The organism is Ruminococcus sp. D54t1_190329_F1 (genome assembly GCF_015551645.1).
GTDB classification, from domain to species: Bacteria; Bacillota; Clostridia; order Lachnospirales; family Lachnospiraceae; genus Blautia_A; species Blautia_A faecis.
This window is the reverse complement of the sequence record NZ_JADNDC010000001.1, coordinates 57,672-115,342: the sequence shown is the minus strand read 5'-3', so window position 1 is coordinate 115,342 and position 57,671 is coordinate 57,672. Positions and strand designations below refer to the sequence as shown.

The 57,671-nt window shown below is 43.3% G+C and carries 54 protein-coding genes, 5 pseudogenes and 1 riboswitch (2 of these 60 cut by a window edge); of the genes and pseudogenes, 16 read left to right on the top strand and 43 right to left on the bottom strand.

All coding sequences use genetic code 11. The annotated features are described in order from the left end of the window. The 3 genes from I2D69_RS00525 to bsh form a co-directional block, all read right to left on the bottom strand. A protein-coding gene (locus I2D69_RS00525; protein WP_195379209.1) for a DUF1002 domain-containing protein crosses the window boundary here: on the bottom strand, window positions 1-1,201 show its 5' portion. The gene continues 428 nt to the left of window position 1, outside the view; 1,201 of the gene's 1,629 nt are visible here — the first part of the coding sequence; it begins with the start codon at window positions 1,199-1,201; its stop codon lies beyond the left edge, outside the window. Between the two features lie 231 nt (window positions 1,202-1,432). Continuing rightward, window positions 1,433-3,706: an endopeptidase La gene (lon, locus tag I2D69_RS00520; protein WP_195379208.1), complete on the bottom strand. Its 2,274-nt coding sequence runs from the start codon at window positions 3,704-3,706 to the stop codon at window positions 1,433-1,435. Window positions 3,707-3,905: 199 nt separating this feature from the next. Continuing rightward, the gene (gene bsh / locus I2D69_RS00515; protein ID WP_148461158.1) at window positions 3,906-4,880 is read right to left on the bottom strand and encodes a choloylglycine hydrolase; all 975 of its coding nucleotides are present in this window, start codon (window positions 4,878-4,880) and stop codon (window positions 3,906-3,908) included. A gap of 246 nt (window positions 4,881-5,126) precedes the next feature. Between bsh and I2D69_RS00510 the strand changes: the two genes are divergently transcribed. Beyond that, the gene (locus tag I2D69_RS00510) at window positions 5,127-6,362 is read left to right on the top strand and encodes a nucleotide sugar dehydrogenase (RefSeq protein WP_148461157.1); all 1,236 of its coding nucleotides are present in this window, start codon (window positions 5,127-5,129) and stop codon (window positions 6,360-6,362) included. An 11-nt stretch (window positions 6,363-6,373) separates the two neighbouring features. Beyond that, window positions 6,374-6,640: a DUF6783 domain-containing protein gene (locus I2D69_RS20585; protein ID WP_334284952.1), complete on the top strand. Its 267-nt coding sequence runs from the start codon at window positions 6,374-6,376 to the stop codon at window positions 6,638-6,640. Here I2D69_RS20585 and I2D69_RS00505 read toward each other — a convergent pair. From I2D69_RS00505 to I2D69_RS00490, 4 genes are all read right to left on the bottom strand, one after another. Further along, window positions 6,615-7,337 (bottom strand): LytTR family DNA-binding domain-containing protein, encoded by a 723-nt coding sequence (locus I2D69_RS00505; protein ID WP_226815623.1) that lies wholly within the window; start codon window positions 7,335-7,337, stop codon window positions 6,615-6,617. The genes I2D69_RS20585 and I2D69_RS00505 overlap by 26 nt on opposite strands. 134 nt (window positions 7,338-7,471) lie before the next feature. Then, window positions 7,472-8,227 (bottom strand): tRNA threonylcarbamoyladenosine dehydratase, encoded by a 756-nt coding sequence (locus tag I2D69_RS00500; RefSeq protein WP_148461155.1) that lies wholly within the window; start codon window positions 8,225-8,227, stop codon window positions 7,472-7,474. Between the two features lie 241 nt (window positions 8,228-8,468). Beyond that, window positions 8,469-11,687: a response regulator gene (locus I2D69_RS00495; RefSeq protein ID WP_173716617.1), complete on the bottom strand. Its 3,219-nt coding sequence runs from the start codon at window positions 11,685-11,687 to the stop codon at window positions 8,469-8,471. Between the two features lie 268 nt (window positions 11,688-11,955). Next, window positions 11,956-12,046, bottom strand: a riboswitch (cyclic di-GMP riboswitch). Window positions 12,047-12,120: 74 nt separating this feature from the next. Continuing rightward, window positions 12,121-12,321: a hypothetical protein gene (locus tag I2D69_RS00490; protein WP_226815622.1), complete on the bottom strand. Its 201-nt coding sequence runs from the start codon at window positions 12,319-12,321 to the stop codon at window positions 12,121-12,123. A gap of 107 nt (window positions 12,322-12,428) precedes the next feature. Between I2D69_RS00490 and I2D69_RS00485 the strand changes: the two genes are divergently transcribed. From I2D69_RS00485 to I2D69_RS00465, 5 genes and pseudogenes are all read left to right on the top strand, one after another. Continuing rightward, window positions 12,429-12,596, top strand: a complete 168-nt coding sequence (locus tag I2D69_RS00485) for a hypothetical protein (protein WP_173716616.1) — start codon at window positions 12,429-12,431, stop codon at window positions 12,594-12,596. 84 nt (window positions 12,597-12,680) lie between these two features. Beyond that, window positions 12,681-12,953 (top strand): type II toxin-antitoxin system RelB/DinJ family antitoxin, encoded by a 273-nt coding sequence (locus I2D69_RS00480; protein WP_118578232.1) that lies wholly within the window; start codon window positions 12,681-12,683, stop codon window positions 12,951-12,953. Then, complete coding sequence (locus tag I2D69_RS00475; protein WP_148461153.1) at window positions 12,950-13,231, top strand: type II toxin-antitoxin system YafQ family toxin; 282 nt, start codon at window positions 12,950-12,952, stop codon at window positions 13,229-13,231. Before I2D69_RS00480 ends, I2D69_RS00475 begins: the two co-directional genes overlap by 4 nt. Window positions 13,232-13,320: 89 nt before the next feature. Further along, window positions 13,321-14,013, top strand: a pseudogene (locus tag I2D69_RS00470) (phage tail tape measure protein); the annotation flags it as partial. Window positions 14,014-14,047: 34 nt separating this feature from the next. Continuing rightward, a pseudogene (locus I2D69_RS00465) lies at window positions 14,048-14,410 on the top strand (recombinase family protein); the annotation flags it as partial. Window positions 14,411-14,439: 29 nt separating this feature from the next. On the opposite strand, the gene pnuC reads toward I2D69_RS00465, so the two are convergent. The 8 genes from pnuC to pcrA form a co-directional block, all read right to left on the bottom strand. Beyond that, entirely contained in the window at window positions 14,440-15,120 is a 681-nt protein-coding gene (pnuC, locus tag I2D69_RS00460) for a nicotinamide riboside transporter PnuC (protein ID WP_148461152.1), read from the bottom strand. A gap of 587 nt (window positions 15,121-15,707) precedes the next feature. Beyond that, entirely contained in the window at window positions 15,708-16,148 is a 441-nt protein-coding gene (locus I2D69_RS00455; protein ID WP_148461151.1) for a GNAT family N-acetyltransferase, read from the bottom strand. Window positions 16,149-16,817: 669 nt separating this feature from the next. Beyond that, window positions 16,818-17,861 carry a virulence RhuM family protein gene (locus tag I2D69_RS00450; protein ID WP_148461150.1) on the bottom strand — a complete coding sequence of 348 codons (1,044 nt, stop codon included), beginning with the start codon at window positions 17,859-17,861 and terminating at the stop codon, window positions 16,818-16,820. 26 nt (window positions 17,862-17,887) lie between these two features. Further along, window positions 17,888-19,681 (bottom strand): DUF262 domain-containing protein, encoded by a 1,794-nt coding sequence (locus I2D69_RS00445; RefSeq protein WP_148461149.1) that lies wholly within the window; start codon window positions 19,679-19,681, stop codon window positions 17,888-17,890. A 14-nt stretch (window positions 19,682-19,695) separates the two neighbouring features. Next, window positions 19,696-20,466 carry a hypothetical protein gene (locus I2D69_RS00440; protein WP_148461148.1) on the bottom strand — a complete coding sequence of 257 codons (771 nt, stop codon included), beginning with the start codon at window positions 20,464-20,466 and terminating at the stop codon, window positions 19,696-19,698. Window positions 20,467-20,743: 277 nt separating this feature from the next. Further along, window positions 20,744-22,114, bottom strand: a complete 1,371-nt coding sequence (gene rlmD / locus I2D69_RS00435) for a 23S rRNA (uracil(1939)-C(5))-methyltransferase RlmD (protein WP_148461147.1) — start codon at window positions 22,112-22,114, stop codon at window positions 20,744-20,746. 389 nt (window positions 22,115-22,503) lie between these two features. Continuing rightward, window positions 22,504-22,734 carry a hypothetical protein gene (locus I2D69_RS00430; protein WP_173716615.1) on the bottom strand — a complete coding sequence of 77 codons (231 nt, stop codon included), beginning with the start codon at window positions 22,732-22,734 and terminating at the stop codon, window positions 22,504-22,506. A gap of 115 nt (window positions 22,735-22,849) precedes the next feature. After that, the gene (gene pcrA, locus I2D69_RS00425; RefSeq protein ID WP_118578217.1) at window positions 22,850-25,081 is read right to left on the bottom strand and encodes a DNA helicase PcrA; all 2,232 of its coding nucleotides are present in this window, start codon (window positions 25,079-25,081) and stop codon (window positions 22,850-22,852) included. Between the two features lie 30 nt (window positions 25,082-25,111). Here pcrA and I2D69_RS20580 point away from each other — a divergent pair. Both I2D69_RS20580 and I2D69_RS00420 read left to right on the top strand, forming a co-directional pair. Next, window positions 25,112-25,279 (top strand): annotated as a pseudogene (locus I2D69_RS20580) (DUF6783 domain-containing protein). Between the two features lie 195 nt (window positions 25,280-25,474). Beyond that, on the top strand, window positions 25,475-26,101 hold the full coding sequence (locus tag I2D69_RS00420; protein WP_118578215.1) for a DUF1836 domain-containing protein: 627 nt from the start codon (window positions 25,475-25,477) through the stop codon (window positions 26,099-26,101). Between the two features lie 92 nt (window positions 26,102-26,193). Here the strand turns inward: I2D69_RS00420 and I2D69_RS00415 are convergent, their stop codons facing one another. Beyond that, entirely contained in the window at window positions 26,194-26,520 is a 327-nt protein-coding gene (locus tag I2D69_RS00415) for a YerC/YecD family TrpR-related protein (RefSeq protein ID WP_118578214.1), read from the bottom strand. Between the two features lie 227 nt (window positions 26,521-26,747). Here I2D69_RS00415 and I2D69_RS00410 point away from each other — a divergent pair, with 227 nt between their 5' ends. Together I2D69_RS00410 and I2D69_RS00405 are read left to right on the top strand one after the other, a co-directional pair. Continuing rightward, entirely contained in the window at window positions 26,748-27,443 is a 696-nt protein-coding gene (locus tag I2D69_RS00410; RefSeq protein WP_118578213.1) for a YesL family protein, read from the top strand. After that, window positions 27,440-28,372 (top strand): TIGR01212 family radical SAM protein, encoded by a 933-nt coding sequence (locus tag I2D69_RS00405; RefSeq protein ID WP_202017125.1) that lies wholly within the window; start codon window positions 27,440-27,442, stop codon window positions 28,370-28,372. Before I2D69_RS00410 ends, I2D69_RS00405 begins: the two co-directional genes overlap by 4 nt. Here the strand turns inward: I2D69_RS00405 and I2D69_RS20575 are convergent. After that, window positions 28,345-28,452 (bottom strand): annotated as a pseudogene (locus I2D69_RS20575) (DUF6783 domain-containing protein); the annotation flags it as partial. The gene I2D69_RS00405 and the pseudogene I2D69_RS20575 sit on opposite strands and share 28 nt — an antisense overlap. Here I2D69_RS20575 and I2D69_RS20570 point away from each other — a divergent pair. Next, window positions 28,429-28,479 (top strand): annotated as a pseudogene (locus I2D69_RS20570) (hypothetical protein); the annotation flags it as partial. The pseudogenes I2D69_RS20575 and I2D69_RS20570 sit on opposite strands and share 24 nt — an antisense overlap. Before the next feature lie 168 nt (window positions 28,480-28,647). Next, window positions 28,648-29,160 (top strand): DUF4364 family protein, encoded by a 513-nt coding sequence (locus tag I2D69_RS00400; RefSeq protein WP_195379207.1) that lies wholly within the window; start codon window positions 28,648-28,650, stop codon window positions 29,158-29,160. A gap of 127 nt (window positions 29,161-29,287) precedes the next feature. Here the strand turns inward: I2D69_RS00400 and I2D69_RS00395 are convergent, their stop codons facing one another. The 11 genes from I2D69_RS00395 to infC form a co-directional block, all read right to left on the bottom strand. Next, a complete protein-coding gene (locus tag I2D69_RS00395) occupies window positions 29,288-30,610 on the bottom strand; it encodes a replication-associated recombination protein A (protein WP_148461143.1) in 1,323 nt (440 codons plus the stop codon). A gap of 279 nt (window positions 30,611-30,889) precedes the next feature. Beyond that, window positions 30,890-31,690 (bottom strand): polysaccharide deacetylase family protein, encoded by an 801-nt coding sequence (locus tag I2D69_RS00390; RefSeq protein ID WP_243243742.1) that lies wholly within the window; start codon window positions 31,688-31,690, stop codon window positions 30,890-30,892. Between the two features lie 276 nt (window positions 31,691-31,966). Further along, entirely contained in the window at window positions 31,967-32,584 is a 618-nt protein-coding gene (locus I2D69_RS00385; RefSeq protein ID WP_118578211.1) for a cytidylate kinase-like family protein, read from the bottom strand. Window positions 32,585-32,803: 219 nt separating this feature from the next. Beyond that, window positions 32,804-33,514, bottom strand: a complete 711-nt coding sequence (locus I2D69_RS00380; RefSeq protein WP_118578210.1) for an ABC transporter ATP-binding protein — start codon at window positions 33,512-33,514, stop codon at window positions 32,804-32,806. 13 nt (window positions 33,515-33,527) lie between these two features. Further along, on the bottom strand, window positions 33,528-34,286 hold the full coding sequence (locus I2D69_RS00375) for an ABC transporter ATP-binding protein (protein ID WP_118578209.1): 759 nt from the start codon (window positions 34,284-34,286) through the stop codon (window positions 33,528-33,530). A gap of 2 nt (window positions 34,287-34,288) precedes the next feature. Further along, on the bottom strand, window positions 34,289-35,362 hold the full coding sequence (locus I2D69_RS00370) for a branched-chain amino acid ABC transporter permease (RefSeq protein WP_195379206.1): 1,074 nt from the start codon (window positions 35,360-35,362) through the stop codon (window positions 34,289-34,291). 10 nt (window positions 35,363-35,372) lie between these two features. Beyond that, window positions 35,373-36,257 (bottom strand): branched-chain amino acid ABC transporter permease, encoded by an 885-nt coding sequence (locus I2D69_RS00365; RefSeq protein WP_118578208.1) that lies wholly within the window; start codon window positions 36,255-36,257, stop codon window positions 35,373-35,375. Window positions 36,258-36,648: 391 nt separating this feature from the next. Next, window positions 36,649-37,809 (bottom strand): ABC transporter substrate-binding protein, encoded by a 1,161-nt coding sequence (locus I2D69_RS00360; RefSeq protein ID WP_118578207.1) that lies wholly within the window; start codon window positions 37,807-37,809, stop codon window positions 36,649-36,651. A gap of 529 nt (window positions 37,810-38,338) precedes the next feature. Next, window positions 38,339-38,695 (bottom strand): 50S ribosomal protein L20, encoded by a 357-nt coding sequence (gene rplT, locus I2D69_RS00355; RefSeq protein ID WP_117850812.1) that lies wholly within the window; start codon window positions 38,693-38,695, stop codon window positions 38,339-38,341. 40 nt (window positions 38,696-38,735) lie between these two features. After that, entirely contained in the window at window positions 38,736-38,933 is a 198-nt protein-coding gene (gene rpmI / locus I2D69_RS00350; RefSeq protein WP_117850817.1) for a 50S ribosomal protein L35, read from the bottom strand. Window positions 38,934-39,021: 88 nt separating this feature from the next. Continuing rightward, the gene (gene infC / locus I2D69_RS00345; RefSeq protein ID WP_118578206.1) at window positions 39,022-39,516 is read right to left on the bottom strand and encodes a translation initiation factor IF-3; all 495 of its coding nucleotides are present in this window, start codon (window positions 39,514-39,516) and stop codon (window positions 39,022-39,024) included. Window positions 39,517-39,990: 474 nt separating this feature from the next. On the opposite strand from infC, the gene I2D69_RS00340 reads away from it, so the two are divergent. After that, a complete protein-coding gene (locus I2D69_RS00340; RefSeq protein WP_173718142.1) occupies window positions 39,991-40,311 on the top strand; it encodes a DUF1540 domain-containing protein in 321 nt (106 codons plus the stop codon). 114 nt (window positions 40,312-40,425) lie between these two features. On the opposite strand, the gene ftsZ is transcribed toward I2D69_RS00340, so the two are convergent. The 4 genes from ftsZ to I2D69_RS00320 form a co-directional block, all read right to left on the bottom strand. Next, window positions 40,426-41,589 carry a cell division protein FtsZ gene (gene ftsZ, locus I2D69_RS00335; protein ID WP_330382736.1) on the bottom strand — a complete coding sequence of 388 codons (1,164 nt, stop codon included), beginning with the start codon at window positions 41,587-41,589 and terminating at the stop codon, window positions 40,426-40,428. Between the two features lie 229 nt (window positions 41,590-41,818). After that, window positions 41,819-42,925, bottom strand: coding sequence for a cell division protein FtsQ/DivIB (locus I2D69_RS00330; RefSeq protein ID WP_227200699.1), 1,107 nt, complete (start codon window positions 42,923-42,925; stop codon window positions 41,819-41,821). Between the two features lie 6 nt (window positions 42,926-42,931). Further along, window positions 42,932-44,200 carry a UDP-N-acetylglucosamine 1-carboxyvinyltransferase gene (gene murA, locus I2D69_RS00325; protein ID WP_118578203.1) on the bottom strand — a complete coding sequence of 423 codons (1,269 nt, stop codon included), beginning with the start codon at window positions 44,198-44,200 and terminating at the stop codon, window positions 42,932-42,934. Between the two features lie 58 nt (window positions 44,201-44,258). Beyond that, window positions 44,259-45,341: a putative peptidoglycan glycosyltransferase FtsW gene (locus tag I2D69_RS00320; RefSeq protein ID WP_118578202.1), complete on the bottom strand. Its 1,083-nt coding sequence runs from the start codon at window positions 45,339-45,341 to the stop codon at window positions 44,259-44,261. A 38-nt stretch (window positions 45,342-45,379) separates the two neighbouring features. Here I2D69_RS00320 and I2D69_RS20565 point away from each other — a divergent pair, with 38 nt between their 5' ends. Beyond that, the gene (locus I2D69_RS20565; protein WP_308768462.1) at window positions 45,380-45,670 is read left to right on the top strand and encodes a DUF6783 domain-containing protein; all 291 of its coding nucleotides are present in this window, start codon (window positions 45,380-45,382) and stop codon (window positions 45,668-45,670) included. Here the strand turns inward: I2D69_RS20565 and murD are convergent. The 3 genes from murD to I2D69_RS20560 form a co-directional block, all read right to left on the bottom strand. Then, on the bottom strand, window positions 45,584-46,939 hold the full coding sequence (gene murD, locus I2D69_RS00315) for a UDP-N-acetylmuramoyl-L-alanine--D-glutamate ligase (RefSeq protein WP_148461138.1): 1,356 nt from the start codon (window positions 46,937-46,939) through the stop codon (window positions 45,584-45,586). The two genes, I2D69_RS20565 and murD, sit on opposite strands and share 87 nt — an antisense overlap. Before the next feature lie 74 nt (window positions 46,940-47,013). Next, entirely contained in the window at window positions 47,014-47,970 is a 957-nt protein-coding gene (gene mraY / locus I2D69_RS00310; protein WP_148461137.1) for a phospho-N-acetylmuramoyl-pentapeptide-transferase, read from the bottom strand. 203 nt (window positions 47,971-48,173) lie between these two features. Further along, window positions 48,174-48,353, bottom strand: a complete 180-nt coding sequence (locus I2D69_RS20560) for a DUF6783 domain-containing protein (RefSeq protein ID WP_334284946.1) — start codon at window positions 48,351-48,353, stop codon at window positions 48,174-48,176. On the opposite strand from I2D69_RS20560, the gene I2D69_RS20555 reads away from it, so the two are divergent. Beyond that, a complete protein-coding gene (locus tag I2D69_RS20555) occupies window positions 48,288-48,473 on the top strand; it encodes a DUF6783 domain-containing protein (protein WP_334284945.1) in 186 nt (61 codons plus the stop codon). The two genes, I2D69_RS20560 and I2D69_RS20555, sit on opposite strands and share 66 nt — an antisense overlap. On the opposite strand, the gene I2D69_RS00305 is transcribed toward I2D69_RS20555, so the two are convergent. The 8 genes from I2D69_RS00305 to I2D69_RS00270 form a co-directional block, all read right to left on the bottom strand. Then, window positions 48,407-50,119: a penicillin-binding transpeptidase domain-containing protein gene (locus I2D69_RS00305; RefSeq protein ID WP_173716061.1), complete on the bottom strand. Its 1,713-nt coding sequence runs from the start codon at window positions 50,117-50,119 to the stop codon at window positions 48,407-48,409. The two genes, I2D69_RS20555 and I2D69_RS00305, sit on opposite strands and share 67 nt — an antisense overlap. Before the next feature lie 128 nt (window positions 50,120-50,247). Beyond that, window positions 50,248-52,290, bottom strand: a complete 2,043-nt coding sequence (locus tag I2D69_RS00300; RefSeq protein ID WP_227198861.1) for a penicillin-binding transpeptidase domain-containing protein — start codon at window positions 52,288-52,290, stop codon at window positions 50,248-50,250. A 230-nt stretch (window positions 52,291-52,520) separates the two neighbouring features. After that, window positions 52,521-53,081 carry a septum formation initiator family protein gene (locus I2D69_RS00295; RefSeq protein WP_118578198.1) on the bottom strand — a complete coding sequence of 187 codons (561 nt, stop codon included), beginning with the start codon at window positions 53,079-53,081 and terminating at the stop codon, window positions 52,521-52,523. A 14-nt stretch (window positions 53,082-53,095) separates the two neighbouring features. Further along, complete coding sequence (gene rsmH, locus I2D69_RS00290; RefSeq protein ID WP_148461134.1) at window positions 53,096-54,031, bottom strand: 16S rRNA (cytosine(1402)-N(4))-methyltransferase RsmH; 936 nt, start codon at window positions 54,029-54,031, stop codon at window positions 53,096-53,098. A 36-nt stretch (window positions 54,032-54,067) separates the two neighbouring features. Further along, entirely contained in the window at window positions 54,068-54,499 is a 432-nt protein-coding gene (gene mraZ / locus I2D69_RS00285) for a division/cell wall cluster transcriptional repressor MraZ (RefSeq protein ID WP_118578197.1), read from the bottom strand. Window positions 54,500-54,891: 392 nt separating this feature from the next. Further along, window positions 54,892-56,250 (bottom strand): prolipoprotein diacylglyceryl transferase, encoded by a 1,359-nt coding sequence (gene lgt / locus I2D69_RS00280; RefSeq protein ID WP_173716059.1) that lies wholly within the window; start codon window positions 56,248-56,250, stop codon window positions 54,892-54,894. Between the two features lie 29 nt (window positions 56,251-56,279). After that, entirely contained in the window at window positions 56,280-57,377 is a 1,098-nt protein-coding gene (ychF, locus tag I2D69_RS00275; RefSeq protein WP_021926448.1) for a redox-regulated ATPase YchF, read from the bottom strand. Window positions 57,378-57,624: 247 nt separating this feature from the next. Next, window positions 57,625-57,671, bottom strand: partial view of a thiamine diphosphokinase gene (locus I2D69_RS00270; RefSeq protein WP_173716056.1) — the 3' portion only. 631 nt of this gene lie beyond the right edge of the window; the window shows 47 of its 678 coding nt (coding positions 632-678); its start codon lies off the right edge, out of view; it ends in the stop codon at window positions 57,625-57,627.

Below are 57,671 nucleotides of genomic sequence, written 5' to 3'. Positions count from 1 at the left end.
CATCTCCCATTACTTCGTAAAGAGCATCCTCATCACCGCTGTACTCTCCCTGACAGAAGGTCTTCGCTTTTTCAAATTTCGCTTTAGCATCATCGCCAAGGAAATCTGTATTCAGCTGTGATATATCTGTGATCTCTGCGGAAGAATCACTGCCATCACCATTATCTGTTCCGCCAACTTCACTGATGTCGCCGTCAGCTGACTCATCTGTACTTCCATCTGTGTTCTCGCTGGAATCATCAGAAGCCGGAAATTCTTCCCAGGATTCTTCACCGGATTCGTCTGCAGCTCCAGTCTCCTCAGCAAGTCCCGGATCCTCTGTAGAACTCTCGATAACATTGTCACCAAGAGCACTCTGGTCTACATTATCCACAATGCTGTCCTCATCATCTGAGGAATCACTGCTCTCCTCTGCCTGGCCTGTTACATTGTCATTTACACGTTCCAGAGTTTCCTGCATCTCAGAGTAATCATAGTCCTGCTGGGAAATCTGCTGAAGCAGGTTTACGATGGTATTAATCTCATCATCTGTAAGAGTTACATTGTTATTATTGGAGATATTTACAACAATATTGTAGATATCATCTGCATTCTGAACATTGTCTGCAATAACCTGCATTTTCGCCTGGTTAATAACAGTGGTAGCGTCATTCTGTCCTACAGAATCAGCAAGATTACCTGTAACTACCATCTCCTCAGTAGCAAGCTCCTTCTTGGTCTCGTCAAGTTTCTGTCCACTGGCAGTCTCATATGCCATCTGGATACCAGTCAGTGCTCCTGTACCTGATACCTCGAACGGGCATGCAGCAACAACCTCACAGTTGGTAACACCAGATGTGGAAAGGGAACTTGCGATCATATTGCAGGTAACCCAGTTCAAATTGGCGGTACGAACCTTGATGCCACCGGATGTGGTAGGCTTCACATAAGCACAGCTCACTGTTCTTGTACCAATCTGCTCCAGCGGAACATAGGAACTTAAGTGATCCCTCTCATCCTGATTGGTAACGTAAATAATCTGTGCCTGGCTGGAATCTACTTTAAAATATTTCAGCATGGTGTTCTTCTGCTCATCTGAAAGATCTGCGCCAAGTGTAACAACCTTCATAGCATCTGCCAGAGCCGGTACTGTGGGAACCATGCTTCCCATAACCATTGATGCGCTGCAGAGCAGCGTAGCTAATAATTTACCTTTCTTCATAACTTTTCCTCCAACTTTCTGTTTGGGTTATAATCTGATCTGTAATGAAAGCCTCATACTCTGTAACGGCTTCCACGCACTGCACCTCTGTCTTTGCAGTTGTTTTATTTAGTACACTTATTATAACATACTTCTTATAGTTTTTGTAATTTTAATTGTTAATTCTCTCTTTGAATCTGAATATATGTTTTGGTAAAAAAATTATTATATCAGCAGCTTTTCCAGAGCCTGTTATCTGGCGAGCTGTAAACAGTAATCCAGAACCTCCTGCACGGTCTTAACTGGTGTAATCTCAAGCTTCTCTTTTACCTCATCGGCCACATCATCAAGATCATCCATATTCTCATATGGAATAAACACATGCTTTACGCCAGCTCTCTGGGCAGCCATCAGCTTCTCCGGCAATCCGCCAATAGGCATAACACCGCCGCGAAGGGAAACTTCTCCTGTCATTGCTATTTCTGCTGGTGCAGGCTTTCCTGTCACCAGAGAGGATAATGCAGTTACCAGCGTAATGCCGGCTGATGGGCCATCCTTAGGAACTGCTCCTGCCGGCACATGGATGTGAAGATCATTTTCCTTGAATTTATCCGCGAATTCCGGATAGAGGGACTTCACAAGAGTAATGGCAATCTGGGCGGACTCTTTCATCACATCTCCAAGCTGTCCGGTAATGATCACCTTTCCATCGCCTTTTGTAAAAGAAGTTTCGATAAAAAGGATTTCTCCGCCGGCACTGGTCCAGGCAAGACCGGTTACAACTCCAGGCACTGGATTTTCCAGAATCTTCTCATGATGGATTCCATGTCCCAAAAATTCTGCTACACGCTTCTCGCTTACCGTAATACTCTTCTGCTCACCCTTTACCAGCTTCACAGCTGCATATCTGCATAGCACATCCATCTGCTTCTTCAGTCCACGGACACCAGCCTCCGCTGTATACTCTTCAATAATGCGGCGGATTGCCTCATCTGTCACCTTCAGATTCTGGGCTTTGATTCCCATGCTCTTCATTGCTTTCGGCAAAAGATGACGTCTGGCAATCTGGAACTTCTCCACTGCAGTATATCCTGGAAACTGGATCACTTCCATACGATTGAGCAATGGCTCAGGAATGGTATCGGTGGAATTGGCTGTACACACAAAAAGCACATTGGAAAGATCATAAGGAACATTCATATAATGATCTGTAAAGCTTCCGTTCTGCTCCGGATCCAGCACTTCCAAAAGAGCACTTGCCGGATCACCGCCGTAATCTTTGGCAAGCTTGTCCACCTCATCCAGTACCATAACCGGATTTGCGGCTCCGCTTCTCTTCATTCCTTCCATAATCCTGCCTGGCATAGCACCTATGTAGGTTCTTCTGTGTCCTCGAATTTCCGCTTCATCACGGATTCCACCAAGACTGATACGCACATATTTACGGTGAAGCGCACGGGCAATACTCTGTCCGATACTGGTTTTTCCAGTTCCAGGTGCACCTACAAACAATAAAATGGAACCAGACTGTTTCTTATTAAGAGCCATAACAGCAAGCTGCTGGATAATTCTCTCTTTTACTTTTTTCAACCCATAATGGTCTTCATCCAGGATTTGTTCTGCCTCATTCAAATCAATTTCAGCAGGTTCCTCTGGCTTCCAGGAAAGACTTGTGGCAAAGTCCAGATAATCGTACAGCATGCCATACTCATGGCTGTCTTTTCCTTCCTGCTTCATGCGGTTCAGCACCTTTTCAGCTTCTTTGCGTGCTTCCTCATTCATGCCGGATTCCTGGATTTTCTTCTGGAAACGGCGCACATCAGAAATATTCTCCGGATGCATTTCATCCAGCTGCTGCTGAAGAAATTCGATCTGCTTCCGGATAGCGGACTCCCGGTAAACTTTCTCATTGGAGTTCTTCTGCGCAGTCTCAGCCTCCTCACTGACACGGAAAATCTCCATCAGCTCATAGACAGCCTCTTCCATCAGATGCATACGTTCTTTCCTGGAATCCACCTCGATCATATGGTATTTTTCTTCCCAGGAAAGACTCATGTAACCAGCCAAGGCACTGACGGCTTCCGGATAGCTTTTCCAATGATAGATCATGCTGCGTACCCAGACGCCCCACTGAAAGCCTTTTGCAAAATCCATCAGTTCTTTCTTGATCTTATCAAATTTCTCCTTTTCTTCTTCCGGGGAGATATCCTGGATATCCGGAAGATCTACCGCTTCTGCCTGAACCATGCCGTCAGTATATTCTACACGAGTCACCTGCACTCTTTTTCTGGTAGTAATCTTGACGCTGCCTTCCTCGTCTATATTCTCAATGATTCCCATCACGCCCACTGGAAAAATATTTTCCATGGAAATTTCCTCTGGGGCTATTTCTTTCTTCTGTAAAACGAAGAGAATTTCTTCTCCGATATTCTGTTCTTTAATTCTGCCTTCCGGAAACATATCTTTTTTAAAGAAAAATGTAACTTCCGGTAAAAGAAGAAGTTCATAAACTGGTATTGTAATCATACATGTTTCCTCCTTGTATTGTTAGCACTCCTTTAATATGAGTGCCAGATTTATTCTATAGAAAATGGCGAACTCATATGAATTCGCCATCTGAATCTATGATAGTTCATTATAGCACTAAATTAAAATTTTGCAATAAGAATCGAACATTCTTTCTGGAACATGGTAGTTTTTTGAAACATTTATTTCGAAACGGGAGCTAATTTTGCATTCTGATCTGTTCCCCTTTTATGGGCGCATAGGTATAAAGCTTCTCACCTTCCAGGTCCGCCTTGTGCATATCCACAGCACTGATCTGGTGGTTGTCGTAAGTATTATAATAGTAAATTCCCTTATCCGTATTACAGCAGGAAGTATATAGCGTAATCTCATACTTGTCTTCTCCCAGCTTGCAGCAGCCCCTCTGCTGGTCTACGCTGCCAAGAATGTGGAAAAACTGGCTTACACTTTCTTCTTCTGAATCCCCGGACAGAGAATTCATTTTTACAAAGGCCACCCGCACAAATCTTGACTGGGAGGAGAGATCTCCCGGCAGTCCCATGCCACCCATTCCCCGGCTGTACTGATTCAGTTCCAGATTTTCTGAAAAAGTGTTACTGCGGTTTTCCACAGCCAGCTGCATATAATTGTTCAGATTAAACATCTGATAGTTAAAGGGCGGATTGTTTGTGAGGACACCTACTGGATTATCATATATTTTCATTCCCTCTTCCAACGACTCCAGGGTAATACATTCCTCTTTGTCCGCAATAATCCAGTGCAGCTGCGCAACTGGCAGATCAGGAAGAAATGGGGTGTCAATCAGGTTCATATTCTTAAGAAGCTGGCGTGCTTCTTTCACTGTAGCACATTTTCCCAGAATCCATGGGATCAGTTCGAACTGAGTGATATTGTCTTTCCCCTCTACAGGCTTCTTGTAGCTGGCATTTCCAACGAAATTAAGGCCGGCGATTCCAAGACCTTTCTCATTGACCGCATCATAATACAGAGGATAGTTCTCCATAACACATGCCATTCCGATCATGGCATAATGATTTTTCAGCTGACCGCCTTCTCTTAAGTCAAATACATAATTTCTAGGCGTGATCACTACCTGGTCTCCATAGGAAATCTCATAATCCAGAGTTCTTCCAAAATAGAAATCCTTTGTTTTATAGGTTGCTGCTGTACACATATTCTGTTCCTCCATTCATCAGAGACTGTTTAAAAGTCAGTTCTGTATTACTGTTCACTGGTAACGTTCTGTAATCTGCATATTCCAAAAAGTTCCCAAGGCGTTGTATTTTCCAGTCTGTCATGTTATTATTTATAAAAATTGTGCATGAACGGTTCATCATTAGTGTTATATATTGTAGCACAAACTGTGAAAATTTAAACTCTTTTTTCCCGATTTCACACTTTTTTAAGAAAGGAACTTACCATGAATAAATCTATTGCAGTCGCAGGTACCGGATATGTAGGGCTTTCTATTTCTGTACTGCTGGCTCAGCATAATCATGTTGTTGCAGTTGACATAATTCCGGAGAAGATTGCTTTGATAAACCAGAAGAAATCTCCAATCCAAGATGAATATATCGAAAAATACCTGTCGGAAAAGGAACTGGATCTTACGGCCACCTCAGACGGAGAATCCGCCTACGCAGAGGCTGATTTTGTGGTAGTGGCCACCCCCACCAACTATGACAGCAGGAAAAATCATTTCGACACTTCCGCTGTTGAAGCTGTACTAAGCCTGGTCACAAGGGTGAATCCTGCTGCCACAATTGTGATCAAATCTACGATTCCTGTAGGCTACACAGAATCTATCCGAAAGAAGCTTCACAATAACAATATTATTTTCAGCCCGGAATTTCTCCGAGAGTCCAAGGCCCTGTACGACAATCTTTACCCAAGCAGGATCATTGTCTCCTGTGATGAACACACCAGAGAAGCAGCTCATACTTTTGCAGCACTTCTTCAGGAGGGTGCTCTTAAAGAAAATATCGACACCTTGTTCATGGGATATACGGAAGCAGAAGCTGTAAAACTTTTTGCCAACACCTATCTGGCACTTCGTGTTTCCTATTTTAATGAGCTGGATACTTACGCGGAAATGAAGGGGCTGAACACCCGCGATATTATCAATGGAGTCTGTCTGGATCCCCGGATCGGAACTCATTACAATAATCCTTCCTTTGGCTACGGCGGCTACTGCCTGCCTAAGGACACCAAACAGCTTCTTGCCAATTACAACGACGTTCCTCAGAATATGATGTCCGCAATCGTGGAAAGCAACCGTACCCGAAAGGATTTTATTGCTGATCAGGTACTGCAAAAAGCCGGCTATTACAACTACAATGAGGACAACCTTTATCAGTCAAGCCTGGAAAAAGAAGTGGTTATCGGCGTCTACCGCCTCACTATGAAGAGTAATTCCGATAATTTCCGGCAAAGCAGCATTCAGGGTGTTATGAAACGGATCAAGGCAAAAGGCGCCACTGTCATCATCTATGAGCCCAATTTGGAAAACGGTTCCACATTTTTTGGCAGCAAGGTTGTAAATAATCTGGAAGAGTTTAAAGAAAAAAGCCTGTGTATTCTGGCGAACCGTTATGACAAGGTCCTGGACGATGTGAAGAAAAAGGTTTATACAAGGGATCTGTTTTCCAGGGATTAAGAAACGAAAGCGTGTCTAAAAAAGGCTTCCGCAAGATGTACATCACAATTTGTGGGAGATTTTGCCCGGATGAGGGTGCCGCAGCGGGCTGCGTAGGTCGAATTCGAGCAAAATATACCGCAATCTGCACCATACAAAAACAGGCAGGAAACATAGCGATCAAGAGAGCAATAGCTCCGTTTAATCACTGTGTTTCCTGCCTGTTGTCTATGAAATCCGTTTTTTATTCACCATACTGGCAATTGCTCTCTTTCAATTGCCGGATGACTTTATCCTGAAATAGTGATTATAAGCATCCAGCACATCCTTACGTCCTCTCACGCGAATGGGAACCCGTTCTCCATTTCGGAGTAAAAACTCCTCTTCTACATCTGTAATGTGATCCATATTTACCAGAAAGCTTTGGTGGCAACGCAAAAAACGGGGATCCTCTATCTTTTTCTCAAGATTCCCAAGTTTTTCCGCAGTTTCAAGCACCGAACCATCCAGCATATGTAAGGTTACTGTATGGCGGTCACTTTCCAGGTATAAAATTTCATCCACGAAAGGATAACGATACTGTCTTCTGCATTTCACTGAAATCCGCCTGCGAAGCTCAGACTTCAGCAGTCTGTTTAAAATTGCTGTGGTCTGCTTCTCTTCTGCAGGTTTCAGAAGATAGCCGGATGCTTCTACCTCATAACTTTCAAGCGCAAAATCAGGTGAAGCAGTCAGAAATACAATAGGCGCTTTTACTCCCAGGTCACGCAGCTTCCGTGCCGTGTCCATTCCATTCAGATCGCCCATATAAATATCAAGAAAAATCAGATCTGGCCATATATAGCCCTCTTCAATGTCTGCAAGGAGGCTCTCTCCAGATTCATATTCCTGGATCTGCGCCTCCCTGCCATTTGTCTGAAAGTACACCATCAACTGACGCTTCAGCACAAAACGCTCAACTTCCACGTCGTCACATATGGCAATTCTGTTTACCAAAGCTCTCCCAAAGCCTCCTTGTACTTGACTAGTTTATTATAACACAACGTTCCCTCTCGGGGAGAAATCTGCATAATCGTCACGTTTCAGAGCATAATCCTCAATTACCTGCACTCCCCACTTTGTGGGATCTTTCAAGGCTTGCAAAGATCCTTCACAACCTCTCCGGCAATGATCAGTCCTGCAACAGACGGCACAAATGCTACGCTTCCCGGAATATCACGACGCTCTGTACATTTGTGCTTGGCACCTGGCGGGCAGATACAGTGGGTTCTGCAGCTGATGGACATATCCTCTATCGGTCTTGTAGGGATTTCCTCGGAATAAACCACTTTCAGCTTACGGACGCCACGTTTCTTCAGTTCGCGGCGCATAACCTTGGCAAGAGGGCAGACCTTAGTCTTATAAATGTCCGCAACTTTAAACTGGCTTGCATCCAGTTTGTTTCCGGCACCCATAGAACTGATGATCGGAACCCCTTTCTCCTTCGCCTTCATGACAAGGGAGATTTTTGCAGTAACGGTATCTACTGCATCTACAATATAATCATATTCTTCAAATGGAAAATCGTCTGCATTCTCCGGCAGAAAAAAACACTTATGTGTCTCCACCTTCACGTCCGGATTGATTTCCAGCATACGCTCTTTCATAACATCCGTCTTGTATTTTCCCACTGTTTTTCGCGTTGCTATGATCTGGCGGTTCAGATTCGTAAGGCATACCTTGTCGTCATCGATCAGGTCAAAAGCACCTACCCCGCTTCTCACCAACGCCTCACACACATATCCGCCAACACCGCCGATTCCAAATACTGCCACTCTGGCACCGGCAAGCTTCTTCATCCCCTCTTCTCCAAGAAGAAGCTGGGTTCTTGAAAACTGATTTAACATAAATTTTTCTCTCCTCAATGAAAGACAGGCAACAGACTTTCAAACAGACATTTCTCTTTCAATAAGAAAACTGCGGTCTGTTCTATCTTCACATAAAAAGCCTGGGAAGCTTATCCACCCAGACTTTTGTCCACATTACCTTTCGGAAATATTTTATAATGACTGTGTTTTTCTGTCAATTATTTTTTCGCCTACACATAAATAAATTACAGCGTTCCTGTTCACTCCGTTCGCAGTATCATTACAGCCATTTTTTCAAAACATCACTCAGCTTATTCATATCCAGCGGCTTTGCGATATGTCCGTTCATACCTGTATTTTTTGCCAGCTGTACATCTTCTGCAAAAGCATTGGCAGTCATGGCAACAATTGGCAGTTCTCCTTTTTCACCGGGGAGGCTTCTAATTGCTGCGGTTGCCTGATAACCATTCAGAACAGGCATTTGGATATCCATAAAAATAAGGTCATACCGGTCTTTTGGAGAAACCTCCACTTTTTCAACTGCAATTTTTCCATTTTCGGCTGTCTCAACTTCTGCCCCTGTCATCTGCAGGATTTCCACTGCAATTTCTCTGTTTAACTCATTATCCTCGACCAGCAGAATCCTTTTTCCTGTGTAATCTGCTTCTGACAGATTCTCCAGATAATTCCTTGCTGTTTTTTCTTTTTTGTCAGAAACAAACTGCCGCAGTGTAGCGGTCAGCCTGGAACGGAATAACGGTTTTGCAATAAAAGCATCTACACCTGCTGCCTTTGCATCTTCTTCAATCTCGCTGAACTCATAAGATGTCAGTACAATGATGGTAATCTCCTTCCCTATCCGTTTCCGAATCTGTCTGGCAGTTTCTATGCCATCCATATCCGGCATCTTCCAGTCCAAAATAACAGCAAAGTAATCATTTTTTAACTCATGACGTGCATAGCAGCGCTCAACGGCTTCTCTGCCGGAGAGGACCCATTCGCCTGTAATTCCAATCTCCTTCAATGTCGCAACTGTACTTTCACAGCATGTCTTATCATCATCCACAACCAGAACCGGCAAATTCATCAGATTTTCATCCTTTTCTTTCTCTTTTTCCTGAAGTTCAAGATAAATTGTTACCGTAATTTTAGTTCCCTTGTGTAAGGTGCTGTCCACTTTAATATTACCATTCATCAGATTTACAATATTTCTGCTGATTGCCATTCCCAGACCAGTTCCCTGAACTCTGGTTGTCCGATGGTCATCTGCGCGGCTGAAGGGATCAAACATGATTTTCTGGAATTCCGGCGACATACCGATTCCATTATCCTCAATCGTGAATTCATAGCATCCAAGCTCCGAAAATCCATTTGGCTTTTCCTCTATGGAAAAAGTAATATTCCCGCCATCCGGTGTATACTTGATCGCATTACTCATCAGATTCACAAATACCTGCTGAATCCTCAGACTGTCACCGCAGACATCCTCATGTTCAATATGATTAATGTGTATATCAAAATTATGTTTATGTTCATCAAGCACCGGTCGCGTAAGTGTAATAAGATTATCCACCAACTCTGACAGATTGAAATCTTCCTGTGCCAGTGTCATTTTTCCACTTTCAATACGTGCCATATCCAGCACTTCATTGATCAACCCAAGCAGATGACGGCTTGATTCTGTAATCTTGCTGAGACATTCAATAACTCTGTCCTGACTCTCAATATTTGCTCCGGCGATTGCTGTCAGACCCACAATGGCATTCATCGGTGTTCGGATATCATGGGACATATTGGAAAGGAATTCTGTTTTTGCACGATTTGCATTTTCTGCGGACCGGTAAGCCTCTTTCAGTGCCTGACGGGATTCAATCTCTGCTTTCTTCTCCTGTGTCACATCCATGGATGCCAGCAATACCTTTTCCAGCTTTCCATTCTTCCATTCCAAGGGAATATAAGAAGCGATTTTATAAGTCTTTTCATCCAGGCTGCAATACTCAAACTTATAAATATCATTTTCGCTTTTCAGATTTTCCCGGATATTTTCCGGGGCTATCAGAATATCTATAGCTTCCAACGGTTCCAGTGTCTTATACTTTTCAAGAACCTGCATCTGAAAATCATGATAGAAGCCCAGAGGTTTATATATCATCTGTCCATTCAGATTGTAGAATTCATATCTGTCATTTTCCAGATCACAGACAACAAAACGGTCAACCAGACGCACTATGCTCTGAATCAGCTGCTCCATGGAAGCATTATCCGCTGCCATCTGCAGATGCCGTGCGCTCTCTACCTTTGCCTCCGTAATATCCCGCAGAAAAATCATGGCATATTCTGAATCCTCTATCTCGCCACGTATGATCACATTACGGACCCATCGTTCTTCTCCCTTCAGAGTGATTCGGCACTCCAAAGACAATTCGGTTTCCAGACCCTTCAGTTTTTCCGCAATATAGCCACGATCATAAAAAGCGGATACTGCCTTCTTATCTGTTTCCACAACATAGGAATCCACAAAATGCCGGATCAGTTCATCCCATGTATGACTCTGTTCAAAAACAGTCATCAGGGACGGTTCAACCTTAAAGGTATCAAATGTGTTTGCCTCCAGGTTAACATAATATTCGCACAGATCTGTTTTCGTAAAGGCACGGTGGAAAGCAGCTGACTTTTGTGCCTGCATAATTTCTTTTTTTTCCGCATCAATATTAATAAAAATCCCGGCAATCCTGCTGGCAGAACCATCCAGCCGGCGTATTACTTCTGCTGATGCCCGAAACCACTGGTACTGATGATCCTTCATTCTCATACGGTACTCTACCTGGTATTTTACCTGATTCGTCTTATCCGCAATTGCCGCCTGAAGCTGCATCATTACTCTTTCTTTATCCTGTGGATGCAGAAGATCTGACCAGGATTCCAGTTTATTCGGAAAATCCAGAGTATCATGATAGCCAAGCATTTTTCGGAACTCATGGCTCCAGTTTGCATTCACAATCTCACTGTTTTCGTCACAGTCAAAATACCAGAAGCCGGAACGGATAGCCTCATTGATCAGTGCCAGATTTACATGATCCCAGTTGACCTGTACGGACATAATCCAGATCTGTCTGCCTGCTTCATCTGTCGCATCCTCTTTATAAAGCCGTACATTATTCACTGTACCGTCCGCTGTAAGGATCTGCGCTTCCCCGGCTCCGTGGATCTGCAAAAAACGGTCTCGATCCAATATACTTATATCCTTGCCGTAAAAAAATTTCTTCAATGAGCCTTTTGTCTGCTTCATAAAAGAATCGAACGTATGTCCTATACTATGTAGCAGCAGATTACTCACAGACAGAATAGACAGATTTTGGTCATAATATCCGGTCAACATACCTACCCCGCCATTATTTTCCAGTGTTTTCTGTATTGCCTGTGATAAATCCTGTGTTTGTCCAGGTACCGTCTTGTTTAAAGAATATATTTTATCCTCATAATTTTCCTTATATAACATTTTATAAAAACCCTCACTCTGTTTGATGCGTGTTTGAAAAAGGCTTTCTGCAAAATGTGGCGCGCAGATTGTAGGAATGCTTTTTCAACCACGCTCCAGAACATGCTCCGGCAAGTTCTCGTACATATTTTGGCATATAAAAAGGACACCTGACAAACATCCTGCCAGTGTCCCTGCTACATCTTTTTAAACTCACACATCCATATACATATAGTATAAAAGGTATCGGAATCGCTTCCGTTCTCACGTCTTTTCTATATATGGAAACAGCAGCAACCGGCTGACATGGTCAGACTTTCTGACTTTAGCCCCTTCTGGCTTTGCGTCCCTGCCTTTCAGCAAGTTTGCCTTTAAATAATTCCCATTTTTCATCAAAAATAAAATACCATGAAGTTTCCGGTGCGTCAATAATATTTTGATAGAAAATCTGTGTTTATGAACCATTCGCAAAGTCGAAGATGTCTCGCACAATCGTTACTCTGTCTTTGTCATATTCCCCGAAGTTCTGAATCATGCAGCAGCCACCACCAACAACTACATATAAACGCATCAGCTCCGGATTGTATTCCCTTTCTCTCAGCTTATGAAAGATTTCTCTTGTGTAATCACTGGCAGCCTTACGGATTACAGCCAAATACTTTTCTCCGATGTCTGCTGTCCCGGCACGGATCACCTGTTCAATCTATAGAATATCCAGACGGATGTGGAGTCTAAAAAAAACTTCACGCAACTGACCGCCCGATGACCACACCCTTGTTTCTGCTTCGCTGCGTACAGCTCGGAATCTCCAGCCGGGATCTGGATCTTCTTACGATTGGGATGGTGAACGACATGTACGCAGAAAGCAGCAATGATGAGTACAAAGGCTATGCGCAGATCGCTACGCAGAGGGATTTTGATGCATTTTAGCAAATTTATGTGCCTTATATAATGACAGTGTGTTGACATTAGACACGCATTTGAGTATACTATACTTGAATGGAGGTGTTCTGTATGGCAACAACTAATTTAAATATTCGTACAGAGAAGGCAATCAAGGATCAGGCGGAGGAAATCTTCAATGAGCTTGGTCTGAATATGACAACTGCTGTAAATATGTTCCTGAGAACCGCTATCCGTGAGCATGGTATTCCTTTTGAATTAAAACTGGAAGTACCGAATGATACGACAGCCGCTGCCATTGAGGATGGCAGAAAAATGATGAAGGATCCTTCTGCTCCGCGTTATTCCAGTATGGATGCGCTTAAGGCAGCTCTCGACGTATGAAATACGACATTCAGTTTACCAATCAGTTTAAAAAGGATTTGAAGCTTGCCAAAAAGCAAAATAAAAATCTTGATAAGCTGTTTGAGGTAATCGATATTCTGGCGAATGGCGGTACGCTGGATGCAAAATACAGGGATCATGACCTTACAGGAAACTATAAAGGCACGCGTGAGTGTCACATCGAACCGGACTGGTTGCTCATTTATGAGATTCAGAACAACGTTTTAGTACTCATGCTTTATAGGCTTGGTACGCACTCAGAACTATTCAAAAAATAGATTTAAAAAACAGAATAGCAATTCAGAAAGCATCTATCAGAAATGGTAGGTGCTTTTCTTATGCCCAAATCCAGGAAAGGAGGTGCGCTATGGCGGGAAGTAGAATCAAGGGTATCACGGTCGAGATCGGTGGCGATACTACCAAGCTTCAGAGTGCCTTAAAGGGTGTCAATTCAGAAATCAAGAATACGCAGTCACAACTTAAGAATGTCGAAAAGCTCCTGAAATATGATGCTCTTCAGAGGGAGATCATCGAAACGGAAGAATATCTCAAAAAGCTGTAAGCGCAGGCCAATCAGTCTGCCACTGCTGTGCAGAAGATTGCTACTGCTGGTGAAAACCTGAAGTCTGCAGGCGATAAGGTTTCCTCCACCGGCGAAAAGCTCCTTCCTGCCTCTGCTGCAGTTACAGCTCTTGGCGTTGCTGCTGTAAAAACAGACTCCGATTTTGATTCTTCTATGAGCCAGGTAGCCGCCGTGTCTGGTGCAACCGGAGATGATTTCGATAAGCTCCGTGCAAAGGCTCATGAGATGGGTGCGAAAACCAAGTTCTCAGCATCCGAGGCTGCGGATGCTATGAACTACATGGCGATGGCTGGATGGAAAACCTCCGACATGCTGGATGGTATCGAAGGTATCATGAACCTTGCTGCGGCATCTGGTGAGGACCTCGCCACCACATCGGATATCGTAACCGATGCACTGACTGCATTTGGTCTGACAGCCAAAGATTCTGGGCATTTCGCAGATATCCTTGCAGCGGCAAGCTCTAACGCAAATACAAAGGCAATGGATGATTGGCGACTGCGAAGCCGAAAACATCGACATGATTATCACCAAGTCCATCAGCCGATTTGCCAGAAACACGCTGGACTGCCTGAAATACATCCGCCAGCTGAAGGATAAGAACATTCCCGTCTTCTTTGAAAAGGAAGCCATCAATACAATGGATGCCAAGGGTGAGGTTCTGATTACGATTATGGCTTCCCTTGCGCAGCAGGAATCATAATCCCTCAGTCAGAATGTGAAGCTGGGACTCCAGTTTCGCTACCAGAATGGCCAGGTACAGGTAAATCACAATCACTTCCTCGGCTACACCAAGGATGCAGATGAGAATCTCATCATCGATCCGGAACAGGCAGAGGTGGTAAAGCGCATCTACCGGGAATACCGGGAGGGTATTTTCTACATCCACAAACCAGAATTGTCTTAACACTGTGCTGTTTCTCTTTTCTTCCAACATATGAATCCATACATGTCATTAAGAAAAAATATCAAGAAATTTACAACCACTGGAATATACCCCGGGTCCTTAATTGATGCCAGTATCCATAAGATAATCAGCACGATGTCATTCGATGCATATCCCAAAGCATAATAGGAAGACCGTAACATAGTGAGTGATGCAGCAAAAAAACTTGTTACTACCGAAATGGTACTAAATATCAGATTCGGCGTGTTAAGTTTTTTTAGTAATATATAAAATGCAATTGTCACTGCCACATTGCAAAGAACAAGAACTCCTGCTCCTTTTCTTGTAATTTTTCGTATTTCTACTGTTCCATCACTACTGTTTCTCGCATTTTTCAGCCATGTCACAATCGACCAAACAGACATCGGAAGTGACATAAATAAGTAAGTAAACATCTCTCCCCAGTAGCGAAAACGGTATGATATTATCGCATACTGGATGCAGAAAATCGTCATCAATATCGGTGCCCATACATTTCCCTGTGCGGCAAATATCAGTGAAGTTACACCAATACAAGTTGCAGTAAGTGTCAAAGCATCTACTCTTCCTGCCATAATATTGGACATAACAACAATAGCAATAGACACGAACCAAAGTGCCCATTCTCTTTTGGTCATTCTTTTAAATGGATTATTCATTTTTCTAATTCCCTTCATACGTTGATTTGAGACAACAGGAAATTAGATATATTTTATACCTGTTGTCTCTTAAAATTGGATACCCTTTATATGCTTCTCTTGCGAAGCAATGGCACCCTTCTGCATATGAAGGATTGCATAATTACTTTCGTGAAATTGATAATATCCAAAAAACATAATTTTATCCTCTATAACGCTCTGACAAATCGCGATTCACCGAATTTTCCCTTGCCATCTAATCCACTGCCTCAAATCGTGACATCTAATCCGAGGTTACAACCTGACACACATTTTGCAGTAGATATGTTTCCATATAAAACAACCGAGCTTTTTCAGGAGTTAGGCTTCTATTCCCAACTTCCGAAAAAGCCCGGAAATACGCCGCTTTCTGGCACTTGATTTTATTTTCTTGACATCAAGACTACCGTCTCAACATGCGTTGAGACGTCTGAACTGCTCTCTTTTTTACTCGTTGGTTTGCGAAAATATGTCCAACGTCTCATCAGTTTGTGGAAACATATCAATGGATTACAGCTTCTCCATTGTATGTTTTTGGTACAGTTAACTTCTAGAATAACCTACTTACTTCAACGTATCATTTCAATGATAAATTGTTCTGTTCCCTCTTCCAATTGCCTTACTCCACTTGGAGTAAAACCGTGTCGCAAATAAAAGTGCTGCGCTTTTGTATTCTTCTCAAGAACCCATAGTGAATTACAATTCCTACTTACGGCAAAATCTAATAATTTACCTCCGATTCCCTGATCCACGAAAAACGTATCTACATACAATTCCAAGACTTGCGTTCCCTGAATATGAATGAACCCCTTAACAAAATCATCTTCATATACATAAAATTCCTTAAGTATCTCTGGGTGCTCGATGTATTCTTTTGCCAACGGATAAACTTGTATTTCACCAAATGAAACCATATCATCGTGAAAAATTTCTCTATAGTTCATCCGCTTGGAGAATACTGATATCTCAGCAATTCTCGATGCATCTCTATCTATTGCTCGTCTTATCATGACTAATTCTCCTTTTTGTAATAAACTGAAATTCATCAGCATCTCTGCCTTCCTCTTTTATTCCGCAGGGATTATTTCGCCTCGGTTAGATACGTCCCCCATCGCTGAAACCATCTCTACCAGGCCATTCCATCAACTTCCGATTTAAACAATTCTCCACATATCTAATCCACTGTCTCAAATCGTGACATCTAATCCGGGGTTACAACCTGACACACATTTTGCAGCGGATATGTTTCCATATAAGAAAACCGAGCTTTTTCAAAAGTCTGGCTTCAAATCCAAACCTCCGAAAAAGCTCGGAATCTATGTTTTTTAATTTGTCTACGCCACGCCGGATGCGCTACGGAAGCAAAGCTTCCTACGCTTATCCGCGGCATTCGCCGCATACAGCCCATCGCATAATGGTGCCTTTGTGAGCAAGCTCCCACAGCACCTTATGCTCGGTCTTAACCATTGAAGTCTATGGGAACAAGTCGGTATAAGGCCTTTTCTACCTATACAATGCAAGGCAAGTTTACACTGCTGCCACCTGCCACTGTCTCGACCGTTGAGACAGTGAAGGCCGCTTAACTTCTACACAATCCATCCGTTCAAACCACGGATTTGCCATACACTCGCAGGGAGTTGAGTTGCCTGATTTCACCGTCTCGACCTGATATCTGATCCTTATTTCTTTGCGCTTTCTTCCAACTCCAGCATATACCTATCAAAGTCGGACATGAATAAACTGTCCTGGATCACGCGATATTTTTCAAATTCTGTCTCAGCATGAAGCTTTGCAATTTCTGCGGACACCTTACCCGCATCCTGTAAAATGCCATAATCAAACATTTCAATGAAGCTGTTGAGCCTCTTTTCCCAGTCCTGCATCGTAAGCGGAATATGTCGTAAGGTCATGTTTTCCGCAAAATCCAGGTATGCCGTCACCATACGATTCAGCTGCTTCATTTCATCCTGACTCAGATAATTTTTAGCAACCGTGACATCGCTTTTCTTAATCTTTCCGTCAGGAGCATCTGCCCAGGTGGTTAATCCCATGTGCTCTTTTGTGTGATCCGCTCTTTCCACGATCATCTCCGCCGCCGTATGTCCATGAACGGCATAATGCATTTTATTCTGAACAGTCGCATAGAATCTTCTCGTTGTTGCAGCATTTTTATCATAGTCAATGGCTGTCGCATACAGGTCAGTGATCTTCTGATAGAATTTTCTTTCGCTGGCACGGATCTCTCGGATGCGCTCTAGCTGCTCATCGAAATACTTTTCTGTCAGATACGTTCCGCGCTTCAGCCGCTCATCATCCATGACCCAGCCTTTGATGGTGTAGTCCTTTGCGATCTGGTTTACCCATTTTCGGAACTGTACCGCACGCTCGGAATTGACCTTGAAGCCTACGGCAATGATCATTTGAAGGCTATAGTGCTTGGTATCGCGTGTGACCTGGCGAGAACCTTCGGTTTGAACTATTCGGAAATTCCGAATAGTTGCGGCCTCTTCCAATTCACTATCCGCATATATTTTTTTAATATGTTCATTTATCGTTGGTGAACCAACATCATACAATGTGGCCATCATCTTCTGTGTCAGCCATATATTCTCATCCTCATAGCGCATCTCTATGCTGTCCTGTTGATCACCTACAGAGGCAACATAGGTCAGGTACTCTGCTGCGCTGGAACGGATGGTTATTTCATCTTTTTTCTTTGCCAAATAGAATGCCTCCCTTCTACATATCACTAGATCCAGCCATTCTTTTTAAATTTCTCAATTTGAGCTAATTCTTCCTCAGATGGTTCGCCCGCCTTACCCTCGCTGACCGGAGTGTTTAAATATTCGTTATTCCATCTGTTCATGATTTTGACAACCTCATCAGATACACGAATATCACGTTTCGTGATGGATTCCAGGTTCCAATCCATTACATCAGAGGTTCCCATTGCCTTAGTAATTACAATTTTGGAAGCTATGTACTCTTTTTTCTTCTTGCCAAAATATCCATTACCAGCGACAATGTTCAGCTTCTTTTCGAATGGGAGCTTATTGCCTATATGCTCAATTTTCTCTTTGATGGTTGCGTCTGGCTCATCCGGAAAATAATTCGTCTGCCACTTCTGTGGAAAGATATGCTCTATCTCCCACTTAGCCGGAAGCAAATCATCCTGATGTTCATACGCAAGCGTCTTCAGAAGCATACGCACTACATTACGATTCGGATTCTGGATATATGGCTCCAGCTGTGTCATATCGACAGTCTTAAATTCAAACGTAGGTATATCCGATGCTACAATTGCAGAATTCAGCTTCAGAATATCCGGCTTTACAGCATTGATTGTCGGTATCATCAAGTATTTTGTCATCAGCTCCATGAGCAGCTTATTCAAGAACCGAGCAAATCGTGTTTCAAAATTTTCTTCATTCCTGTAGCAAACATAGTAAATAACAACCGGGTATTTCCAGTACTCGTTCGGATATGAAGTCAGAATATCCAGTGTCTGCCTAATTTTAATATTCTTGGACCAGGCTTCATCTTCAAGTTCCTCTCCTTTGTTTACAACCTTCCACAGATTCAGGATAACAAAAAGAGTATCCAACAATTCAGGCTTATACAAGCGTTCAAACTTATTAACCGCATAATACTTCCTGACACCAGGAGTAGTCGTCTTCGTATCCTTATCCAGTGCTCGATAATAAAACATATTGTAGTAGAACAGCTGCTGGATGCTTTCATTAGCATCTGTAGACTGCTCATCTAAATCTTTCCAGCGGTCAATAAATGCCTTCTTATCATCCGGCGCAAGCTGGTTGTAAATCTTTGCCTTAAAAATATCTGCGTCCGACAGAGGAAGACCTCTATCATTTAACGTTGAGAAAATAGTCAACGCAGTATCCTGGGTGTCTGCTGTGATAGGAAGCAGAATAGCCTGGTTCAAGAGCGCATAGATAAACTGATATACCATCAATGGATTCTCTGTGGAATGCTTATCAAACAACTCTTGAAAATGGCGATAATTCTTTGAATAGTTATCTTTCGCATCCTCATCCGCTTTTCCGGTTTCCAAGATTGATCGCAGAATTTCATTTCCTTCGTTATTCACAACACGTGAGGTCAAAAGGATATTTTTGAAATCCACCGTTCCAGTAAGTTTATTGGTTCTCCAGATAGTAGGCTCAATCTTTCCAATAAAGTTATTGGCCTCTGCCGTTCTCTCTGATGCAGGCGTAGCAACAAGCTTCGTATAAATTGCACGTAGCAGCAGAAACAAAGACGTAATACGCTGCTGTCCATCAATTATTTCCTGCTCACCATCTTCATTTTCGTAGGAAACCACACTTCCGAGGAAGTAGGAACTCTCTCTTTCTGTACCGCCACTTGTAGCAGTAAAATCCCATAAATCCTCAAAAAGTGTTTCTACCTGTTCATCCGTCCAAGCATATGGTCGCTGGTACTCAGGAATGACAAACGGTTTTGATTTTCCGCTACCCAGGAGCGCTTCCACGCTTTGTTTATTTACTTCTATCGTTGTTGGCATGTTTACGCCCTCCTCTAATTATCAAAGAAAGTATGTAAATCAATTATTTCGTAATCTTTTGAAAGCCGCACGGGATAACTCTTTCCAGCCTCTATAGTCTCATTTGGAAGAACTATTCTATACTCCTGTTCTTGCTCAAAAAATACATCTTTGCAGAATAAAACTCTAAATGCATAATCCGCATAAAAAGTATATCTTATTCCTCCGTCTACTTTTTCTGGAGATGCATCTTGCATCAAATATTTCATATACTCCATGTCCATAGCTATTTCACCATCGGTGGTTTCGTAACCTTTATCTATATGAAAATAATTGACTTTTTCAGCCTTAATCTCAGTACCGATACTTCTTTTAACATCTTCAATAAATTCCTCAGGATTCGGAATTACTGCAACAGCATCAGCATTAGGGAAGTGTTCCCTAATAGTCTGTTTTTTATCATCTGAAAGATTGATGATTGAAGCTCCAGTAATATCGACTTTGCAATCGTCTTCATAAACAGCAAACATACAAAAAACTGGCATTTTCTCTGCTGGTTCTATTCTCACCAAGCCATTTGCTTTTCCACATTTTGCAATTACCTCTTTGGTATCTGGATGCTGCATTATCATTTTTTGAGCAAACATTCTAGTACCAGCTTCAAGAATATCTCCTTGTCCTTTGATTTTCAGTTTATCTTCAATCCCCCAGAAAGTAATTGCATTTGAACAATATATATTTCCACTTACTAGACTTTCCAAATGTTCTCTCTTTCCAAATTTCAACAGGTATTTAATATCTGCCACTCATTCATTCCTCCTTGCCATCTAATCCACTGCCTACAAACACCCCAAATGGTCGAATTGCCGGATTGGTTGTCATCCGTTTTCATTTTCCCAAAATCATCCCCAAATGCCTGACATCTAATCCACTGTCTCAAATTGTGACATCTAATCCGATGTTACAACCTGACACAGATTTCGCGGTAGATATGTTTCCATATAAAACAACCGAGCTTTTTCAAGAGTTAGGCTTCTATTCCTAACTTCCGAAAAAGCCCGGAAATACGCCGCTTTCTGGCACTTATTTATCTTTCCTTGACATCAAGACTACCGTCTCGACATGCACCGTCTCGCAAAACTGATCCACGCTGCAGCTGCGCTGAACCTCATAACCAGCTGCCAGAAATGCTGGTAAATCTCTTGCAAGACTTGTTGGTTTGCAGGAGATATAGACGATGTTTTCTACTCCATATGCCAGGATCTTCGGCAGCGCTTTGGGGTGGATTCCATCGCGAGGGGGATCCAGAATGATCATATCTGGTTTTTCAGTAAGATTGTCTAGGACTTTCAGGACGTCACCTGCGATGAAACGGCAATTGGTGAGACCATTTAAGGCGGCATTTACTTTTGCAGCTTCCACAGCTTCCTCAACAATTTCCACGCCGATAACCTCTTTCGCAACAGAAGCAAGAAGCTGGGCAATAGTTCCAGTACCGCTGTAGAGGTCAAATACTTCTTTATCCTTGGTGTCACCAATGTAATCACGCACAATGGAGTACAATACTTCGGCTGCCAGTGAGTTTGGCTGGAAGAAGGAAAATGTACTAATCTTAAACCGCAGACCCAGCAACGTTTCATAGAAGTAATCCTGTCCATAAAGTAATCTGGTTTCATCGCTCTGCACCACATCAGACAGAGAATCATTGATAATGTGCATAATTCCCACGATTTTTCCCTCCAGCGGAAGAGCCAGAAGCCTTGATACCAGCGGCGCATAGTCGTACTCTGCCTGGTTTGTGGTGATCACATGTACCAGAATTTCACCAGAGGTCACACCACGGCGCAGAAGCAAGTGGCGCAGATAACCAGTATGCTGCATTTTCTTATAATGCACAGCCCCAAGCTCTGTAAAAAAGTCCAGCACACTGGAAAGGATCGCCGTCATATCCGGATGCACCAGCTTGCAGTCAGACGCTGTCAGTACGTCGTAAGTGCTGCCTTTCTTGTGCAAACCAAGAGAAAGAGGACCATCTTTATATTCATCTCCAAAGGAAAATTCCATCTTATTACGGTAACCAAATTCAATAGGACTTCCGTGGATTCCTTCCCAGTGAAGGTCTGTACCAATACCTACTGCCTCCTGGAGAAGTCCTTTCACCTGAGTTTCCTTCATTTTTAACTGTTCTTCGTAGGACATTGTCTGGTACATGCAGCCACCGCATGCTGGAAAAATCTTACATACAGGCTCTCTTACCTCAAGGGTAGAATTCTCCAGAATCTCCAAAAGCCTGCCTTCTGCCCTGCCCGAACGCTTCTTATTGATCATAAAGCGAACTTTCTGACCTGGAATTCCATTTTTTACAATTACTTTTTCTCCATCTATGTTCACATATCCCTTGTTAGGGAAATCAACTTTCTCGATAATTCCTTCGTAAATCTCTCCTTTTTTCATAAATCCTCCATAAAATAATTGTATATAGATCGTAACTATTCCGCAGCTGTCTTTTATATATAATACTGTCGCCAATAGATTACTGTTCACTGGTAACGTTCCGCGAGGTGTTTTTTGTGAACAAAGTTCACAGAAAACCCGAAAATTGCGGCGCGAAATCATGCGAATGCATGATTTCTGTGCAGCGCGAAGCGTATTACTATGAAGATACTGAACAGTTACCTTAAATCAAAAATAAGGTATACGGGGGAGCATAACTGCTATATGCCCGTATACCTTTTCATTTAATATGCACTCACTTATAAAAAATCCCCGAAATTATCCACATCCAAACCAGATTTGTATTCCAAAAATTGTGGACGACCGTGGATATCCGCTAAACGCCTTACTTATTTCTCCTCATCCTCGAAATAATCGTCATAATCATCATCAAAATCTTCCTCGAAGTCTTCAAGATAATCCGGTGCGAAGAAGCGATATACTGCAAATGCAATTCCTGCAACAGCAGCTACAGCGCCAATGATAGCCAGTACCCAGAGGACTGTATTCTTCTGCTTCTCATCTTCTTTTTTCTTAAGTAATGATAATAATTCCTCGAGCTTATCCATTTTAATGTTCATGTGATACCATCCTCTCTTTCAAAGTACTCATTAGGTTTATTTATTATACCACTTTTGCAATTATTTTACCATAGTTAATATATTAATTTTAAATTTTTCCAAACCCAATTTCCAATCAAATTTTCTTCAGCTTGGCAAAGCTTGCGAACATCTTCTTCACACCAACCTTATCAAACTCTACTGTAACCTCATAATCACGGCCGCCTTCCACGATTTCCTTCACAATTCCAACGCCAAATTTAATATGGCGTACCGTATCTCCCACCTCATAATCCAGCGAATTAGCTTTTGTTACTTTAAATTCTCTTGGCTTATAATTTCTGCCCTGGAGAATCTCTTTCATCTTGGAGTATTTCGCCGGTGTTGGGATTAGTTCCTCCACTTTCGGCTTCTTCTCCTGAATAGTGTGTCCCAGATCTACCAGTTCTCTTGGAATCTCTCTCACAAACCTGGAAACCCTGTTATACTGAGTCTCTCCACGGATCATCCTCTGCTGGGCGCAAGTCAAAGTAAGGTCTTTCATTGCACGGGTAATTCCCACGTAACAAAGTCTTCTCTCTTCTTCCATCTCCCCGTCATCGCCATAGCTGATGGTCATATGACTAGGGAAAATGCCGTCTTCCATTCCTACCATAAACACCTTCGGAAACTCCAGACCCTTGGCACTATGTAAAGTCATAAGGAGCACATAATCCTGATCCGGATCTACAGTATCAATATCTGCTACCAGAGCCACCTCTTCCAGAAAGCCTGAAAGCGTAGCCGACTGATTCTGCTCCTCCATAGCCTCCTGATAAGCTACAGTCTTGGAAATCAACTCATCAATATTCTCAATTCTTGCTCTCGATTCTTCTGTATCCTCAGCTTCCAGCTCTGCCACATAACCTGTGGAATCAATTACCTCCTGCAGGATTTCCTCCACAGTCATCACATCTGCCTTGCTTTTCAGCATCTGTATAAAAGTTACAAAGCCATCGATCTTTGACAAGCTTCTTCCAATAGAAGGAACCTCTTCAGCCACGCGCAATGCCTCATACAGACTGATTCCCATATTGTCCGCATAATCCTGAACACGTCCAAGTGTCGTTGCACCGATTCCACGCTTTGGCACATTTATGATTCTCTGCACAGCAAGATCATCTCTGGCATTATTAATCGTTTTCAGATAACAGAGAAGATCCTTGATTTCCTTACGTGCATAGAAATTAACGCCTCCTACCAGTTTATATGGAATATTGGCTGCAATAAATTTCTCCTCGAAAATACGGGACTGGGCATTGGTACGATAAAGAATAGCGCAATCACGGTAGTTCCCAAGACCGTTTCTTTTTAACTTGCCGATTTCCCCTGCCACATACTCTGCTTCCTCATAAGCATTCAAAAACTGGCGAAAATGCACCTTGCTGCCTTCTTCGTTCTCTGTCCACAGGGTTTTTGCCTTACGTTCTGTATTATTCGCGATCACCTGGTTCGCTGCATTCAGGATATTCCTTGTAGAGCGGTAGTTCTGCTCCAGACGGATTACCCTGGCATCTGGAAAAACATGCTCAAATCCAAGAATATTTCCAATATTAGCCCCACGGAATTTATAAATGGACTGGTCATCATCACCTACCACACAAAGATTCTGATACCGCTGGGCCAGAAGACTGATAAACTTAAACTGTGCAGTATTGGTATCCTGATACTCATCCACCATAATGTATTTAAACCGCTCCTGATAGTACTCTAGCACTGCACCGCATTTTTCAAAAAGCTCCACCGTCTTTACGATCAGATCATCAAAGTCCAGTGCATTATTCTTGCGAAGAGCAGCCTGGTATTCACGGTAAACAGAAGCCACTTTCTTCATATTGTAATCTCCGGCAGCTTTCATCTCCATATCATCTGGTGTAAGCAGCTCGTCCTTGGCATGGGAAATCTGGGCAAGAAGGGAACGCTCTTTATAAATCTTGGTGTCAATGTTCATCTTCCTGCACACATCTTTCATAAGAGACTTCTGGTCATCTGTATCATAGATTGTAAAATTCGTGTCATATCCCAGATTATCAATATGTCTCCGAAGGATTCTTACGCAGGCTGAGTGGAAAGTAGACACCCAGATACTCTCAGAACCAAAGCCCACCAGCTTATCCACACGCTCTCTCATCTCCTGAGCAGCCTTATTGGTAAAAGTAATAGCCAGAATATTCCACGGATTTACTCCCTTTTCATCCATCAGATAGGCAATCCTGTGTGTCAGCACTCTTGTCTTGCCGGAACCAGCTCCCGCCAGGATCAGGACTGGTCCCTCTGTCTGTGCTACCGCCTCGCGCTGAGGGGGATTTAATGTATCATATATGCTCATTTATGTTCTCCTTTTTTCGCTAACGCATGTTTGAAAAAAGCTTTCTGCAGGATGTGCGCCACAATTTGTAGGAGCTTCCGCCCTGATGAGGGCGTCACAGCGGACTGCGACAACTGAATTCGGACGAAATATACCGTCAAATGGGGCATGCAGATTGCGGGAATGATTTTTCAAATAGTTAAATCTCATTATACATGAAATCCTTATCTCCCACAACCCCGAACGTGCAGAAAATCCAAACATAGATTCGGGTTTTTACTGTTTACCAGTAACATTCCGTGAGGTGTTTTTTGTAAACAAAGTTCTGGTTTTTTTCTGTTTTTCACAAGATCTGAAAAAAACAGTTTACAAGTAGTTTTAAAAACTATATAATAAGGAGCAGAGGTGATAAAAATGACAGCTGATGATAAATCCATATTAAAGAGCATTCTGGAGCACATTTCCGGAATGGATTATATAAAACCAGAAGATCTTCCAAACATCGACCTGTACATGGATCAGGTCACCACGTTTATGGAGGATCAGCTTGCGTCCACAAAGCGTCACGATGATGACAAGATCCTGACAAAGACCATGATCAATAACTACGCCAAGAATAACCTGCTCCCTTCCCCTGAGAAGAAGCGCTATTCCAAAGATCATCTGCTCATGCTGATCTTCATTTATTATTTTAAGAATATTCTGTCCATCACAGACATCCAGAAGCTTCTCGGTCCCATCACAGCGAAATACTTTAAAGGTGAGCCAGGCAAGGACATGACCTATGTATATAATGAAGTTTTTGGAATGGAGAACCGCAAGATTGACCAGTTGATCAAGAATCTTCTGAAGGATTACCGTTTCTCCAGCGCCACTTTCCAGGATGCAGATGAGGAAGATCAGGAATTTCTGAAGCGATTCAGTTTTATCTGTCTCATGAGCTTTGATGTCTACATTAAGAAGATGATCATTGAGAAAATGATCGATGACATTTCCCCATCTGAGCCCAGGGACAAACATAAGAAGAATAAAGACAAATAACAGTACAAAACCCGCGAAATTATCTCATAGCACAATTTCGCGGGTTTTCTTTCGTATATTTTATTCTATTTCGGATTCAGATCCTCTGACGCTTATTCGTCCTTCTGATCCAGAGAACGGTTCTGCTCTTTTTTCTCTTCCATTCTCTTAAATACCATATCATAACCGTCATTGCCATAATTCAGAGAACGGTTTACACGGCTGATCGTGGCTGTGGAAGCACCGGTCTTCTCAGAAATGTCAAGGTAAGTTCTCTTATCCATCAACATCTTGGCCACTTCAAATCTCTGAGATAAAGAAAGAAGTTCGTTAATGGTACACACATCCTCAAAGAAAGTGTAGCACTCTTCCTTATCCTTCAGACAAAGTATGGCCTCAAAAAGATGGTCAACTGCCTCAGTTCTGATATTTTTACTCATTTCGCTACTCCTTTTTCTATATTTAATGTTTATTATTCTCTTTTCAATGATTACTATTTTAACACTCTGACGTGTGATAAGCAAGGACTTTCTATAAATATTTTTGTGAAGATTATATAGTTTTTATGTTCTTTTTTATTTTCAAATTGCTTTTTTTTCACAGATTCGTTATACTATGTGATAAGCTCATTAATGCTATATACAAAATAGAAAAGAGGAATTTTTGAATGGATCGTTTTTTCAACATGGATAACAAATTTTTCACCTTCATGAGCAGGGTGGCAGATCTTATCATTCTGAATCTGCTTTGCATTGTCTGCTGCATTCCGGTGGTGACCATTGGACCTTCCATTGCCGCCATGTTCTACGTCACTTTGAAAATGGTTCGTAATGAAGAGTCTTATATCGTCCGCGGATTTTTTAAATCCTTTAAACAGAATCTGAAACAGGGTATTGTGATCAATCTGATCATGCTTGCGGCTGCCCTTTTGCTGTACTTTGACATTAGCATCTGCCGCAGCACACCTGGCACCATCGGTAAGGTTCTTATGGTATTATTTATGATGATCCTGGTCGTTTACCTGATGATCTTCCTGTACATCTACCCGGTTCTTGCGAAATTTTACAATACCATCAAGAATACTTTTACCAACGCATTTTTGATGTCCATCCGCCATCTTCCATATACAGCACTTATGATCCTTGTCACTGCTGCCCCGGTTCTTGTATTTTTTATTCCAAGTGCCCAGGTACAGTCCATGGTCATCCTGCTGCTGGTGCTCATTGGATTTTCCGGAATTGCATACATCAATTCCCATTTCTTTGTGAAAATTTTTGACAAATATATTCCGGAAGAAACCTCTGAGCCGAATCCTGACAGTGTAGTAGACCACAGTCTTGATTCCGACAATAAGAATTTATGATCACCAGCTGGAATGGAAAGCCCTATCACTCCCTTGACTATATGCTAAAGGAGCGCTTCGGGGAAAAGGTTTATAAAGTCACCTTAAACGGCGGCATGAGCTGTCCCAACCGCGATGGTACAATAGGACACGGCGGCTGCATCTTCTGCAGCGAAGGTGGCAGCGGTGATTTTGCCGCCAGTGCAGCCCTCTCTATCCATGAACAGATAGACAGCCAAATTGCCATGCTTTCCGCCAAAAGACCTATTCACAAATACATCGCCTATTTTCAGGCTTACACCAATACTTATGCTCCTGTGCCTTATCTGGAAAAAATTTTTCAGGAAGCTATTTCCCATCCGGGGATTGTGGCACTTTCTATTGGTACAAGGCCGGATTGCCTGGAGGACGATGTAGTAGAACTTCTTTCCCGGCTAAACATGGTTAAACCAGTCTGGGTAGAACTGGGACTTCAAACCATTCATGAATCTACCGCAGCTTATATCAGGCGAGGTTACCCTCTATCCTGCTTTGAAGACTCCCTTAAGAGACTCCGCACAGCTGGTCTGGAAGTAGTAGTTCATACCATTCTCGGGCTTCCCGGCGAATCCAGGGAAGATATGCTGGCTACTATGGATTATTTAAATGCCCGGGATATTCAGGGAATCAAGCTTCAGCTGCTCCACGTTCTGAAAGGCACTGACCTTGCATATGATTATCTTGCCGGGAAATTTAAAGTGCTGGAACGCACCGAATATATTGACCTTGTAGCAGACTGCCTGGAACATCTGGATCCATCCATTGTGATCCACCGGGTTACCGGCGATGGGCCGAAAGATCTGCTGATCGCCCCTCTATGGGCCAGCAGAAAAAGAGAAGTGCTGAATCTGCTCCACCACCGTTTGAAAGAGCGTCAGAGTTTTCAGGGCAAAGCATTAGAGCGTGTTTGAAAAAGGCTTTCTGCAAGATGTGCGTCACAATTTGTGGGAGATTTTGTCCGATTGAGGGAGGCGTAGCGGGCTACGCCGACTGAAAGAGGGCAAAATCTCCCGCAAAGTGGGGCGTGCAGATTGCGGGAATGATTTTTCAAACACGCTCCAGAGTCTGTTTGAAATATTATTCCCGCAATCTCCCGCAAAGTGTAATACACATCTTGCAGAAAGCTTTTTCAAACACACTCGAATTTAGAACTTATGCAATATTTCACCAGAAGGGAGGCTGGAAAATGGCTACACCATTTACTGTTTACAAACTGATCATCCTATACATGCTTCGGAATTCTTCGTCCCCCATCACTAATTCAGAAATTTCAGAATTTATTCTGGACCGTGAGTACACGAATTATTTCCATTTGCAACAGGCCCTTTCCGAGCTTGAGGAAACAGAACTGATTGAGAAGCGTACCATTTCCAATACTTCCTACTATTATCTTACTGAAGATGGAAAAAACACGCTCACCTATTTCGAGAATGATATTTCCCAGGACATCCGTACTGAAGTGCTCCAGTACCTGGCAGCCAGAGGTGCCTCCACAAACAATCAAGTGAAAGCTCAAGCCGATTATTACATTAATAATCAGGGAGAATATGTGGTTCACCTTCAGCTTTTACAGAAGGGTGCTTCTGTGATCGATCTTTCTCTTGCAGCGCCATCTCTTTCCGCTGCCAAGGCCATGTGCAGGCAGTGGCCCAAGAAATATGAAGAAATTTATGCCAAAATAATGGAGGGGCTTTTATAAAGCTCCTCCACTTTTTATTTCAGATATTGTAATTGTTCAGTACCTTCACAGCTGCACGCTTCGCAAAATAGCACCTGCTGATAATTACTCAATATTTATTCCAAAGCGTGTTCGAAAAATCATTTCTTCAATCTGCATGCTCTTTTATAAATTTCATGTGTTCCTTCAATTTCTTCTCATATCCCATATCTGAAAGCTCATAGAATTTCTCTCCCTGGATCTCATCTGGCAGATACTGCTGCTTTACATAATGATTTGGATAATCGTGGGCATACTTGTAGCCGATTCCATGTCCCAGCTTCTCATGCCCTCCATAATGGGCATCCTGAAGATGAGCCGGAACAGTCGTCCTGGTACGCTTCACACTGTCCATTGCTGCAAAAATAGCATTCACCGCAGCATTGCTCTTAGGTGCACATGCCATATATGCGGCAGCCTGGGAAAGAATGATCTGGGATTCCGGCATTCCTACCCGCTCAACTGCCTGGGCTGCTGCTGTTGCCACTACCAGAGCCTGGGGATCTGCATTTCCAATATCTTCAGAAGCAAGGATCATCATACGTCTTGCAATAAATTTCACATCTTCACCTGCATACAGCATCTTCGCCAAGTAATAAACTGCAGCATCCGGATCGGAGCCGCGCATACTCTTGATAAAGGCAGAAATAATATCATAATGGTTATCTCCATCCTTATCATAGCGCACCACACGCTTCTGGATACACTCAGAAGCCACATCCAGAGTAATATGGATCTTGCCGTCTGAAGCTCTTGGCGTAGTAAGAATGCCAAGCTCTATGGCATTCAGAGCGCTTCTGGCATCTCCTCCTGCCATATCTGCCAGAAACTCCAGGGCATCTTCATCCAGAACCGCATTATAGCTTCCCATGCCCTTTTCCTTATCGTTCACTGCCCGCAGGAGCAGTTCTTTAATCTCCGGGATCTCCAGCGCCTTCAACTCAAATACAATAGAACGTGAAAGGAGAGCACCGTTTACCTCAAAATAGGGATTCTCTGTAGTGGCTCCAATAAGGATGATGGTTCCGTCCTCCACAAAAGGCAAAAGATAATCCTGCTGTCCTTTATTAAAGCGATGAATCTCGTCAATAAATAAAATTGTCTTTCGCCCATACATTCCAAGGGCATTCTGAGCCTGTTTTACCACTTCTTCCATATCTTTCTTGCCAGCTACGGTGGCATTGATCTGGGTAAAATCTGCGCTTGTAGTATTGGCAATGACCTTAGCCAGGGTGGTCTTTCCAGTTCCTGGAGGACCGTAAAAAATAACGGAAGTCAGCTTATCTGCCTTGATGGCTCTGTAAAGTAATTTATCTTTTCCCACAATGTGCTGCTGTCCCACTACTTCCTCCAGTTTCGTTGGGCGAAGACGGGAGGCAAGTGGGGATTCATTCTCCATTGTCCTGGATTTCGCATATTCAAATAAATCCATGTATTTCTCTCCAATTCAAAAGTAATTTTCCGTACATTTGTTCTAATTATAATCTATATTTCTCATTTAGGCAAGTTTATAAAGCTATTTTTTAACTGTTCGCGGAACGTTAGAGTTACTGTTCACTGGTAACGTTCCGCGAAGTGTTTTTTATGAACAAAGTTCACAGAAAGTCCGAGAATTGAGGCGCGAAATCATGCGAATGCATGATTTCTGTGCATCGCGGAGCGCGTTACTGGTCACGGAGTGAACCGTAACAACGTTACCAGTGGATATCTTTTACGGTAATATTAATTCCTCTACAGTCACAAATTCATATTCTTCTGCCATCAGAAGATCCACAATCTGAAGCGCTGCATCTACTGAACTTTGGTAAGCATCATGCATCAGGATCACTGCCCCGTCTGCCACTTCCGATTGCACAATTTTCATAATCGAATCCACATTTTTACTCTTCCAGTCCAAAGTATCCACATCCCAGAGTACAGGAAACATCTCCACATAAAAATCCAGATTTTTTCGCCACTCCCCATAGGGCGGTCTTAACCATGCCGGGTACACACCTGTGATTTCAAAGATTTTCTGGTTGGTTGTCTCAATTTCTTCTTTTGCTACCTCCTTTGAAATCTTATCCAGCTGTACATGATTGTATGTATGATTCCCGATCAGATGACCTTCCTCCTGTATTTGCTTCACCAAGGCCTCTTTTCCCTCAATATTCTTCCCCATGAGAAAAAAAGTAGCATGAACCCCTCTCTCCTTCAGCCCTTTCAGAAGCAACGGCGTATATTGGCTGTTGGGACCATCATCAAAAGTCAGAGCTACTTTTTTCTTTTCCGTCACATTCTCTTCCAGCTTCTTTTCCAACCTGCTATTTCCAGCCCCGATCACCTTGTCACTGACAGCTTTCTCCTCTCTTTTTCCGTAACCATTCTGTGCACCTTCCTGTTTCCTTCCGACACAGGTATATTCATGCACTGCTTTTGTATTCTCCCGGATCCTCACAATTTCCAGCCTTGCCAGCAGCACCGCCAACACGATAAATTCTACCCACATCACCAGATGTCTTTTTTCTTTCATATCCCGCCGCCTGACATCTGTCCTTCCTGATAATATATGTTTATGAAATGTAAAAAAGAATCCTGCTTGCAGGATTCTCCGCCTGCGGCGGGTCGCCTCGAGCGACAACTACCTTTCCGCCGCAGTGCGATCCTGCCCGGTAGGGCTTTTTATGTAACAGGAAATTCCAACGGAATTTCCTGTTACATAAAAAAACACTGGCAATCTCTTTCAAAATCACCAGTGCTCTTCCTTTTTGTTTTCACATCATATGCTTCTATGTGGCACAGCCTGTTATTATTTCAGCAGCTTCAGCTGATTTTCAATTTCTTCGATACATTTCTCATATCCAAGCTTGCTGCTATCCAGACACAGGTCATACTGAGTGGCATCCTTCCATTCCTCACCTGTAAATCTGCGGTAGTACTCATCCTTACGCTTGTCATCCTTCTGAAGAAATTTTTCGATCTCCTTCTGGCTCATACTCAGCTTCTCAGCAGCCTTTTCCATTCGGAAATCCCAATCAGCGTGGATAAATACACGAAGCACATTTGGATAATCCTTCAAAATATAGTTGGAGCATCTTCCGATGATCACGCAGGATTCCTTTCCAGCCAGTTCACGGATGATCTTTGCCTGATAATTAAACAGGTTCTCATCAGAGGTGAAGTCCTTACTCTGAGGCGAGATCAGCTCACCGCTGTAAATTCCATTCTTCCCGAAAAGCGGTTTTTTTGCGCTGGAATACTCATCTACTCTTCCAAAAAGAGTTTCATGAATTCCGCTGTCCTCAGATGCCATGCGGATAATATCCTTGTCGTAATATCCAATCCCTAATTTCTTCGCAAGCATTTCACCAACGGTACGTCCACCGCTTCCGTACTGTCTTGCAATTGTAATTACGAAATTGTCCATTTCTCTCCTCCTTATTACACTGGCCAGCTTCCTAAAGCGTTGTTTTTTTCCATTCTTTCCAACAACAAAAAAAATCACCTGACCAGATTATTTTCCCAAAGACCTTACTGTTCACGACCTGTCCAGTAACTGCTTCGTGATGCACCAGATTCCCGAAAGTTCTGTGAACTTTGCTCACAAAACGGACATGTCGCCTATCAGCTGTCAGATCTACAAATTTTATTCACCCAGATAAGCCTTCTGTACCGCTTCATCGTTCAGCAGGTCGCTTGCATTTCCACTCATTGTGATCTTACCAGTCTCAAGAACGTATGCACGATCTGCGATAGAGAGGGCTTTCTTCGCATTCTGCTCTACAAGAAGTACCGTGGTACCGCTTTCACTTACCACACGGATAATATCGAAGATCTCATTTACAAAGATTGGGGAAAGTCCCATGGATGGCTCATCCATTACAATCAGTCTGGGTTTACTCATAAGGGCACGACCCATGGCAAGCATCTGCTGCTCACCACCAGAAAGTGTACCGGCACGCTGTCCTTTACGCTCTTCCAGACGCGGAAACCTTTTATAGACTCCTGCAAGGCTTTCCTGGATCTCAGCTTTATCTTTTCTCGTATAAGCACCCATGATCAGGTTCTCATATACACTTAAATCTGAAAAAACACGACGTCCCTCCGGAACATGTGCAATTCCCATTTCAACAATCTTATGGGCCGGAACCCTGGTAATATCTTTTCCTTCAAAAACAACGGAACCTTCTTTTGCTGAAAGAAGACCTGTAAGTGTCTGCAGTGTAGTGGTTTTTCCTGCACCATTGGCACCGATCAAAGCAATAACCTCGCCCTGGTTTACCTCAAAGGAGATTCCTTTTAATGCCTGGATTACACCATAATATACGTGTAAATCTTTTACTTCCAACATTGCCATTTCTTTTTCCTCCTTATTCGCCCAGATATGCAGTAACAACAGCAGGATCTTTCAGAACCTTTGCTGTCTCACCCTGACAAAGAACCTGTCCGAAGTTTAATACAGTCAGTTCCTCACAGATACCGCCAACCAGCTTCATATCGTGCTCAATCAGAAGGATCGTCATATTAAAATGATCTCTTACAAACCGAATGGTATCCATCAGCTCCTGTGTCTCATTTGGGTTCATACCGGCGGCCGGCTCATCCAGAAGAAGAAGCTTGGGATCTGTGGCAAGCGCTCTGGCAATTTCCAGCTTACGCTGTTTACCATAAGGAAGGTTTCCCGCAAGAAGACCAGCCTCCTGATCCAGATTAAACACCTTCAGGATCTCCATAGCACGCGCGTTCATCTCTTTTTCTACTTTAAAATACTTGGGAAGTCTTAAGATTCCGGTTAAAGTAGAATATTTATAATGATTATGCAGACCAGCCTTTACATTGTCCAGTACGGTCATATCTTTAAAGAGTCGAATATTCTGGAATGTTCGTGCGATTCCTGCTTTATTAATATCGATAATACTTTTTCCGGTGATATCCTGACCATCCAGCTTGATAATTCCCTCTGTTGGCTTATAAACACCTGTAAGAAGATTAAATACGGTTGTTTTTCCGGCACCGTTCGGTCCGATCAGACCATAAAGCTCGCCTTTTTCGATTTTCAGTTGAAAATTATCTACAGCATGAAGGCCGCCAAACTGTATGGAAAGATTATTTACCTCTAACATTGCCATAATTAAGCTGCCTCCTTTTCTTTCACGTGACCTTTGATTTTTTCAATAATACGGCTTCTGAAATCTCTAGCTGCAGGAGCCCAGTTGAAAAGCATCATTGTGATCATTACGATTGCATAAATCAGCATACGGTAGGTGGAGAATCCACGAAGCAGCTCGGGAAGTGCATAAAGCACAATCGTTGCCAGAATACTTCCGCGAAGATTTCCCATACCACCAAGAATTACATATACCAGAATGGTGATGGACATGTTGTAGTCAAAAATAGAAACCTTCAGCATGGAAAGGTTGTGGGCATAAAGTACACCTGCTACACCGGCAATTGCAGCGGAAATAGTAAATGCAAGCAGCTTATTCTTTGTTACGTTGATACCGATGGACTCAGCTGCAATACGGTTATCACGGGTAGATGTAATGGCACGTCCGCTTCTGGAGTTTACCAGATTCTGGATAATAAACAGAACGACCAGAACCAGAATCACACCGATCAGGAAGAAATAATCCTTAATATCTTTATATAAGGTTGCAGTACCGGAAACACCGAGAGCACCCTTGATGATCTGTTTTCCGCCTAGATCCAGCTTCAGGTTGGCTGCGCTTGTTGCAACGTGAAGCCCTTTATCATCCACACCAACATACAGAATATTGATCAGGTTCTTAATAATCTCACCAAATGCCAGGGTTACGATTGCCAGATAGTCTCCCCGAAGTCTCAGTACCGGGATACCGATTAGTACACCGAAGACAGCAGCCACGGCAGCACCTACCAGCAATGCAAGAATCAATCTTGGAACAGACGGAAGCACATCACTGGTAACATGGGAAAACAGAGCACTGGAATAGGCTCCAACGCACATAAATCCTGCGTGTCCAAGACTCAGCTCTCCGGAATAACCGACTACCAGATTCAGGGAAAGAGATGCGATAATGTACACACAGATGGGTACCAGAAGGCCGGTAAGCAGTCTGGACAGGTTTCCTGTGGAGGAAAGGATCTGTACCACAACGAAGATTGCGATTACCATGCCATATGTAATAAAGTTGTTTTTTGTTGTTTTGTTCATATTTTTTTTCATATCGGCCACCTCATACTTTCTCCTGGATGTTCTTGCCGAACAGACCAGATGGTTTTACAAGCAGCACGATGATCAAAACTGCAAATACAATTGCATCTGCAACCTGAGAGGAAATATAGGCCTTACTGAAAATCTCAATAACACCAAGGAGAATTCCTCCAACCATTGCTCCTGGGATAGAACCTATTCCACCGAATACTGCCGCTACGAAAGCCTTGATACCAGGCATTGCGCCTGTATAAGGAGTCAGTGTAGGATATGCGGAGCAAAGGAGAAGTCCTGCAATTGCAGCAAGTCCGGAACCGATTGCAAAGGTAAGGGAAATGGTTGCATTTACGTTGACCCCCATCAGCTGTGCGGCGTCACGGTCCTCGGAAACAGCCTGCATGGCACGCCCCGGTTTTGTTTTCTTTACAAAAAGCTGAAGACCAACCATAATCACAATACAGGCAAGGATTGTTACGATCGTAACACCTTTAATCGTAAGCTGTCCGCCAAACAGCTCCAGAGACGGAACATTGATAACCGGAACAAAGCTCTTTGCATCTGCGCCAAAAATTAAAAGCGCCAGGTTCTGAAGCAGATAGCTGACACCGATTGCAGTGATCAGAACTGCCAGATTCGATGAAGCCTTACGAAGAGGTCTGTATGCAACTGCCTCAATGACAACACCGGCAACAGTACAGATCACAACAGAAAGAATGATTGCCAGGATTGGTGACATACTGGCTTTGGTAACTGCGGTAAGAATTACAAATGCTCCAACCATGATAACATCACCATGTGCAAAGTTCAGCATTTTTGCAATACCATATACCATTGTATAGCCGAGAGCGATGATCGCATAGATACTGCCCAGGCTGATACCATCTTTTAAATAGGATATAAAACTCATAATGCACCTCTTAACTGGATTTATTACTGTAGATAGTAACTGATTTTTCTTTTTCACGAGCGTGTTTGAAAATTCATTCCCGGCTTTTCCCACTGTAAAGCTTCCTGTCACTTTCTGACACGAAAAAGCGGAAGTAAATTTTCAGACACGCTCCAGTTATTTACTATGAATGTCCCGGACGGCAGCTGACTTTCCTATATCATGATGTCGCCGACAGGCCACCTGTCCGTTTGTTGTATCAGACTGAAACAACAATCATTTCTGTAATTGCAAAGAAGGAGACGGACCCACAGGTAACCGTCTCCCCCTTGCTAACGGCCATCCCCTGCGCAATCAGGGAAATGGTTAAAGCCTCTGCCGTATGACCGGCACAATGGCTCTATTCTTATAATTACTCCATAGAAGCGTAAACGCCATCTTTGATCACATAAGCCTTAGGTGCTTTATCGCACTCACCGTCTTCTGTCCATTTAGCTTCTCCTGTAAGACCATCAAGAGTAATATTCAGCATGGAAGCAGACATTGCTGCACTGATGTCTTCATTTGACATATCTGGTGTGATGCCAGCATCATTTGCTGCTGCCTGCATAGCGTAAAGTACATCATATGTATCTGCAGCAAACTGATTTGGTGTCTCACCATTGTTTGCATCGCCATATGCTTTAACAAATTTTACAGTTGCCTCATCATCGCCTGTAGCAGAGAATGGTGTCAGAAGCATAACGCCTTCTGCAAGAGATTTATCAAAGTTCTCAACATTCAGGATTCCATCCATACCATCAACACCAAAAATCTTCATGTCAAGACCAAGGTCATGAGCCTGCTGAAGAATCAGAGCGTTGTCAGAATAGTAATTCGGAAGGAACAAGAGCTCAGCGCCACTGTCTTTGATCTTTCCAAGCTGTACGGAAAAGTCTGTGTTGTTATCTGTTGTGTATGCTTCATCAGCTACAACCTCAAGGCCGTAATCAGCGCAGGCTGCAACGAATGCATCATGTACACCTGAGTTGTAATCAGCCATGGAATCGTAGAGGGTAGCTACCTTCGTAGCAAGACCTTTCTCAGAAATATACTCAGCAGATTTCGTTCCCTGCATTGGGTCTGTAAAGCACATACGGAACTCATTGTCACCAGCGGTAATGCTGTCTACTGCTGTTGCAGACGGTGTGAAGAGGAATGTACTATCAGCTGCCTCTGCACCTACTGCGATACAAGCACCGGAGGTAACGGTACCGCAAAGCATCTGCATTCCTTTGTCAAGAAGGTCATTATAAGCGTTAACTGCTTTCTCCGGATCTCCCTGATCGTCGCCAGCGTCAAGGATCTCTACCTGATATCCATTGAATCCGCCGTTTGCATTGATCTCATCTGCTGCGATCTTAGCTGCATTATATACACCATTACCATACTGTGCATAATCTCCTGTCATAGGTCCGATGACACCAATCTTGAAGGTTTCCTCGCTCTCTGCAAATACAGATACAGGTGTTACTGTGGATACTGCCATTGCTGCGGCTGCAGTAATGCTGAGTACTTTTTTCAGATTTCTCATAATAAATCTCCTCCTTAATTTATGTAAGAGCTTCTGTCATCTCGCCTTTCATCGTGTCCAGGGCATGTCCGAAAAACATAGCATGCAGATTGCAGGAATGATTTTGAGAACAGGTTCTGCAACACTGGGATAGTATAAAAGCCCACTGGTGGTTTCCCAGCCGGCTTTGGCTTCCATAACTTCTTCTCTTTACTACTTTAATGTTATGATTATAGCATTCTGTTTTTTTGATTGCAATAGAAAATTTTATAGTTTTTTTAGAATTGCAAAAGAAATTTCCGTTACAATGACCAATTTTTTCTGTTTTTGTTATTTCTGCGACGTACAAACGTACGTTGCCTGGCATACTTTTATACTCATTTCATATTTTATATTATAGTCATATTGGAATGTGTTTGAAAAATCAATTCGGACAAAGCTTGCCGCAAAGTGAGGCGTTCAGATAGCAGGAATGATTTTTTTGCAGCTTTTAGGATAAAAAAAAGGAGATGGTCACCCATCTCCCGTTCAAATATCCTATTTATTTCAATTAAGCAATTGCTTTCTTAGCGATCTCAGCAAGTGCTGCGAATCCCTGAGCATCATTTACAGCCATCTCAGCAAGCATCTTTCTGTTGATGTCGATGTTTGCAACTTTAAGGCCGTGCATCATTTTGCTGTAGGATAATCCGTTCATTCTTGCAGCAGCGTTGATACGTGCGATCCAGAGCTGTCTGAACTGACGTTTCTTCTGCTTTCTTCCAGCGTAGGAGCTGGTAAGTGCACGCATAACAGACTGTTTTGCTACTCTATACTGTTTGGAACGAGCTCCTCTGTAGCCCTTTGCCAGTTTTAATACACGATTATGTTTCTTCTTTGCGTTTAATCCGCCTTTAATTCTTGCCATTTCTTATTTTCCTCCTGTTCGTCTTCTTCTATGCTATATCTTATAAATACGGTAATGCTTTCTTCATGCTCTTAACATTAGTAGAATCAACAACAGTAGCTTTTCTGAGATTTCTCTTTCTCTTCTGAGATTTCTTTGTTAAGATATGGCTCTTGTAAGCTTTATTTCTTACTAATTTTCCTGTTCCTGTTTTTTTGAAGCGCTTTGCTGCTGCTCTACAAGTTTTAATTTTTGGCATTGTAATTTCCTCCTTAATATCGTATCTATTTAATGTCCCTCATCCAGCCTGACACCCTCAGGGTGTCTCTCCAAATGAATGCAACATCCTAGTGTTTCTGTGCTAAAAACATTGTCATGCTTCTGCCTTCTACCTTAGGTGCCTTCTCAACTACAGCAATGTCCTTCAGCATATCGGCAAAATCATCCAGAACGTGCTTGCTGCTTGACATGTGTGCCATCTCTCTTCCGCGGAAACGAAGAGTAACCTTCACTCTGTCGCCCTTGGTAAGGAATTTGCGCGCTGCCCCAGCCTTTGTATTCAGGTCATTGGTATCAATATTTGGTGAAAGACGCACTTCTTTGACATCGATGGTCTTCTGCTTTTTCTTGGCTTCTTTCTCTTTTCTGGCAAGTTCGTAGCGATATTTACCATAATCAATGATCTTACATACCGGCGGCTTTGCCTGTGGGGCAATCTTTACTAAATCAAGCTCTGCCTCCTGAGCTTTGGCCATTGCTTCTCTTGCGGACATAATTCCGAGCTGCTCTCCGTCCGGTCCGATTAAGCGTACCTCTTTGTCTCTGATTTGTTCGTTAATCATTAAATTGCTAATTGTCGTGCACCTCCATACCTGATAGATGATCTGTTCTGATCCAGTTTTTAACTTCTGGACTCTCATTCCCCTTCGCAGGAAGAAATTCCTGCCTGATACCTGACGCCGCAAATATAAAAAAAGTGCGGACAGAATCCACACTTCTCCTATTACACTCGCGAACTAAGTCACGCGCTGCTGTGCAATATGAACCCGAGCCGCATCTAAGTATGCGCTGAGGTGAGAGTGAACTCTGCTTTCTTTTCATCACGTACTGTCGTATAATATCATGCCTTATTGTGAAAGTCAAGATGTTTTTTTATTTTTTCTAATAATTTTTTTCTTATAAATTTGTGCATATTTTTTGCAGGCACAGGAAAAACTAAGACTGCTGCAGCGGTTTAGTGCCCTCATGAAATACGGTCTGCTGAACAACTGCAAATGTTTGCAAAATCAAGCATACAAAATCAGGAGGTAAAAAACATGACAATTTTAAAATGTTCCGCAACAACCTGTGCTTACAATGAAGATATGCTTTGTTCCAGAGGGGAAATCAACGTCATGGGTGACAGTGCAAAAAGTTCTGAAGAAACATCCTGCGGAAGCTTCCGGGAAAAGAGCCAGGGTGCCATGAACAGTGCCAAAAACAGCTGTGGATGTGAGACCATCCAGATTGACTGCAAAGCCCACAACTGTACCTATAACGAAAACTGTAAATGTACCGCAGCTGCTATTGATGTAGCCGGAAGCGGTGCAAAAGTATGTTCTGAAACAAAATGCGATACCTTTGAATGCCAGTGCTAGAGCGTGTTTGAAAGAGGCTTTCTGCAAAAATTTTTCAAACAGGTTCCAGAAAATAGCCGCAAATTCAAAAACAGCCCCCGCACAAATGTGCGAGGGCCTTTTAATTTCCATTCATTATCTGTTTCTTAAGAAATCCGGGATCTGGATATCTTTCTTCTGAACAGTGCTGGATGGTGTCTTCGCTGTGAATGGTGTAGCATTCATAGTCGGCATGCTGAAAGACGGCATGTTCAGATTCACACCAGCAGACGCTGTAGTGGAAGCAGGTCTCTTATTGGCAAATACAGAGTTGCTTGCCTTATTTCCAAATGGATTGGATGCCTGTGCATTATCAGAAAGGCCTGTAGCAATAACAGTGATTCTCGCATAATCAGCAACAGAATCATCATACATAGCACCAAAGATGATATTTGCATCTTCACCTGTAAGCTCCTGTACATAGCTTGCAGCATCATTTGCGTCCATAAGGGAAATATCACCGGAAATGTTGATGATAACGTGTGTAGCACCCTTGATGGTAGTCTCAAGAAGCGGAGAGGATACAGCCTGCTGTACAGCCTCCATAGCCTTGTCATCGCCTCTTGCCTCACCGATACCAATGTGTGCAATACCTTTATCTGTCATAACAGTCTGAACATCAGCAAAGTCAAGGTTGATAAGAGCCGGCAGATTAATCAGATCTGTGATGCCCTGAACTGCCTGCTGCAGAACCTCGTCTGCTTTACGAAGTGCTTCCGGCATAGTTGTGCGGCGATCTACAATCTCCAGTAATTTGTCATTCGGAATTACAATTAATGTATCAACAGCCTTCTTCAGGTTCTCAATACCTGCAAGTGCGTTGTTCATACGTGTCTTAGCTTCAAAACGGAAAGGTTTGGTCACAACACCTACAGTGAGGATCCCCATTTCCTTAGCTGCTGCTGCGATAACCGGTGCAGCACCTGTACCAGTTCCACCGCCCATACCGCAGGTAACAAATACCATGTCAGCACCTTCGATGATCTGTTTTACTTCCTCAATGCTCTCTTCTGCTGCTTTCTGTCCAACCTCAGGCTGTGCTCCTGCACCAAGACCTTTGGTAATTTTCTCACCGATCTGAAGTACAGTTGGAGCTTTACACAGAGTCAGAGCCTGCTTATCTGTATTCACTCCTACAAACTCTACCCCGCCGATGGCTTCTTCAACCATTCTGTTAACTGCGTTATTTCCGGCGCCGCCTACTCCGATTACAATAATCTTAGCAGAGGATTCCGCCTCATTTGACATTATCTCTAACAATGTACTTCCTCCTTTATTTCTACCTTATATCCTTTATCTTTAATTTCAGCAAATATATATACCAAGCTGCATATAGCTATATCATATATTTTTTTTGTGAATTTATCAACCACTAATTTTGTTTTTTTATACTTTTTTCGCGAAATACGCGATATTTTCCTCAGAGTGTGTTTGAAAAAGGCTTTCTGCAAAATGTGCATCACATTTACAGGAGATTTTCAGACACTCTCTAATATTCCTCATCGTACCCGTCATAACCGCTGTTATTATAGTCTTCGCTGTAGTCCTCACTGTAATCTTCAAGCTCCTCTTCGCTTCCATCTTCACTGGTTTCATTGGGATTGGGACCTACATAATTTCCATCTTTATCCAGCTGCCCATAACCGGTATAGCTTCCATCTTCCATATATCCGCCAAGCCAGCTGCCATTTGCAGCAATACTCTCCTCAGTAGGTCTGGAGCCTACATAGTTTCCGTTCTGGTCATATTCCCCTTCACCGGTATAGTCACCCTCCAGGTCATATCCTCCATGCCAGTTAGCCACTGCATTCTCGTAAGCAACCGCAGTATCCACATCCTCAATCACGCCATCCTCGCCCAGATCCTGCTCGAAGGTAATCGTCTTGGAATTGTCATTTACATTTTCCAGATGAAGGATTCCCTTTTTGCCGGAAAGCTTGGGCAAAATTGCGCTGACACGTGTCATCTTGTCCTCAAGATACTCGTCCTTTCCCAGCATCACCCGGATATCTCCATAAGTCAAGGTAATCTGATAACTAGTGTCAAATTCAATATGATCCGGTATGGCATCGTTCTTCTGGAAAATAGTTGACAGCGCCACCGCAGTGGTAAGCACCGAGCTTCCCTTAATTGGAAGCTTCTCCCCTTCGATCACATGGCTTACTTCAATGCCGTCAAAAAAAGGCACCAGTTCATCCCTTGTATGGGAACTTTCAATAAAAATACCGTTTCTGTCAAAATAAATATAGCTATCCAGATAAGGAATGCAGCCTACCGCCTTCTTTTCCCGGACACTGATGCAGATACTGTTATGAGAAAGCCTGGTAATATAAAAGCCTTCCACAAAAGGCACACCCTCTACGTCCACCCTGGAATGGAGCAAAACTGCAAGAACGGAATTATCCGTAAAAGCCCCCTGCAAAGCCATCTCCTTCACCTGTTCATCCGTGTAACGGGAGGTTCCCATTACCTCCACCTTTGTCACATGAAAATAGGAAAAGAAAAAGACAAGTCCTGCCAGCAGAACTGCCCCCAGGGTACCCAGAATCGCTTTCTTATGTTTTCTATAGATCAGCTTCATTTTCAGTGATTTCATATATTGTTATTCCTGTATCCTTTTTACTGCTGCTCCCAGCGCATTAAGATCCTGGCAAATATGCTCATACCCCCGCTGTACAAAAGAATATCCTTCCAGTACGGTAACTCCCTTAGCCCCAAGTGCTGCCAGGATCAGGGACGCACCGCCTCTTAATTCCTGCGCCTGCACAGCTGCTCCATGTAAAGTCTTTACACCGCAGATTACAGCCTCATTTCCCTGTACGCGGATCCTGGCTCCCATTTTCCGCAACTGGTCAGCTGCTTTATAACGGTCTTCAAAAACCATTTCACGAATGCAACTTTCCCCCTCTATGGTGGAAAGAACTGCCATTACGGGAGACTGCAGATCTGTTGGAAATCCTGGATAAACACCCGTTTCCAGCAGTTTAACAGGACTTTGAACATTTTTTCCATTGACTAATAGTTTACCACTGTTACCTTTATATTGTCCACCCATTTTCCTATATACTTCCAGAAAGGCCTTCAGTTCTCCTTCCGGAGGGTTTTCAAGAACGATCTGGCTTCTGGTTATAGCTGCCGCACAGATATAGGTTCCTGACACAATGCGGTCTGGCGGCACCTGAATGCACCCGGCACTTAGGCTTTTAACTCCCTGGATTCTTATTTCAGAAGTTCCATCCCCCTGTATTTTTGCTCCCATGGAACGCATATACCTGCAAAGCCACTGTATTTCCGGCTCACAGGCACAATTTTCCAATACAGTCTCTCCCTCTGCAAGCACGGCTCCTAAAATGCCCTGCTGGGTAGCTCCCACACTTCTTTTTGAAAAAGAAACCAATGCCCCTTGCAGATGAGGTGCTTCTGCCATCAAAACTCCCTGTTCCTCTGTGACCACTGCGCCAAGCTTCCGAAGCACAAAAAGATGCATATCAATAGGTCTTTTCCCGATCACGCACCCACCTGGATAGCCAAGGCTTCCTTTCCCATTTCTTGCGAGAAGCGCTCCAAGAAGAATCACGGAAGACCTCATCCTCCCTGTAAATTCAAAAGGAACTGACCATTTACCGGCATTTTCGCAGTCCATATACAGATCATGGTCTTCCCACCAGGTCACTGCCCCAAGCTTCTGAAGAATTTCCTCCATACAAAAAACATCCGCGATCCGCGGACAGCCTTTGAGCACACTGACTCCCCGATGTAAAAGAGACGCCGCCATCATAGGAAGCGCTGCATTTTTTGAGCCCTGTATCCGAATACTTCCCTTCAGCTGGTGTCCTCCCTCAATGTAAATCCGGTCATTCAAGCCATTCACTCCTAAAGGGCCTCTTACCTTTTATTGTATGCGAATATTTCTGACTGGTGATAAAATTTCATTTTCTGCTTACGCTCAAAGCCAGCCCCATCTCGCCCAGAAGAAACACCACTGAGGTTCCGCCATAGCTGATAAAGGGAAGCGTGATTCCTGTATTTGGAATGGTGTTTGTCACCACCGCAATATTCAGGATCACCTGAATGGCCATATGGCTCATAATGCCAACGCATAAAAGTGTTCCCTGCAGTTCCCGGCAGTGAAGGGCAATCACCATCAGTCTCCACATAAGAAGCCCAAATATGCCAATGAGAAAAAAAGCTCCGGTCAGTCCCAGTTCTTCGCAGATAATGGAAAAGATCATATCATTCTGGGCTTCCGGCACAAATCCCAGTTTCTGCAGGCTGCTGCCAAATCCTCTTCCGAAAAGCCCGCCGCTTCCAATAGCATAAAGTCCCTGAATGGTCTGAAAACCCTTTTCATACTTCTCCGGATTCCGCCATATGGCAAGCCTTTCCAGACGGTAGCTCTCTGCTGCCAGAAACACTGCGATCACTGCTGCACCAGTCACTCCCATTCCAACAAATCTGGCATATCCCGGATCTGATATAAAAATCAGGATTACACCGATTCCAAGGATTATGATTGCCGTACTTAGGTTATTGGAGCCTACCAGTCCTACAATTGGAAGAAGTGTCAGCATTGTCCTGCACATAAACCAGAAGCCAGCTGTAGTCTTTTTGCTTCCCTGGATCTGCCAGGTGAGAAAAAGGATCACTGCTGCTTTTGCAAATTCCGAAGGTTGAAAAGACAACGGTCCAAAATTCAGCCACCTTCTGGAGCCATTGATTTCCTGTCCTACAAATAAAACTGCTGTAGAAAGTCCCATAGATAAGAGATAAGCAGCCGGTGCCAGCCGAACAAAGAATCTGTAATCTGTCTCTGCTACTATGTACATGGTCATAAGGCCCAGAGCTGTTGCAAAAAGCTGCTTTTTAAAATAATAGGCAGAGTCGCCGAAACGTACTCTGCCATTATATTCACTGATGGAAAACAGCATGACCAGTCCGAATACTGCCAGAAGCAGCACAAGGATCAGTAAGACCGTGTCTGTTTTCGTTTCTTTCTTTCGCTCCCGGATCATAGAGATCTGCTCCTGACGTCCCATGCCTTGGTTAAAGCATATGCCAGATCCGGGTATTCTATGAAATAAATCATAAGTTTCTGTACCTGCCGCCAATCACATTCTGTGGCTACGACAACCGAGTTCGAGTGAAATATACTGCAAAACGGAACGTGCAGATTACAGGAATGATTTTTCAAACAAGCTCCAGAGCATGCCTCCAAAAGGCTTTCTTCAAGATGTACGCTGCAATTTGCGGTATATTACAGTGCTCTCACATACTCCTTAAACATCTGGCCTCTCTGCTCATAATTGTCAAACTGACCCCAGCTTGCGCATGCAGGAGATAAAAGGACCGCGTCCCCGGCGTTTGCCTTATCCGCACACACCTGCACAGCTTCTTTCAGATCCTCACAGAGAATAACATCATGAAAGCCATTCTTCTCAGCCGCAGCCTTAATTTTCTCTTTCGTCTGACCAATAAGTACCAGATACCTTACTTTGCCGTCAAATGCCTGGATCCACTCATCATAGCTGGATTCCTTATCATATCCGCCGCCGATCAGAAGAGTCGGACGGTTCATTGCCTGGATTCCCTTAATAGCCGCATCCGGGTTGGTTCCCTTTGAATCGTTATAATATGCCACACCGTTTTTCTCAGTTACATACTCAATTCTGTGCTCCACGGCTGTAAACTCACAGATACTCCTACGGATGCTATCCATATCAACACCTGCGTAGTAAGCCATGGCCACTGCTGCCATTACATTCTCAAAATTGTGCGTACCAAGAAGCTTCAGTTCCCCTGTTCTCACAACCGGAATCTCCTCTTTCTCTGTACGAAGAATAATCTGGTCTCCTCTCAGGAAAATACCCTGTTCAAGTTCTCTTGCACTGGAAAAATATACAGCCTTTGGCACAATGCTTTTGCCAAATTCACGAAGGATTTCATCCTCATAATTCAGCACACATACATCCTCCGGACCCTGGTTGCTTGTGATCAGCTCTTTCACGCGGATATACTCAGCCATTGTATGATGACGGTTCAGATGATCCTCTGTGATATTCAAAATGGCGCTTACCCTTGGAGCAAATTTCCAGATAGTCTCAAGCTGGAAGCTGCTGATCTCTGCAACCGTGACCGTCTCATCTGTCATCTCCAGTGACTTGGAAGTATACGGAGTTCCAATATTTCCAACAACAAATACAGATGGGCGTGCATCTGACATGATTTTTCCAAGAAGGGCTGTTGTTGTAGTTTTTCCGTTTGTTCCGGTAATTGCAAGAACTTCACCCTTTCCCGTCTGATAAGCCAGTTCAACCTCGCCCCATACAGGAAGTCCCTGATCATAAAAACCTTTTACAATTGGAAGATCTGTGGGAACTCCAGGACTTAATACCACAAGGTCCAGGCTTTCCTGAACTTCCTTCGGCAGCTCTCCTGCATAGATGGGAAGTTCATAATTTCCACTGATTTTATGTAATACGCTCTCTTTATCCAGATCTGCTTTTCCATCGTAGAGAACCGGGCAGGCACCAACTGCATTCAGAAGATCAGCTGCGCCGATACCGCTTTTTCCGGCTCCGAAAACCAGAACTTTTTTTCCTTTTAATTCCATGATTTATTTCCTCCTTAATGCCTTGCAATGGATGCCCCGGAATTCTCCCTTTTCAGGCACGCTTCAGGCAGCTCTTACAGGGCTAAAAGTCCGATCAGGCACATAATTGCAGTCACAATGGTAAACACTGCAACTACTCTGGCTTCTGACCATCCGCAAAGCTCAAAATGATGATGGATAGGCGCCATTTTGAAAATACGTTTGCCATGTGTTGCTTTGAAATAGGTTACCTGGATCATAACGGACAGTACCTCGACCAGATAGATCAGGCCCACGATCAGTATGAACAGAGGCATCTGCAGCATATAAGCCACACCTGCCACAAATCCGCCAAGTGCCAGAGATCCTGTATCACCCATGAATACACTTGCCGGATATACATTGTAAAGTAAAAATCCCATCAGTCCGCCGATAACCGCACAGGTGACAGGCTCGATACCGGACTGGGTTCCAATGGATACAACCGTGAAGAATACGGCTACGATCAGGGTAACGCTGGTAGCAAGACCGTCTACACCGTCAGTAAAGTTTACGCCATTTACAGTTCCGATCACTGCAAAGAACAGCACTGGTACAGCCAGCCAGCCAAGATTCAGATAATGTCCTCCCCAGAACGGAATGCGCATGGTCAGGGACACATCTGTATATCGAAGCAGGTAGAAAGTGAAAATACCAGTTACCACTACCTGAAGCAGAAATTTCTGCCATGGGAGAAGTCCGTCAGATCTTCTAAGGACTACCTTCAGATAATCATCCAGAAAACCGATCAGTCCGAATCCCAGAGTCAGGAACAAAACCGGGATAATTTTGGGATAATCTTTTACATAAAACAATGAAGTAATAATCGTGGATATCAGAAAGATCACGCCGCCCATAGTCGGAGTTCCGGCCTTTTTCAGATGCGACTGTACGCCCTCTGTTCTCTCTGTCTGTCCCATTTTCAGCTTACGCAGAAAAGGAATGATAACAGGTCCTAATACTGCACTGATTGCGAAGGAAATCAGCACCGGGATCACAATATGAAATTCCATCCTCACACCTCTTTAATTCTTTCGTTTTTTTCGTTCCAGAGTCTGTTTAAAAAAGCATTCCGCACAAAGTGTGACACACATCTTGCAGAAACCCTTTTCAAACACGCTCTAAACTTTTTAAAGCATCTTATAGTATAAAGCTTTTCCCCTTATTTATCAACCCATAGCTTGGTTTTTGCAAGATAATATCCCTACATTGTTTACTACTTACCTCGTGACCGGTAACATACTTCTCCTTGCTCACAGTCTGACCGGTCACCGAAGCTTAGCTTTCTTTTTTCTGATTTAGAGCGTGTTTGAAAAAGGCTTTCTACAAGATGTGCGTCACAATTTGTGGGAGATTTTGCCCGGATGAGGGCGCCGTAGCGGGCTACGGCAACCAAATTCGGGTGAAATCTTCCGCAAAGTGGGGCGTGCAGATTGCTGGAATGATTTTTCAAACACGCTCTAGCACCGCCTCAAAAATATTCTTTATCACAGGTGCCGCAATGGTTCCTCCGTAATACACGCCCTGCGGGTCATGTATAATGCAAAGCCCCAGGATCTGCGGATCTTCCGCAGGCATAAAGCCAAGAAAGGAGGAAATATACCGGTTGGCACTTCTTGGCAAAGTCTGGGAAGTAGCTGTCTTGCCCCCTACTGTGCATCCCTCAATCCGGGCATTTCTTCCGGAACCTTCTGACACTACTTTCTCCAGAATTCCTCTTACTGTCTCTGATGTTTTTTCCGAAATAATCCCCGTTTCCACCGGATATTCCAGCTTTCTTCCGCTGGTGCCATCTGAGCTCAGAACGGATACCCCAAAATGAGGTGTGATCCGCCTCCCCCCATTGATCAGAGAACTGACTGTGGTCGCCAGCTGAATTGGCGTAATCTGAAAAGACTGGCCAAAAGCAACTGTTGCCAGCTCCACATTCCCCATATTTTCCATTTTATGCATGATCGTTCCAGCCTCTCCCGGCAGATCTACACCTGTCTTCTTCAAAAGTCCAAACTCCTTGAAATAATGATAATAGTTTTCCACCCCAAGTCTCAGACCCACTTCAATAAAAACCGGATTGCAGGAATTCTGGGCACCTTCCACAAAGCTCTGGGAACCGTGTCCTGTTCTCCTTGCACAGTGAATCCGCCTGTCATCCACCAGCTTATACCCCGGACAGAAAAATCTGTCATTTACGGAAACCACGCCAGCCTCCAGACCTGCAGACATGGTAATGATCTTAAAGGTAGAACCGGGCTCATATGTATCGTTCAGGCAGGGATTTCTCCACATCTGGTTCAGAAGATCCTGTTTTTCCTGTTCATTCAGTCCTGAAGTGTCCACGTCCGTATTCAATATAAAAGGATCGTTCAGATCAAATTCCGGCACATTAACACATACATAAATTTCTCCGTTCTGCGGATTCATAAGAAGTATGGAAACACGCGCAGCCTGTTTTTCTTCCATTACTTTCAGGGCCGCCTGCTGAGCATACTGCTGCAGATCCACATCCAGACTGATTTTCAGGTTTTCCCCTGCCACCGGATCTTCCCTGCTTTCTCCGATCTGGTCGATTTCCACGCCTCTGGCATCTGTTGTGGTCAGGATTTTTCCCGCCTGTCCCTTTAAAATTTCCTCATATTTCACTTCCAGGCCAATTATCCCCTGATTGTCACCGCCTGTAAATCCCAGAACCTTGGAAGCCAGAGATCCGTAAGGATAATACCGCTTATAATCCTCATCCACTTTCACACCATCCAGTTCATACCCACGTATCACATCTCCCACAGATTTTTCCACATTTGTCTTAATTCGTTCAATTGAAGATATTTTTTCAACTTTTTTACGCACTGTGTCAGTATCTATTTCCAACTCTTTTGACAAGACCTCAATAACCTTCTGTGGGTCCTTAATCTGACTGTGAATAACGGAAATAGTACATACAGTTTTATTATCTGCCAGAATCCTCCCTTTTGCATCCAGTATCTGTCCTCTTGCAGCCTTAATGACTCGTTCTCTTTCATGAAGTTCTTCCGCTTTCTGGTAATAGTAATCCGACCGAACCCCCATCAGGTAAACAAGCCTTCCCACAAGTCCCAGAAGCATAAGTGCACATACAAGAAAAACCATCCATATTTTTTTCCTGTGAAAGGTCATGGTTTTTTTCATAAAAAAATCCCCATCTGAAATCATCATAACTAATATATGCTAATTTCAGATGGAGGTATGTGTTGTATTATGGTGAACAGTCCGTTTTTTATTTCCTGCCAATACTATGCCACCTATGGACAGTATTTCTAATCCAGTCCGGCTTCCTCGTTAGTCAGGCCTTCACTCTCCATATTGTTATCCTCAATGGGATCCGTGTTATCTTCCGGAGGTCCCGGAACATTGGTATCAGAAACAGCCTCCGGCAGAGTTTCCCCGGCTGAACCAGTGTAGGAATCGCTGATTCCATCAAGGTTAGCAGATTTTATATACTCTCCGTTTGCATTGATCTGATAACTTCCGTCACTATTCAGCAGGTAACCATTTTCGTCAATCCGATTGCCATCCCAGTCAATGAGGTTGCCCTCTTCATCCACCAGATTTCCATTTTCATCAATCTGACTGTCAGATATAGTATTTACATGACCATTAAATTTCTCCCAAAGCTCTGTCTCCGGAACAGTTCCGTCTGTAGACTGATCGGGCTGAATATTCATGTATGGCAGAAGCTCGGAAAGAATTGCCTGTGCCACATACTGTGGATAAATACTGCTGGCCTGATCCTCTACATTTGGCTCGTCAATTACCACATAAATCAGAACCTGCGGGTCATCAACCGGGGCAAATCCGATAAAGGAAACCACGTATTTACCATTTCCACGGGGGAATTTCTCCGCAGTTCCTGTTTTACCGCCTGAGCTGTAACCCTGTACCTTTGACGTCATACTGGTACCCTGCTCTACACTGGCCTGCATATAGCTTCTGATATCAGCGGAAATGCTGGAAGAAATAGTCTGCTTCTGAAGAAGCGGGCTGATTGTCTTCACAGTTGCACCGCTGGCGTCTTTGACTTTTGTCACAAGATGTGGCTGATAATAGTAGCCGCCATTGATGACCGAACACATTGCATTGATTTCCTGGATCATAGTACAGCTGAATCCCTGACCAAATGCAGAACACGCAAGCTCTGTCTCATGCATGGTATCAACAGTATGCATAATACCATATCCCTCATTTGGAAGATCGATTCCTGTCCGGCTTCCGAAATTGAAAGTACTCTGTGCTTTCAGAAAATTTTCAACTCCCATCTTTGCACCAATCTGCATCATGGCATCGTTACAGGAATTTGCGATTACTTCCGCAAGGGTTTCCATTCCGTGTCCGTAAATATTTGCACATTTGATGGTGGTCATATTTCCTGGCACACCAAAATTCTGGTAACCATCACAATAGAAGGTATCACTGGTGGATATTTTTCCCTGTTCCAGAGCAGCTGCCATAACAATGGGCTTCACAACAGAACCAGGTTCGTAAATGTCGGTTACACAAAAGTTATTCCACATGGCGCTTAGAGCATCCATGGTCTCACTGTCATTCATAGCAGCAATCTCATCTGCTGAATATAAGGAAGACAGATTACGTGGATCATTAAGATCATATCGGTCGCCCCCATCCATGGCAAGGATTTCACCACTTGAAGGGTCTTCCACGATCACTCCTATATTTTTGGCGCCAGTAGATTTCTTAAAGGCATTTACCCATTTTTCCACAATCTGCTGTGTTCCAAGATCAAGGCTAAGCTCCAGACTGTTTCCGTCAGAAGCTTCGATAATGGTTTGCTCCACATTAGAATCATCACTGAAATATCCGTACTGTCGGCCATCAATTCCTGTCAGGCTGCTATTGTAGTAGCCCTCAATTCCATAGTCCGCAGTATCTCGGGAAAAAGTAAATCCCAACGTATCACAGGCCAGCTCATTATATGGATAGACTCTCAGGTAATCTTCTTCAAACCATACACCCTGGATATTGTTTTTCTCCTGAATTTCTTCCCTGGTCATTTCCGTATCATCTGGTATGCTGCAGTAATCCTCGAATGCTTTCTTATCATCCATGGAGACCTGCTTTTTCACGATCTGATACTGACTCTCCCTGGTCTTATCAGAAGTAAGCCTGGTACGGAGTTCTCCTTCATCAAGGCCAAATATGGTAACCAGAGCATTCACCGTAGGATCCAGATAATCCTCATCTGAATTTACAGCTTTACAGTCCAGTACAACATTATACACCTTGTTGCTCGTTGCCAGAATGTTGCCATTTCGATCATAGATTGTCCCTCGTTTCGCTGGCATTGTGCGATTCTGGTATTTTTGCTGAGCCTGACTCAGCACCTGTTTCTTATACTTGTCACCACTTTGAAAATTAATATAAGTGATAACTCCCAATAAAACGATTAAAGCTCCCAATACGCAAAAGAGCAGTATTGACAGCTTTTTTTTCATACTGTGATTTATTTTTTTTATAGGTTTTCTTTTTGTTTTTCTTCTCAGAGTAGTCAATCAAACACCTGCCTTCATTCCCATTACTTCCCGGTCACGTCCTGATACTGTCTTACGTAGCTGCCGCCTTCAGTCGCATAGGTTTCTGTCTGCTGGTTGCTTGGATATTTCATGCCCAGACGTCCGATGGCGATTTTCCGGATTCTTTCAAGGTCAACACTTGAAGTCACCTGGCTCTCATATGCATCGTTGTCTTCTTTCAGCTCGGCCAGTTGGGATTCAAGAGTGGCCAGCTGGCTTCTTTTACTGGTGCATTCTGTTTTCAATTTCAGATAATTAATACTGCAAAACACAATAAGGATACCAAGTGCAGCCAGAAATATGGCAAAATTACGGTTCATATTATTGGCTTTCGCACGGTTTCTCCTGGCTGCCTTACTAAGCGGCTTGTTCCCCCGGACCTGCTGCTCTGGTGTGGTCAGCTCTGGTTTTGCCTTATTTTTACGAACAGAATGCTCTGGCTGACGGTACTCTCTCCGCTCAGGAACTTCCTGGACTTTTCGGACAGTGTTGCCATCAACATACACATTTTGTGGACGTCTTTTACCTGACACAGTATTCGTATGTCTGCCTGTCTCCGCCATTTTTTACCCTTCTTTTAAACTTTTTTTTCAAAAATTCTAAGCTTAGCACTCTTAGAACGCGGGTTTTCTTCCATTTCTTCATCACTTGGAAGAATTGGCTTCCTTGTGATAACTCTCCCCTTGGATTTCTTTCCGCACACACATACCGGAAAATCCGGTGGACAGGTACACGGGTTCTCATTTTTTCGAAAAATTGTTTTTACAATTCTGTCTTCCAGTGAATGGAACGTAATAATGCAAAGCCTTCCGCCATCATCCAGAAGATCAATCATCCCATCAAGTGAATCACGAAGAACATCCAGTTCCTTATTCAGCTCAATTCTGATTGCCTGGAACGTACGCTTAGCCGGATGGCCTCCTGCTGCCTGTATCTTCATAGGTATGGATTCCCGGATGATCTGTGTAAGCTGGCCCGTTGTCATAATGGGGCTCTGCTGTCTTGCTGCTACTATATGTTTCGCGATATTTTTCGCAAATTTATCTTCACCGTAATCGCGGATAATGCGATACAGTTCTCTTTCTTCATAACCGTTAACAATGTCACTGGCAGTCTGTGTCTGTCTCTGATCCATGCGCATGTCAAGAGGTGCATCTACCCGATAGGTAAATCCACGTTCCTCATTGTCCAGCTGATAGGAGGATACTCCCAAATCCAGAACAATACCATCAACCTTGTGAATTCCCCTTGCGGCAAGCTCCTGTACCATGTAACAATAATTGCTGCGAATGATTGTCACCTGGTCAAAGGCGGCAAGCCGTTCACTCGCAGCAATTATCGCATCCTGGTCTTGATCTATACCAATAAATCTCCCCTTGGCAGAAAGTTTCCTGCATACCTCAATGGCATGTCCTGCGCCGCCCAAAGTGCCATCCACATAGATTCCATCCGGCTTAATATTCAGCCCGCCAACGGTCTCGTCCAGTAATACAGATTTGTGTTTAAATTCCATTTCCGTCTCCTGTTGGATTTCTCGCTTATTTTATGCTCAGATGACGATTCCCATGTTCTCCATGTCGGCAGCAATGCTGTCCATATCGTCATAATTGCAATTCTCGCTCCATTTCTCCTTGCTCCAGACTTCTACTCTGCTTAAGTTTCCAGCCAGAATAACATCTTTCTCCAGACCAGCGAACTCACGTAACGTCTGTGGTACGAGAATTCTCCCCTGCTTGTCCAGTTCACATGTTGTTGCACCTGCAACAAAGAAGCGCGAAAAGGCTCTAGCGTCTTTATTTGTAAGTGGTAATGCACGGAGTTTCTCTTCAAAGGCTTCCCATTCATCCATAGGATAAATATAAAGACAACCATCAAGTCCTCTGGTAAGAACAAATTCCTCACCTAAAGGTTCCCGAAATTTCGCCGGGATGATCAAACGCCCCTTCGCGTCGATTGTGTGATTGTACTCGCCCATGAACATAAAAACTCACCTACTCTCGTGAAATACGAGTCTCCCCCTCGTATCTCATGACGGGAAACAAATGGAAGTTCTGCCACTTCGTCCCCATTTGTCACCACTTTTCTCCACTTCCTACCACTTATGAACCCATTCTAACCCATTTGCCCCTAAATTACAAGTGGGAAATTATGAAATCTATTACATAATTCTGTTACAAAGTCCTTACAAACAGCGAAAATGCAGTCAAAAAATTTTTATATACAAATAAATCCTGCCCTGCAGGACTTTTTATATTGCCGGAAATTCCAGCGAAATTACCTATTACACACAAAAAAACGCCACTTCAGTGGGATTCGCTCCCACCAAAATAACGTTTTGTTTAGTCCAGATTCAGGTATCTGACAATCATATGATCAATCTTTCTGCTCATGGGCAGGTTTTTTCGCAAATCTGCGCGGCTGGCTATACAACCATTCATCTTCTTCTGAAGCTGTCGGACCCTTCGCAGCAACAGTTTCTTCTTCAGAAATCCCGGCATTTTCTTCCACATAATTTTCTGTACCGGAAGCTTCTGGCAAAGCTTCCTCCTCAGAAATTTCTTCTGTATCTTTCTCTGAGTCCTTCTCATAGAAATCCTCAGCAACTGAATTTTCCTCTTCCACGATTTTCTCTGTGTTCTTTTCATCCTGAGGATCTTCTTCCGGATGCTCTTCTTCCACAGACGAAGTTTCTTCTGATTCTTCGGAATCATGTTCATAAGCAGATGCTGTTCCGTTATAGACTTCCGGAACACCTGCGGCATCTCCATCTGCAAAAGCTCTCTCCAGTCTGAGCCGGTCTCTGTATTCTTCTGCTTCAGCTTCTCTGGCTGCTCTTTCCTGCGCTTCATAGTCCTGTTCTCTCCTGCGTCTGCGCCTTGCCGCCCTCTTTTTCGCCATGGTTTCTTCCACAACTGCGATCATAGCACAGATTACAAACAGTGCTGCTGAGATCAGCTGGGAAATTCCAACAGAAGTTCCCGGAATCATAAGCTTGTCTGTTCGAAGAAGTTCTATGCAAAATCGTCCGAGACCATATCCTGCCAGATATTTCAGAAATACTTCTCCGTGGAAATGTTTTTTGCGCTTCCACACAAGCATCAGGAGAAACAAAAGCAGACACCAAAGACTCTCGTATAAGAAAACCGGATGTACTTGAATATAAGAAGTTCCACCTATTGTCTCCAGGTTTTCCCTCATTGCAGATGTCACTTCGCTGGAACGCACAGCAGATAAAGGGAGCTGCATTGCAAATATGCTGTTGGTATACTCACCGAAAGATTCCCTGTTAAAGAAATCTCCCCACCTTCCTATTATCTGCGCAATAACGATTCCCATGCTGGCAGTATCTGCCATCTGCATAAAAGATTTTCTGCGCACGCCGCAGTAAATGGCAGCTCCCAGCATTCCTCCAAACAGACCGCCGTAGAATGTAAGTCCGCCATTTCTCACATTAAAGATCTCAATAATATTGCCCTTATAAAGATTCCAGGAACATAAAACATAAAGCATTCTGGATCCGACCACACCCAGAAGCAGGGATATGATCATCATTTCCAGATAATCGTCTTTATTCTCGCCGCAGCGCTTCGCTTCCAGAATCACAAATCCCATTCCCAGAAGCATTCCCAGAGCTATTACAAGGCCAAAAAATGTAATCTCAAATCCAAATATTTGAATGGATTTCCCCACATAATCCAGGTTTATTCCCAGATTCGGAAACTGAATTGACATTTATGCTATCCCTCTGTTTCTATTACTTATCAGACATTGAAACGGAATAAGATCACATCGCCATCCTGTACTACGTAATCCTTACCTTCCATTCTTACAAGACCTTTTTCTCTTGCACCTGCATAGGAGCCACAGTCAAGAAGATCCTGATAGTTTACTACCTCAGCTTTAATGAATCCACGTTCAAAATCAGAATGAATCTTACCTGCAGCCTGCGGAGCCTTGGTTCCAATCTTTATGGTCCATGCTCTGGTCTCATCTTCTCCGGAGGTCAGGAAGCTCATAAGTCCAAGAAGATGATAACTTGCCTTAACCAGCTTCTCAAGTCCTGATTCCTTGAGTCCAAGATCCTCCAGGAACATTTTTCTCTCATCCTCATCCAGCTCGGAAATCTCTTCCTCGATCTGAGCACAGATTACGAAAATTTCACTGTTCTGCTCCGCAGCATATTTTCTTACAGCCTGTACATGCGCATTGTCAGCACCATCATTTGCAAGATCGTCCTCTGCCACATTTGCAGCGTAAATTACCGGTTTCTGAGTGAGCAGATTGTATGTTCCCATCCATGCTTCCTCATCCTCATTCTCCAGTTCCATAGTGATTGCCATCTTGCCGTCTTCCAGCCATTTCTTGATCTTCTGAAGGAAATCAAGCTCTTTAGCAGCTTCTTTGTCCATACGGGCAGTCTTGGTAACCTTTGCAATTCTTCTCTCCAGGATCTCAAGATCAGAGAAAATAAGCTCCAGGTTAATAGTCTCAATATCACGGATCGGATCGATGCTTCCATCTACGTGGATTACATTGGTATCCTCAAAGCAGCGTACTACATGAACGATTGCATCGACTTCACGGATGTTTGCAAGGAACTGATTTCCAAGACCCTCTCCCTTAGAAGCGCCCTTTACAAGTCCTGCAATGTCAACAAATTCTATAACAGCCGGTGTCACTTTCTTGGAATGATAAAAATCACCAAGCAGTGCAAGTCTTTCATCCGGCACAGTAACAACTCCCACATTCGGGTCAATGGTACAGAAGGGATAGTTCGCAGATTCTGCACCTGCCTTTGTCAGGGAATTAAAAAGTGTACTTTTTCCTACATTTGGAAGTCCAACGATACCTAATTTCATTTTATCCTATATCTCCTTATTTTTAGGGGCGTTTGACATTTCTTTACGCCATTCTTTTGCTATTATACCACAAACAATAAAAATATGATATATTTCCGGCCCCATATTGTCTTCTCTATACATCTTTTTATTTTAGCATACCCAACTCTTTCCATCAAGACAAAAGCTCTGGACAATCTGATAAATTTGAAAAAACACCTCATATTTCCAATTGAATATGAAGTGTTTCTCTTTCGTAATACATCATTTATTTCAAATCTCTGGACATGATCATAAGAAGACTGCCTTTTTCGT

Excerpts from the sequence above, each read along its gene's own strand:
- murD (WP_148461138.1), bottom strand. The coding sequence starts at position 46,939 with ATGGAATTAAAAGGAAAAAAAGTTCTGGTTTTCGGAGCCGGAAAAAGC.
- I2D69_RS00365 (WP_118578208.1), bottom strand. The coding sequence starts at position 36,257 with ATGAGTTTTATATCCTATTTAAAAGATGGTATCAGCCTGGGCAGTATC.
- I2D69_RS00430 (WP_173716615.1), bottom strand. The coding sequence starts at position 22,734 with ATGAACATTAAAATGGATAAGCTCGAGGAATTATTATCATTACTTAAG.
- I2D69_RS00455 (WP_148461151.1), bottom strand. The coding sequence starts at position 16,148 with ATGATAAGACGAGCAATAGATAGAGATGCATCGAGAATTGCTGAGATA.
- rsmH (WP_148461134.1), bottom strand. The coding sequence starts at position 54,031 with ATGGAATTTAAACACAAATCTGTATTACTGGACGAGACCGTTGGCGGG.
- pcrA (WP_118578217.1), bottom strand. The coding sequence starts at position 25,081 with ATGAGCATATATGATACATTAAATCCCCCTCAGCGCGAGGCGGTAGCA.
- I2D69_RS00385 (WP_118578211.1), bottom strand. The coding sequence starts at position 32,584 with ATGGACAATTTCGTAATTACAATTGCAAGACAGTACGGAAGCGGTGGA.
- I2D69_RS00380 (WP_118578210.1), bottom strand. The coding sequence starts at position 33,514 with ATGGCAATGTTGGAAGTAAAAGATTTACACGTATATTATGGTGTAATC.
- I2D69_RS00445 (WP_148461149.1), bottom strand. The coding sequence starts at position 19,681 with ATGCCAACAACGATAGAAGTAAATAAACAAAGCGTGGAAGCGCTCCTG.
- I2D69_RS00500 (WP_148461155.1), bottom strand. The coding sequence starts at position 8,227 with ATGTTAAATCAGTTTTCAAGAACCCAGCTTCTTCTTGGAGAAGAGGGG.
- I2D69_RS00320 (WP_118578202.1), bottom strand. The coding sequence starts at position 45,341 with ATGATCCGGGAGCGAAAGAAAGAAACGAAAACAGACACGGTCTTACTG.
- lon (WP_195379208.1), bottom strand. The coding sequence starts at position 3,706 with ATGATTACAATACCAGTTTATGAACTTCTTCTTTTACCGGAAGTTACA.
- I2D69_RS00405 (WP_202017125.1), top strand. The coding sequence starts at position 27,440 with ATGATCACCAGCTGGAATGGAAAGCCCTATCACTCCCTTGACTATATG.
- I2D69_RS00295 (WP_118578198.1), bottom strand. The coding sequence starts at position 53,081 with ATGGCGGAGACAGGCAGACATACGAATACTGTGTCAGGTAAAAGACGT.
- I2D69_RS00300 (WP_227198861.1), bottom strand. The coding sequence starts at position 52,290 with ATGCCAGCGAAACGAGGGACAATCTATGATCGAAATGGCAACATTCTG.
- I2D69_RS00340 (WP_173718142.1), top strand. The coding sequence starts at position 39,991 with ATGACAATTTTAAAATGTTCCGCAACAACCTGTGCTTACAATGAAGAT.
- I2D69_RS00420 (WP_118578215.1), top strand. The coding sequence starts at position 25,475 with ATGACAGCTGATGATAAATCCATATTAAAGAGCATTCTGGAGCACATT.
- I2D69_RS00395 (WP_148461143.1), bottom strand. The coding sequence starts at position 30,610 with ATGGATTTATTTGAATATGCGAAATCCAGGACAATGGAGAATGAATCC.
- infC (WP_118578206.1), bottom strand. The coding sequence starts at position 39,516 with ATGATTAACGAACAAATCAGAGACAAAGAGGTACGCTTAATCGGACCG.
- I2D69_RS00375 (WP_118578209.1), bottom strand. The coding sequence starts at position 34,286 with ATGGCAATGTTAGAGGTAAATAATCTTTCCATACAGTTTGGCGGCCTT.
- rlmD (WP_148461147.1), bottom strand. The coding sequence starts at position 22,114 with ATGAAAAAAGGAGAGATTTACGAAGGAATTATCGAGAAAGTTGATTTC.
- lgt (WP_173716059.1), bottom strand. The coding sequence starts at position 56,250 with ATGTCAATTCAGTTTCCGAATCTGGGAATAAACCTGGATTATGTGGGG.
- I2D69_RS00305 (WP_173716061.1), bottom strand. The coding sequence starts at position 50,119 with ATGAAAAAAACCATGACCTTTCACAGGAAAAAAATATGGATGGTTTTT.
- mraZ (WP_118578197.1), bottom strand. The coding sequence starts at position 54,499 with ATGTTCATGGGCGAGTACAATCACACAATCGACGCGAAGGGGCGTTTG.
- I2D69_RS00415 (WP_118578214.1), bottom strand. The coding sequence starts at position 26,520 with ATGAGTAAAAATATCAGAACTGAGGCAGTTGACCATCTTTTTGAGGCC.
- I2D69_RS00475 (WP_148461153.1), top strand. The coding sequence starts at position 12,950 with ATGAAATACGACATTCAGTTTACCAATCAGTTTAAAAAGGATTTGAAG.
- I2D69_RS00410 (WP_118578213.1), top strand. The coding sequence starts at position 26,748 with ATGGATCGTTTTTTCAACATGGATAACAAATTTTTCACCTTCATGAGC.
- bsh (WP_148461158.1), bottom strand. The coding sequence starts at position 4,880 with ATGTGTACAGCAGCAACCTATAAAACAAAGGATTTCTATTTTGGAAGA.
- ychF (WP_021926448.1), bottom strand. The coding sequence starts at position 57,377 with ATGAAATTAGGTATCGTTGGACTTCCAAATGTAGGAAAAAGTACACTT.
- I2D69_RS00480 (WP_118578232.1), top strand. The coding sequence starts at position 12,681 with ATGGCAACAACTAATTTAAATATTCGTACAGAGAAGGCAATCAAGGAT.
- I2D69_RS00330 (WP_227200699.1), bottom strand. The coding sequence starts at position 42,925 with ATGAAATCACTGAAAATGAAGCTGATCTATAGAAAACATAAGAAAGCG.
- I2D69_RS20555 (WP_334284945.1), top strand. The coding sequence starts at position 48,288 with ATGTGCGTCACAATTTGTGGGAGATTTTGCCCGGATGAGGGCGCCGTA.
- I2D69_RS00485 (WP_173716616.1), top strand. The coding sequence starts at position 12,429 with ATGACCACACCCTTGTTTCTGCTTCGCTGCGTACAGCTCGGAATCTCC.
- I2D69_RS00370 (WP_195379206.1), bottom strand. The coding sequence starts at position 35,362 with ATGAAAAAAAATATGAACAAAACAACAAAAAACAACTTTATTACATAT.
- pnuC (WP_148461152.1), bottom strand. The coding sequence starts at position 15,120 with ATGAATAATCCATTTAAAAGAATGACCAAAAGAGAATGGGCACTTTGG.
- I2D69_RS00400 (WP_195379207.1), top strand. The coding sequence starts at position 28,648 with ATGGCTACACCATTTACTGTTTACAAACTGATCATCCTATACATGCTT.
- I2D69_RS00390 (WP_243243742.1), bottom strand. The coding sequence starts at position 31,690 with ATGAAAGAAAAAAGACATCTGGTGATGTGGGTAGAATTTATCGTGTTG.
- I2D69_RS00510 (WP_148461157.1), top strand. The coding sequence starts at position 5,127 with ATGAATAAATCTATTGCAGTCGCAGGTACCGGATATGTAGGGCTTTCT.
- I2D69_RS00495 (WP_173716617.1), bottom strand. The coding sequence starts at position 11,687 with ATGTTATATAAGGAAAATTATGAGGATAAAATATATTCTTTAAACAAG.
- mraY (WP_148461137.1), bottom strand. The coding sequence starts at position 47,970 with ATGGAATTTCATATTGTGATCCCGGTGCTGATTTCCTTCGCAATCAGT.
- I2D69_RS00360 (WP_118578207.1), bottom strand. The coding sequence starts at position 37,809 with ATGAGAAATCTGAAAAAAGTACTCAGCATTACTGCAGCCGCAGCAATG.
- rpmI (WP_117850817.1), bottom strand. The coding sequence starts at position 38,933 with ATGCCAAAAATTAAAACTTGTAGAGCAGCAGCAAAGCGCTTCAAAAAA.
- rplT (WP_117850812.1), bottom strand. The coding sequence starts at position 38,695 with ATGGCAAGAATTAAAGGCGGATTAAACGCAAAGAAGAAACATAATCGT.